Annotated in this window: 42 protein-coding genes and 1 riboswitch (1 of these 43 running past the window's edge); of the genes, 13 read left to right on the forward strand and 29 right to left on the reverse strand. The window is 38.6% G+C overall.

Annotation, left to right across the window (positions count from 1 at the left end):
* The first annotated feature begins 212 nt into the window (after positions 1-212).
* Entirely contained in the window at positions 213-1,745 is a 1,533-nt protein-coding gene (locus FNN08_RS01255) for a YifB family Mg chelatase-like AAA ATPase (protein WP_143582826.1), read from the forward strand.
* A 119-nt stretch (positions 1,746-1,864) separates the two neighbouring features.
* Positions 1,865-2,236, forward strand: a complete 372-nt coding sequence (locus FNN08_RS01260; RefSeq protein ID WP_143582827.1) for a hypothetical protein — start codon at positions 1,865-1,867, stop codon at positions 2,234-2,236.
* Positions 2,237-2,261: 25 nt separating this feature from the next.
* On the opposite strand, the gene ilvY is transcribed toward FNN08_RS01260, so the two are convergent.
* Entirely contained in the window at positions 2,262-3,146 is an 885-nt protein-coding gene (ilvY, locus tag FNN08_RS01265; RefSeq protein WP_143582828.1) for an HTH-type transcriptional activator IlvY, read from the reverse strand.
* A 174-nt stretch (positions 3,147-3,320) separates the two neighbouring features.
* On the opposite strand from ilvY, the gene ilvC reads away from it, so the two are divergent.
* Positions 3,321-4,802 carry a ketol-acid reductoisomerase gene (ilvC, locus tag FNN08_RS01270; RefSeq protein ID WP_143582829.1) on the forward strand — a complete coding sequence of 494 codons (1,482 nt, stop codon included), beginning with the start codon at positions 3,321-3,323 and terminating at the stop codon, positions 4,800-4,802.
* A 138-nt stretch (positions 4,803-4,940) separates the two neighbouring features.
* On the opposite strand, the gene FNN08_RS01275 is transcribed toward ilvC, so the two are convergent.
* The 3 genes from FNN08_RS01275 to proB form a co-directional block, all read right to left on the reverse strand.
* The gene (locus FNN08_RS01275; protein ID WP_143582830.1) at positions 4,941-6,557 is read right to left on the reverse strand and encodes an SGNH/GDSL hydrolase family protein; all 1,617 of its coding nucleotides are present in this window, start codon (positions 6,555-6,557) and stop codon (positions 4,941-4,943) included.
* A 455-nt stretch (positions 6,558-7,012) separates the two neighbouring features.
* Positions 7,013-8,281 carry a glutamate-5-semialdehyde dehydrogenase gene (locus FNN08_RS01280; protein WP_143582831.1) on the reverse strand — a complete coding sequence of 423 codons (1,269 nt, stop codon included), beginning with the start codon at positions 8,279-8,281 and terminating at the stop codon, positions 7,013-7,015.
* Between the two features lie 23 nt (positions 8,282-8,304).
* Complete coding sequence (gene proB / locus FNN08_RS01285) at positions 8,305-9,420, reverse strand: glutamate 5-kinase (protein WP_143582832.1); 1,116 nt, start codon at positions 9,418-9,420, stop codon at positions 8,305-8,307.
* Positions 9,421-9,650: 230 nt separating this feature from the next.
* Here proB and FNN08_RS01290 point away from each other — a divergent pair, with 230 nt between their 5' ends.
* Positions 9,651-10,898 carry a mechanosensitive ion channel family protein gene (locus FNN08_RS01290; RefSeq protein ID WP_143582833.1) on the forward strand — a complete coding sequence of 416 codons (1,248 nt, stop codon included), beginning with the start codon at positions 9,651-9,653 and terminating at the stop codon, positions 10,896-10,898.
* 71 nt (positions 10,899-10,969) lie between these two features.
* On the opposite strand, the gene tesB is transcribed toward FNN08_RS01290, so the two are convergent.
* The 7 genes from tesB to FNN08_RS01325 form a co-directional block, all read right to left on the reverse strand.
* Positions 10,970-11,827 (reverse strand): acyl-CoA thioesterase II, encoded by an 858-nt coding sequence (gene tesB, locus FNN08_RS01295; RefSeq protein ID WP_143582834.1) that lies wholly within the window; start codon positions 11,825-11,827, stop codon positions 10,970-10,972.
* 154 nt (positions 11,828-11,981) lie between these two features.
* Positions 11,982-12,109, forward strand: a riboswitch (cyclic di-GMP riboswitch).
* A gap of 121 nt (positions 12,110-12,230) precedes the next feature.
* On the reverse strand, positions 12,231-13,985 hold the full coding sequence (locus tag FNN08_RS01300) for a DUF885 domain-containing protein (protein ID WP_143582835.1): 1,755 nt from the start codon (positions 13,983-13,985) through the stop codon (positions 12,231-12,233).
* 48 nt (positions 13,986-14,033) lie between these two features.
* Entirely contained in the window at positions 14,034-14,513 is a 480-nt protein-coding gene (locus FNN08_RS01305; RefSeq protein ID WP_143582836.1) for a DUF523 domain-containing protein, read from the reverse strand.
* A gap of 4 nt (positions 14,514-14,517) precedes the next feature.
* Positions 14,518-16,272, reverse strand: coding sequence for a monovalent cation:proton antiporter-2 (CPA2) family protein (locus FNN08_RS01310; RefSeq protein ID WP_143582837.1), 1,755 nt, complete (start codon positions 16,270-16,272; stop codon positions 14,518-14,520).
* A gap of 100 nt (positions 16,273-16,372) precedes the next feature.
* Positions 16,373-17,149, reverse strand: coding sequence for a PepSY domain-containing protein (locus FNN08_RS01315; RefSeq protein ID WP_143582838.1), 777 nt, complete (start codon positions 17,147-17,149; stop codon positions 16,373-16,375).
* A gap of 42 nt (positions 17,150-17,191) precedes the next feature.
* Positions 17,192-17,701 (reverse strand): FMN-binding protein, encoded by a 510-nt coding sequence (locus FNN08_RS01320; protein ID WP_143582839.1) that lies wholly within the window; start codon positions 17,699-17,701, stop codon positions 17,192-17,194.
* Between the two features lie 121 nt (positions 17,702-17,822).
* Positions 17,823-19,073, reverse strand: a complete 1,251-nt coding sequence (locus FNN08_RS01325; protein ID WP_143582840.1) for a porin — start codon at positions 19,071-19,073, stop codon at positions 17,823-17,825.
* Positions 19,074-19,287: 214 nt separating this feature from the next.
* On the opposite strand from FNN08_RS01325, the gene FNN08_RS01330 reads away from it, so the two are divergent.
* Positions 19,288-19,926: a peroxiredoxin-like family protein gene (locus tag FNN08_RS01330; protein WP_260679252.1), complete on the forward strand. Its 639-nt coding sequence runs from the start codon at positions 19,288-19,290 to the stop codon at positions 19,924-19,926.
* A gap of 53 nt (positions 19,927-19,979) precedes the next feature.
* Here the strand turns inward: FNN08_RS01330 and deoA are convergent, their stop codons facing one another.
* Together deoA and FNN08_RS01340 are read right to left on the reverse strand one after the other, a co-directional pair.
* A complete protein-coding gene (gene deoA, locus FNN08_RS01335; RefSeq protein ID WP_221931758.1) occupies positions 19,980-21,293 on the reverse strand; it encodes a thymidine phosphorylase in 1,314 nt (437 codons plus the stop codon).
* A gap of 42 nt (positions 21,294-21,335) precedes the next feature.
* Positions 21,336-21,746: a cytidine deaminase gene (locus FNN08_RS01340; protein WP_143582843.1), complete on the reverse strand. Its 411-nt coding sequence runs from the start codon at positions 21,744-21,746 to the stop codon at positions 21,336-21,338.
* Between the two features lie 237 nt (positions 21,747-21,983).
* On the opposite strand from FNN08_RS01340, the gene FNN08_RS01345 reads away from it, so the two are divergent.
* Entirely contained in the window at positions 21,984-22,796 is an 813-nt protein-coding gene (locus FNN08_RS01345) for a porin family protein (RefSeq protein ID WP_143582844.1), read from the forward strand.
* Positions 22,797-22,838: 42 nt separating this feature from the next.
* Here FNN08_RS01345 and FNN08_RS01350 read toward each other — a convergent pair whose 3' ends face one another.
* The 5 genes from FNN08_RS01350 to pulA form a co-directional block, all read right to left on the reverse strand.
* The gene (locus FNN08_RS01350) at positions 22,839-23,735 is read right to left on the reverse strand and encodes a spermidine synthase (protein WP_143582845.1); all 897 of its coding nucleotides are present in this window, start codon (positions 23,733-23,735) and stop codon (positions 22,839-22,841) included.
* Positions 23,713-24,342 carry a fused MFS/spermidine synthase gene (locus tag FNN08_RS01355; protein ID WP_143582846.1) on the reverse strand — a complete coding sequence of 210 codons (630 nt, stop codon included), beginning with the start codon at positions 24,340-24,342 and terminating at the stop codon, positions 23,713-23,715. Before FNN08_RS01355 ends, FNN08_RS01350 begins: the two co-directional genes overlap by 23 nt.
* A 102-nt stretch (positions 24,343-24,444) precedes the next feature.
* Positions 24,445-25,455, reverse strand: a complete 1,011-nt coding sequence (locus FNN08_RS01360) for a LacI family DNA-binding transcriptional regulator (protein ID WP_260679253.1) — start codon at positions 25,453-25,455, stop codon at positions 24,445-24,447.
* Positions 25,456-25,582: 127 nt separating this feature from the next.
* On the reverse strand, positions 25,583-27,073 hold the full coding sequence (locus FNN08_RS01365; RefSeq protein ID WP_143582848.1) for an MFS transporter: 1,491 nt from the start codon (positions 27,071-27,073) through the stop codon (positions 25,583-25,585).
* 46 nt (positions 27,074-27,119) lie between these two features.
* Positions 27,120-29,900 (reverse strand): pullulanase-type alpha-1,6-glucosidase, encoded by a 2,781-nt coding sequence (pulA, locus tag FNN08_RS01370; RefSeq protein WP_143582849.1) that lies wholly within the window; start codon positions 29,898-29,900, stop codon positions 27,120-27,122.
* 360 nt (positions 29,901-30,260) lie between these two features.
* On the opposite strand from pulA, the gene FNN08_RS01375 reads away from it, so the two are divergent.
* The 4 genes from FNN08_RS01375 (at position 30,261) to FNN08_RS01390 (ending at position 37,145) form a co-directional block, all read left to right on the forward strand.
* The gene (locus tag FNN08_RS01375) at positions 30,261-33,068 is read left to right on the forward strand and encodes a TonB-dependent receptor (RefSeq protein WP_143582850.1); all 2,808 of its coding nucleotides are present in this window, start codon (positions 30,261-30,263) and stop codon (positions 33,066-33,068) included.
* Positions 33,069-33,225: 157 nt separating this feature from the next.
* The gene (locus FNN08_RS01380; RefSeq protein ID WP_143582851.1) at positions 33,226-34,722 is read left to right on the forward strand and encodes a tryptophan halogenase family protein; all 1,497 of its coding nucleotides are present in this window, start codon (positions 33,226-33,228) and stop codon (positions 34,720-34,722) included.
* A gap of 15 nt (positions 34,723-34,737) precedes the next feature.
* Positions 34,738-35,655, forward strand: coding sequence for an aldo/keto reductase family oxidoreductase (locus tag FNN08_RS01385; RefSeq protein ID WP_143582852.1), 918 nt, complete (start codon positions 34,738-34,740; stop codon positions 35,653-35,655).
* Between the two features lie 68 nt (positions 35,656-35,723).
* Positions 35,724-37,145, forward strand: a complete 1,422-nt coding sequence (locus FNN08_RS01390; RefSeq protein WP_143582853.1) for an MFS transporter — start codon at positions 35,724-35,726, stop codon at positions 37,143-37,145.
* A 30-nt stretch (positions 37,146-37,175) separates the two neighbouring features.
* Here the strand turns inward: FNN08_RS01390 and FNN08_RS01395 are convergent, their stop codons facing one another.
* From FNN08_RS01395 to FNN08_RS01425, 7 genes are all read right to left on the reverse strand, one after another.
* Complete coding sequence (locus tag FNN08_RS01395) at positions 37,176-37,370, reverse strand: helix-turn-helix transcriptional regulator (protein ID WP_143582854.1); 195 nt, start codon at positions 37,368-37,370, stop codon at positions 37,176-37,178.
* A complete protein-coding gene (locus FNN08_RS01400; protein WP_143582855.1) occupies positions 37,367-37,780 on the reverse strand; it encodes a hypothetical protein in 414 nt (137 codons plus the stop codon). Before FNN08_RS01400 ends, FNN08_RS01395 begins: the two co-directional genes overlap by 4 nt.
* Positions 37,781-38,066: 286 nt before the next feature.
* Entirely contained in the window at positions 38,067-39,836 is a 1,770-nt protein-coding gene (locus FNN08_RS01405; protein ID WP_143582856.1) for an alpha-amylase family glycosyl hydrolase, read from the reverse strand.
* 60 nt (positions 39,837-39,896) lie between these two features.
* Positions 39,897-42,077, reverse strand: coding sequence for a 4-alpha-glucanotransferase (gene malQ / locus FNN08_RS01410; protein ID WP_143582857.1), 2,181 nt, complete (start codon positions 42,075-42,077; stop codon positions 39,897-39,899).
* Positions 42,078-42,079: 2 nt separating this feature from the next.
* Positions 42,080-44,212: a glycogen debranching protein GlgX gene (gene glgX, locus FNN08_RS01415; RefSeq protein ID WP_143582858.1), complete on the reverse strand. Its 2,133-nt coding sequence runs from the start codon at positions 44,210-44,212 to the stop codon at positions 42,080-42,082.
* Positions 44,213-44,219: 7 nt separating this feature from the next.
* A complete protein-coding gene (gene glgB / locus FNN08_RS01420) occupies positions 44,220-46,412 on the reverse strand; it encodes a 1,4-alpha-glucan branching protein GlgB (protein WP_143582859.1) in 2,193 nt (730 codons plus the stop codon).
* A gap of 93 nt (positions 46,413-46,505) precedes the next feature.
* Complete coding sequence (locus FNN08_RS01425; protein ID WP_143582860.1) at positions 46,506-48,962, reverse strand: glycogen/starch/alpha-glucan phosphorylase; 2,457 nt, start codon at positions 48,960-48,962, stop codon at positions 46,506-46,508.
* Positions 48,963-49,385: 423 nt separating this feature from the next.
* On the opposite strand from FNN08_RS01425, the gene FNN08_RS01430 reads away from it, so the two are divergent.
* The 3 genes from FNN08_RS01430 to FNN08_RS01440 all read left to right on the forward strand — a co-directional run bounded on the left by FNN08_RS01430 (position 49,386) and on the right by FNN08_RS01440 (position 51,792).
* Positions 49,386-49,946 (forward strand): PH domain-containing protein, encoded by a 561-nt coding sequence (locus tag FNN08_RS01430; RefSeq protein ID WP_260679254.1) that lies wholly within the window; start codon positions 49,386-49,388, stop codon positions 49,944-49,946.
* A complete protein-coding gene (locus tag FNN08_RS01435; RefSeq protein ID WP_143582861.1) occupies positions 49,939-51,519 on the forward strand; it encodes a PH domain-containing protein in 1,581 nt (526 codons plus the stop codon). Before FNN08_RS01430 ends, FNN08_RS01435 begins: the two co-directional genes overlap by 8 nt.
* 75 nt (positions 51,520-51,594) lie before the next feature.
* Positions 51,595-51,792 carry a DUF3185 family protein gene (locus tag FNN08_RS01440; RefSeq protein ID WP_143582862.1) on the forward strand — a complete coding sequence of 66 codons (198 nt, stop codon included), beginning with the start codon at positions 51,595-51,597 and terminating at the stop codon, positions 51,790-51,792.
* Between the two features lie 158 nt (positions 51,793-51,950).
* Here the strand turns inward: FNN08_RS01440 and FNN08_RS01445 are convergent, their stop codons facing one another.
* The 4 genes from FNN08_RS01445 to FNN08_RS01460 form a co-directional block, all read right to left on the reverse strand.
* Positions 51,951-53,000, reverse strand: a complete 1,050-nt coding sequence (locus tag FNN08_RS01445) for a DcaP family trimeric outer membrane transporter (protein WP_143582863.1) — start codon at positions 52,998-53,000, stop codon at positions 51,951-51,953.
* Between the two features lie 149 nt (positions 53,001-53,149).
* A complete protein-coding gene (acs, locus tag FNN08_RS01450) occupies positions 53,150-55,045 on the reverse strand; it encodes an acetate--CoA ligase (protein WP_221931756.1) in 1,896 nt (631 codons plus the stop codon).
* Positions 55,046-55,254: 209 nt separating this feature from the next.
* Complete coding sequence (locus tag FNN08_RS01455) at positions 55,255-55,956, reverse strand: exonuclease domain-containing protein (RefSeq protein WP_143582865.1); 702 nt, start codon at positions 55,954-55,956, stop codon at positions 55,255-55,257.
* Between the two features lie 23 nt (positions 55,957-55,979).
* Positions 55,980-57,671, reverse strand: partial view of a putative nucleotidyltransferase substrate binding domain-containing protein gene (locus FNN08_RS01460; RefSeq protein ID WP_143582866.1) — the 3' portion only. 168 nt of this gene lie beyond the right edge of the window; the window shows 1,692 of its 1,860 coding nt (coding positions 169-1,860); its start codon lies beyond the right edge, outside the window; it ends in the stop codon at positions 55,980-55,982.

Consider the following 57,671-nt stretch of genomic DNA (forward strand, 5'->3'; position numbering starts at 1 on the left):
TTATTCGTTTTAGTTATAACTAGCGCTGCTAAAGCGCAGATGACTTATTAGTATCATAGCTCTAATTTTCTAACAAGCTTTTTATAGCAATTGTTTACATTTAATTAATATTCATTTTTGATGAATTTATATTCTCTACAGCGTTTATTTGCTGAATTTCGATAACTAGCTAAGCTTAATAACTCTAATACAAATTAAAAAATGGATTTTTTATGGCATTAGCATGTATATACTCCCGCGCTCGGATAGGGCTTGAGTCCCCATTAGTTACCATCGAAGTACATTTATGCACTGGTTTGCCCGGTTTTCATATTGTTGGTTTAGCGGAAACATCAGTTAAGGAATCCAAAGATAGAGTACGCAGTGCCTTACTCAATTGCGGTTATTCGTTTCCAAGTGAAAAGATTGTCGTTAACCTAGCTCCAGCCGACTTGCCCAAAGAAGGTGGTCGCTTTGATTTGCCAATCGCTATTGGCATTCTTGCCGCGTCAGACCAAATACCAACAACAGAGCTTGCACAATATGAATTTGCCGGCGAGCTTGCCTTATCAGGTGAGCTAAGGCCAATAATAGGTGAAATTCCTTTGGCTATTGCCTCGCGCAATGAGCAGCGCACATTAATTTTGCCTTATAAAAACGCTCAGCAAGCTTGTTGGGTTAATGATGCAGCAATTATTTCATTGCAACATTTAAAGCAACTATTTCCTCATTTCGCTCGTCAGCAATTATTACCTTTACAAAGTAATAAAAGTCCTGAATTAGATGTAGATGAAAATAAAATATGTATCGATGATATTGCCGATGTTATGGGTCAACCTATGGCTAAACGCGCCTTAGAGATAGCGGCAAGTGGATCGCATAATCTACTATTTGTAGGCCCACCAGGTACAGGTAAAACCATGTTAGCTAGTCGATTACCAGGAATTTTACCGCCGATGACCAAAGAAGAATCGCTAGAAACGGCAGCCATTCATTCTATTTGTTCTACCGCTTTTGATCATAAACATTGGCTACAACGGCCATTTCGAGCACCTCACCATACCGCATCCTCTGCAGCACTAGTTGGTGGTGGCGCCCAGCCTAACCCCGGAGAAATTTCACTTGCCCACAATGGCGTATTATTTTTAGATGAACTCCCTGAATATGATCGAAAGGTTCTAGATGTTTTACGAGAGCCGATGGAATCTGGCGAAGTGACTATTTCAAGAGTAATGCACAAAACAACTTACCCAGCTAAGTTCCAATTAGTTGCGGCTATGAACCCATCACCGACAGGGTTTTATAATGATAATCGCTCTACTCCTGAGCAAATTCTAAGATACTTAAGTAAATTATCAGGTCCTTTTTTAGACCGCATTGATATTCAACTAGAAGTCGCTAGGCTTCCAAAAGGCTTGTGGAATAAAACTAATGCTAACAATGAAACCAGTGAAGTAATAAGAGCCAGGGTAAAAACTTGCCGAGAAATACAACTTGCTCGGCAAGGTAAAGCTAACGCGCATTTATCAAGCCCAGAGTTAAAAGTGCACTGCCATTTGAGCATTGAAGATTGTGAGTTTTTAGAGTTAGCCGTTGAAAAGCTTGGTTTATCAACGCGCGCGCATCATAAAATATTAAAGATTGCTCGCACTATTGCAGACATGCAAGGACTCGAAGATATTGCCAGAGAAAATATTATCGAAGCTTTATCTTATCGGGCAATGGATAGATTGATTCAGCACTTAACCGCAAGTTTATCTGCTTAAAATGGCAGGATAAATTATGGGTTACATTTTAAGCACGTATGGAGTAACACAATTACATAAAACTCGCCTAGAATGTAAACTTATATGGTTTACATCTACTTTTACAAAAAAGGTTTTTAATGAAACATACGATAATAGCTTTAGCTTTATTAATGGTTAGCTCCTTCAGCTTTGCCTCCGAGCTTAAAAGTGATGAAATGTGCCAAAAATATATCAACAACCTGTTTACTGATGTTCATATTGCTGAACAAGTGGGTATGCAAGCACTTAGGGTATCGTTAAATCGCATTTCTGATGAGCACCCAGAGTATTTGAATATAGCTACGGAAATAGCCTTTGGTACAGCTTTAGATGATGCTGGTCATGCTCGGGTTGGCTCTTATATCAATGTTATGTGTACCAAAGAAGGTACTGTGCTTATGGATCTTGTCTATAAAATACTACTAGAAGAATCGATCAGAATAACGAAAGAGTTAGAAGCTACAAAATAATTCATAGAGCCATAAATCATTTGTTTTATGGTTCACTAATTGTTTCTAAAAACGCCTTAATTACGGGCTCTTGCATACGTTTAGTTAAACAACAAACACCTAACTCGAACGGTTTAATGGTATGACTTGGGGTAAGTCTTTTAATTCGCTCTTTTACTGGAGAGTTATCAATAACAACTTCAGGCGCAATACCTACACCACAACCAAGTGCCACCATAGACACTAGAGCTTCATGGCCAGACACTGTTGCATAAATATTTGGCTTACCTTGCCCTTTTTGCCTGTACCAATGTTCGAAGCGTTTCCTGGCACTGCCATGATCAGGCAAAATTATCGGAATAGTCGACCAGTCAATCTGACGAGCTTGCAATTGCTGCTGAACCTGGCATTCAATAGTTGGCGCAATTATGGTTAGCGGTATTTGGGCGATAGAGAAAAAATGACAACTGCTCGATAGCTTTTCTGGGTGCGCAGCAATGGCAAAATCAACTTGCTTCCCCTTAACTTGCTCTACCGCATTAGCAACGTTGCCCGTCTCAAGCATTATTTCGATATGAGGGTATTTACGGCGAAAGCCATCAAGTAACTGTGGCAAATGTGAATAAGCCGCGGTTACAGAACAGTAAATACTTAATTTACCTTGCAGTTGTGGTTGCTCGGCATGTAAGTCACCTTGTAAATCTTGCCATAATTGCAATTGCTGCTTTGCATAGCTTTCAAATCTAAGACCAGCAGCCGTTAATACCACCGAGCGATTATCTCGTTGTAACAGCTGACAACCTAGCTCATCTTCAATACGTTTGATCATACGCGATAAGGTAGACGGGCTAACATGATGCGCGTGAGCTGTTTGCCCAAAGTGTAAAGTTTGCGCTAAGTGACAAAATACCTGCTGTGATTTTATATCCATGGTTCAATTCAACTAATTCGGCAACAACCGTTGTTGCAATATATGCAACATAGTAATGCAAATATATCATTTTAAGCAACACAATAAATGAGTTAACCTGCAGTTAATGAATCGCTAAAGCAGTAAAGAACAGCCTTAGCAAGCAAAACAAACATGGATTTAACGGAGTTTCCAATGTCGAATTATTTTAATACTTTAAGTTTACGTGAAAAATTAGCCCAATTAGGTAAGTGTCGTTTTATGAAACGCGAAGAGTTCAGCGATGGCTGTAACTTCCTAAAAGGTTGGAACATCGTTATCGTTGGTTGTGGTGCTCAAGGTCTTAACCAAGGTTTAAACATGCGCGATTCTGGCCTAAACATTTCTTACGCATTACGTGATGCAGCAATTAGCGAAAAACGTCAATCATGGCAATGGGCTACAGAGAATGGTTTCACGGTTGGTAACTACGCCGAGTTAATTCCACAAGCTGACTTAGTATTAAACTTAACACCAGACAAGCAACATACTTCAGCTGTAAACGCTGTTATGCCTCTGATGAAACAAGGTTCAACTTTAGCTTACTCACACGGTTTCAACATTGTTGAAGAAGGTATGCAGATCCGTAAAGACATTACTGTTGTTATGGTTGCACCTAAGTGTCCAGGTACGGAAGTACGTGAAGAATACAAGCGTGGTTTTGGTGTACCAACACTTATCGCTGTTCACCCTGAAAACGACCCTCAAGGTAATGGTCTAGCTATTGCTAAAGCCTATGCTTCTGCAACTGGTGGCGATCGCGCTGGTGTTTTAGAGTCATCATTTATCGCTGAAGTTAAGTCTGACTTAATGGGTGAGCAAACAATTCTTTGTGGTATGTTACAAACGGCTGCAGTATTAGGCCACAAGCAGTTACTTGCACAAGGTATGGACGCAGGTTACGCACGTAAGTTATTACAATACGGTTTAGAAACAACGACTGAAGGCTTAAAGCACGGCGGTATCACTAACATGATGGACCGTTTATCAAACCCTGCAAAAATTAAAGCGTTTGATATGTCTGAAGAATTAAAAGTAATCTTACGCCCACTATTTGAAAAGCATATGGATGACATCATCGAAGGTCGCTTCTCTGCCACTATGATGGAAGACTGGAAAAATGATGATGCTAACCTTTTAAAATGGCGCGCAGAAACTGCTGAAACAACGTTTGAGCAAGCACCTGACTGTGACACAGAAATTACTGAACAAGAATACTACGACAAAGGCATTTTCGTTGTAGCCATGATCAAAGCGGGTGTTGAATTAGCATTTGAAGCTATGGTTGCCGCAGGTATTATCGAAGAGTCAGCATACTATGAGTCACTTCATGAAACGCCATTAATTGCTAACTGTATCGCTCGTAACAAGTTATACGAAATGAACGTAGTAATTTCAGATACTGCTGAATACGGTAACTACTTATTTACTCACGCAGCTGTACCTCTACTTGCTGATTACGCAAGCAAATTAACGTTAGAGCAATTAGGTGAAGGTATCCAATCAGCATCAAATGGCGTTGATAACGTACGTTTAATCGAAGTAAACGAAGCAATCCAAAGCCATGGCGTTGAAGTAGTTGGTAAGAAACTACGTGGCTACATGACTGATATGAAACGTATTGTTGAAGCAGGCTAATCAAGAGGGTCAGATCAACTTGAAAACTTGCTAAAGATACAAAGCCTTAATGTGTAACATTAAGGCTTTTTTAATATTTTAAATTATATCTATTGGTTCAGATTAAATCTGACATTTAAATTCGAATAAAAAGTGTAGCTAAATACTTTTATTTCTTCTTAAACACACAACTAAAAGCAGTAAGCCATATAGTACTGCACCACCAGAGCTATCTTCTTCAGTGACCACTTCTTCTTCAGTAACCACTTCCTCTTCAGTAACCGCTTCCTCTTCAGTAACCGCTTCCTCTTCAGTAACCGCTTCCTCTTCAGTAACCGCTTCCTCTTCAGTAACTACTTCCTCTTCAGTAACCACTTCCTCTTCAGTAACCGCTTCCTCTTCAGTAACCGCTTCCTCTTCAGTAACTACTTCCTCTTCAGTAACCACTTCCTCTTCAGTAACTACTTCCTCAGCAACAGTCATTATCATATCAAGCTCTTTAGCCACTTTTTGGGCTAAGGTAGAAGCACCATCAACGGTCAAATGTACATTATCGGTTAGGTGCGATTCATCTGTAAAAGTATCTGAATCGATTAAAAATAAATTTTCATCTGTATTCTCGAGCTCACTAAAAAGAACTCTCAGTTGCTCACGATATTCAACTTCAGCATCTATATGCTCTTGTGTAACTTTTTCATTTGGCGTTAAAACTGCTGTTAATAATGGCATCAACACTATTTTAGTTTCACTGTGCGTTTGCCTAATCAAGCTGTACACCTCACTCATTAACTCTTTATATTCAGTCGCGCTTCGATCTATTTTGTGCGCATCATTGTAGCCCCATAAAATAGTCACTACATCTAAATGAGCAATATCAGTTATAGCTTCGGCTTGGATTAAGTTAGTTTTACTACCGCTAACGGCTAAATTATGTAGCTGATAGCCTAATTGTTCAGCAACTAGCCATGGCCAGGTTTGTACCGTTTGATCTTGACCTATGCCATGGCTAATACTATCTCCGAGCACAGCTAATACAGGCTTATTATTTTCTATAATCGGTTCTAGTTGATAGTTAGGTTCCAACTCAATTTCGGTTATTATAGGATTAGCGAGAATTGGAAAAATTAGTTCATATTCTTGCGCCTCAAGTCTATCGCTATTTAAAACAAATTCGCCGGCAAACTCTCCATTAAGTACATTAGGCTCGACAATTTCGTCACTAAGCACACCATCACGTTTAAACCTAAACTCGCCTAAATCTCTATCAATCCGATTTTTACTTGGGTCCAATTCTGTTGCAGTTAAATTTTCTGGATCGGCAACATGACTCAAATCCTTAACAAAACGTAATACTATTGTTGGGCTGTTAGTTTTAAAGCGCATAGTAATACCAGATGTCGACAATGCTTTACCTACTCGTTGAGATTGAAAACGAGAACTTGCTCCAGCTAAACTATTGTTTTTATCAATCGTATCTTTTGCAAAACGGCGTAACATGATGCCTGGTGATTGCGGGTGGTTAGTGCCATCCACCTCTACAGCTCCTGAATATAAAATACATGGATTATTACTCAAAGGGTAAGTATTGGTACTAACACCATTAACTTTTATTACAGCAGAACAAGTGTTTGCTCTTACCTGAGAAAAAGAAAATAAACTTAAATAAGTCACCAATAATACTAATAGTTTGAATGTATTTTTAAGGCTTAACAGTTGTAACATTAATTTTTTTCTATGATTCTTACTTACTAATGTTATTTCATTTATTGACCACATGCTTACTCACCTAACCTGTTGTAAAAAGAGTGATTCATTCATTTTAAAACTTTAAATAAGAGAACTAATCACCAAAATTGTTACATGAAATTAACATGCAGAAAACGTTTACACAAGTTCAAAAATCTTAAATATACCAACAAAAAAAGTAATGATTGCACCTCTGTGCAACCAATAAATCAATTTAAAAATCACATTTGATAGCATCATAAAAGCTAAATATCTGCCTAACCCTATGAAACAAGATATATTCCAAACAAACCAAACAGAGAAAACGTTTACCTAATTAGGGCTGTTAGAAACTTTTGATTGTTAATAGTTGAGCAGCTAAAAATTAAAATAAATACGAATAAGTGAAATGGAGGAAGGGGGGTAAATATGAATAACAATGAAGTTTAAATTGGCCCTATAAAAAATATAGGGCCATCGTAGCCTGCTAATGGATTAGCATAGCCTTAAGATCTAACTTCGCCCTCGCCAAATACGACAAATTTTTCAGTGGTTAGAGCTTCTAATCCCATAGGGCCGTATGCATGTAACTTACTAGTTGAAATTCCTATTTCCGATCCTAAACCAAGTTCACCACCATCAGAAAATCTTGATGACGCATTTACCATTACCACGGATGAGTTAATACGGCGCACAAATTCACGGCTACGACTGTAATCTTGGGTAACAATAACTTCGGTATGATCAGAGCTAAACTGTTGAATGTGCGCAATTGCTTGCTCAAAGTCATCAACTTGTTTAACCGCAATTTCTTGCGCTAAATATTCGGCATCATAATCTGCATCGGTTGCTAGCTCTGCATTTTCAAAATAGCCAATAGTGCTGTTACAAGCATGAACCTTTACCTTAAATGGTGCTAACGCAACAGCCGCTTTAGATAAAAAGTCATTACTGACATCTTGATGTACAAGTACCGTTTCAAGTGAATTACAAGCACTAGGGCGCTGAGTTTTACCATTAACCAGTATATCTATGGCTTTATCTAAATCAGCATATTTATCAACGTATAAATGACACACGCCTTTGAAGTGTTGGATCACTGGAATACGTGAGTTATCACTGACGTATCGAATCAAACCTTCTCCACCTCTAGGGATCACCAAATCAATGTCCTGATTCAAGGTTAATAGCTTTTCTATTACAATGCGATCAGGATTTGGTACAACAGAAATCACTTCAGCCAGTAAGTTAAAGTCAACTAAGGTTTTATGTAAAACTTGCGCAATAGCTAAGTTACTATGCAGTGCTTCTGAGCCACCTCGTAAAATAACACCATTACCTGATTTTAAACAAAGCGCAGCAGCTTCCGCGGTAACATTTGGGCGAGCTTCGTAAATCATGGCGATAACCCCTAAAGGGATGCGCATTTTAGCTACTTCAATGCCACTTGGCCTTTTACTTGTTGGTGAAACACTACCAACTGGATCGGCTAAATTGGCAATTTCAACAATAGCATCAGCAATATCATTTATACGTTCTGGGTTTAGCAATAATCTGTCCAGCATTGCCGTTGATAAGCCTTTTTCTTCACCCGCACTAATATCTTTAGCATTTTCATTAAGAATTTTTGCTTGCTCAGCTTTAATATTTTCAGCCATAGCTAACAATAATTTATTCTTGGTATTGGTATCTAATTGCGCTGCTTGTAATGATGCTTTACGGGCTTTTTTAGCCAGTAAAGCAATATCAAATTCTGCGTTAATGTTATTACTCATTTAAGTGTTACTCATTTATTTCTTTAATTTGCATCGCCCGCTGTAATCAGCACTAAATCATCACGATGAATAATTTCTTTACTAGGGCAATAACCTAAAATAGTTTCAATATCGTTACTGTTTTTACCCTGTAATTTTTCTAAGTCTTGGCTACTGTATTGGCAAATGCCTTTGGCGAGTACTCGCGTACCACAACTAGCGGTTATATTAACCGACTCACCTTTAACAAAATCACCATAAATTTCAATAATACCCGAGGGCAGTAGGGAGGCCCCTTTATTTACCACGGCATTGATAGCACCTTCATCGATAACAATAGAGCCATGACTTTTTAAGGTATGCTTAAGCCAGTATTTTTTAGCTTTTAATGGTGACTGCTCAGCGATAAATCGAGTGCCTGGGTTCTCACCTTTAAGTAATCGATCAAATATTTCGCTTTTACTGCCATTTAAAATATAGGTTTGAATGCCGTGTTCACAGGCTTTTTCAGCTGCTTGAATTTTAGTTTTCATACCGCCTGTGGCAATACGATTACTTGTGCCGCCTGCCATGGCATATAAGGCATCATCAATTTTATCTATTTCAGAGAATAACTTGGCATCAGTATTTTTGTGGGGATCCTTATCGAAAACACCATCAACGTCGCTTAAAATCATTAAACAGTCGGCATCACTCACCATAGCCACAAGCGCAGCTAAGTTGTCGTTATCACCAACCTTTAACTCTTCAGTGGCAACAGTGTCGTTTTCATTTACCACTGGCAGTACTTTATTTTCAAGTAAAATGCGTAAGGTATTTTTAATATTTATATAGCGTAAGCGATCTTTTAAATCGCCATGAGTAATAAGCAATTGCGAACACTTCGAGTCAAAAAAGCGTTGCCAATTAGCCATCATTTGCATTTGACCGACAGAGGCCATTGCTTGCTTGCAAGCGATAGAAGGGTTTGCTGAACCATGAGCAATTAGTTTACGCCCAGCCGCAACACTACCAGATGAAACTAAAATTACCTCTTTGCCTTGCTCTTGGCACTGACTTATAAAGCGAGCAATGGCCAACAGATACTTGCCACTACAACCTTTACCTTCTGGCGCCACTAAGGCACTGCCTACTTTAATCACAACACGTTTGAAATCCATTACCCTGCCCAAATGAAACATATTTCTATACCTTAAGAAGACCCTAAAATGGCAAAACTTGCAACTAACATTTTGTAATAAATTAGAGACTTTTGATAAAAATTACTCTCGATAATATATTTTGCTATTTTTATGCCTGAAATGACCTTAAATATAAAGTGAATCAGCTATTTGTCAGCTTAATGAGAAATGCTATGCTATTCATAATCATGTAATTTTATGGAAAACTTATGTCAGAATTGATTCAAACATGGCTCGTTGAATATGGTCTAGGAGCTAATTTAATTCAACCCGTCTCGGCAGCGATTGGCTTAAGCATTTTATTATGTATTTGCTGGTTAAGTTATTACTTTGCTAAATATTTAGTATTAAATGTTGTCCATAAAATTGTGACCCGCAGTTCAAATACGTTAGATGACTTAATGATTGAACATAAGGTATTTACCCGCACATCTTGGTTAGTACCTATCGTTTTACTGTTAGCTTTTATTCCCGTATTTATCAGTGAAAATCCCCTACTTACCGATGCATTAACTATTTTTGCCAAGATAGCATTAGCACTACAGGTTGCACGTAGCCTGAGTTCACTACTAAATGTTACTAATGCCGCCTTTCAAGAATCGAGTAAAGAACGCTATTTACCGCTAAATGCTACGGTGCAGTTATTAAAACTAGCCATTTATATGGTGGCAACCATACTAGCCATTTCGGTATTAATTGACCGCTCGCCAATATACTTACTTAGTGGTTTAGGTGCTCTAACAGCAGTTTTATTATTAGTTTTCCAAGATACAATTAAAGGCTTAGTGGCCAGCATTCAAATCTCAGCAAATAAGATGGTGGCGCCAGGTGATTGGATTTCAATGCCGCAATATGGCGCAGATGGCGATGTACTTGAAATAGCACTAAATACAGTAAAAATTCGCAATTTTGATAACACCCTAACCACAGTGCCAACTTATGCATTAATCAGCGAATCATTTAAAAACTGGCGTGGTATGTCGACTTCAGGTGGCCGTCGTATAAAGCGTAGTTTGAGTATTGATGTAGCCAGTATACATTTTTGCTCTGAGGCATTACTGAATAAACTAGATGAAGTTGAGTTACTAAAAGACTATTTAGCTAAGAAAAATTCGGAAGTAAGCCAGCATAATACAGAAAAGGGAATTACTGATAACTCAGTTAACCCTAATAGCCGACGTTTGACCAATATTGGTACTTTTAGAGCCTATATCACCGCTTATTTACAAAACCATCCTAAAGTACATGACAATATGACTTGTATGGTTCGCCAACTTGCACCGACCGACAAAGGTGTTGCACTAGAGCTTTATTTCTTTAGCAATGATACTAATTGGGTTAATTACGAGGGTATACAGGCGGATATATTTGATCATTTATTCTCTATCGCACCATTATTTGAACTAAGAATCTTTCAAACGCCAACAGGATACGACTGGCAAAAGTCTTTATCTTAGAGCTGAAGGTAAAAGTAAGATCAGCATATATTACCCAACAAGGGATATATGCTGACCTAAAATAAGCAGTATTAGTATTGTCTTATTACCCCTTCCTGAGCGGTAGATGCAACTAACTCACCAGCGCGATTAAATATCTTACCTCGAACTAACCCTCGGCCACTACTAGCTGAAGGGCTATCAATATCGTATAACAACCAATCATTAAAGCTAAATGGGCGATGAAACCACATAGCGTGATCTATGGTGGCAATTTGAAAATCTCGCGACCAAACACTCTTCCCGTGAGGGTGAACAGCTGTAGGTAAAAAGTTATAGTCAGACGCATAACCTAACACATACTTGTTTATACCTAAGTCATCAGGCATTGTGCCTTTTGCTCGCATCCAAACTTGGTTTCTTGCCTCTGATTTTTGCGGGTGCAGCCAGTCATATTCTTTAACAGGTCTAAACTCGATTGGCCGCTCAGCAAATATAGTATCGTGCATTGCTAGTGGAATTTTATCTTTGTGCTGCAGCTGCAAATCAAACATACTCATTAGCCCCTCAGGACCAGGTACGTCTGGCATTTGGTCTTGATGCTCAAAACCTTGTTCATCTAGTTGGAAAGAGGCCATTAAGTTGAAGATAGTTTTACCATGTTGCATTGCTTGCACACGCCTTGTGCTAAAACTGCGGCCATCACGAGTTACTTCAACCAAATAAGTAATTGGTTTCGTTGCATCCCCCGGTCGTAAAAAATAAGAGTGGAAGGAGTGTAATTGTCGTTCATCAGATAATGTTTGCTTTGCTGCTGATAGCGCCTGGCCTATGACTTGGCCACCAAATACAGCCTTAAAACCTAAGTCTTGGCTTTGCCCTAAAAATAAATTGTCGTCTAATAGCTCAAGTTTTAATAAACCTAGCAACTCTTTAAGAACCTTGCTCATTATTATAATTCCTTATTTTCTAGTTATTCATAGTAAGCTATATACTGGATTTTAAACAGATAGTTACTATTAAATCTAACCTAATCGCGGTTTTTTATTAGCAAAAGGTTTACAGATAGATTTGTTTAGCTATAATCACAGTTAGGGCTACTTAGCTCGTCCAAGGCAAACCTGATGAAAATCAGGGACGCAAAGTTACCGGTCTAAAGGTGGCGATTAAGTTTTTAATTAGGTTTTATTACTGATTATTTAATCAAAATCAATGACAGCGGGACTGCCGACTAAGATATAGCGGGGGCTTATCTTTATTAGCTTTCTTGTGTGACTGTTTTCTTTGCGTGCCTTGTCTTTACTTTCTTTTCGAATATTCATCAGCGTCCTTGCTAACTAAATATCTGTATCTTTAAGCTTGCTTCTTACTCTTTATATATTCACCAATTTTTTGCTCGAGCAATGACAATGGAATAGAACCATTTTTCAACACTTCATCATGAAACTCACGTAAGTCAAAATTCTCACCAAGCGTAGTTTCAGCTTCAGCCCGTAAACGCTTTATCGTTAACTCACCTAGTTTGTAAGATAGTGCTTGTGCTGGCCAAGAAATATAGCGGTCAATTTCGGTTTGTACATTATGTAAAGACAAAGCTGAGTTATTTGCTAAGAAATCCATCGCTTGTTGGCGAGACCAACCCTGTGTATGCATCCCGGTATCAACAACCAAACGCACTGCTCGCCACATCTCATAAGTTAAACGCCCGAAGTCAGAATAAGGGTCTTGGTAAAACCCTGCTTCTATTCCTAAATACTCTGAATATAAACCCCAGCCTTCACCAAATGCTGAAATATAAGTACGGTTACGAAACTCTGGTACATTTTCCATTTCTCTAGCAATACTGCCTTGTAAATGATGACCAGGCACAGCCTCATGCAGCGTAAGTGCTTCTAATACATATAAAGGACGACGATCTAAAGCGTAAGTATTTACCCAGTAATTACCTGGCTGATCATCTCGGCTAGGCCCTGAATATCTGCCGGTAGTATATTTAGGAGCAATGCTCGCAGGTACAGGGATTACGCCATATGGTGTACGCGGCAACGTTTTAAATAATTTAGGTAATTGTGCATCCATTTTTTTAGCAATATACGAAGCTTCTTTTAATAGCTGCTCAGGTGTTGTTGCATAAAATTGTGGGTCTGTACGTAAAAATTCAACAAACTCAGCAAAGCTACCTTTAAAACCAACTTGTTTAATGATTTCGTCCATTTCAGCGCGGATACGAGCAACCTCATCTAAACCAATTTGATGAATTTCAGCGGCAGTCATTTTTAACGTGGTGTAATGCTCAATTCTATTTTGGTAAAAGCTTTCGCCATTTGGTAAATCTTTGGCAGCAATGGTTTGTCTGGCATTTGGAATGTATGTATCAACCATGTAATCATAAAAGTTTTGATACATAGGATTAATGTTATCTAAGATAACTTGTTGAGCTTTTTGCTGTAAGGCGGCCTTGTCTGTATCACTAATATGTTTTGGCATTTTGTTAAATGGCGCATAAAAATCACTTTTAGTCGCATCCTTAACGATATAAGCACTAATGCTATTTTCAAAACCTTTCAATACCACCTGTGGCTGAGTAATGCCTGATTCAATGCCTTTGTTTAACCAGTAGATTTGTTGCTCAAAATAAGTATTTAGGGCTACTAGTCGTTGTAAGTATTTTTCATAATCAGCAAGGGTTTTAAATGATGATCTTGATGAGATATAGGTTATATAAGCATGAAAGCCAGCTTCCGCGGTAAGCGGAATATAGTGATCAAAATTATGATATGAGTCGATAGTGTTTTTTAATTTGTAACTTAAAATAGTCCAGTTAATCAGATTTTGCTCTGATAGTTGGCTTTTATCTAGTTGTTGTAAACGATTATAAAGTTCGGTCACCTTGCTATTATGTTGCTCTAATGCACTTGGTGACGCGTCATAATACAAGATGTTGTTGCTGTCATTAAATGGATCTAAACTATCTTGATAGCTTTGTTCGTCTTTAATAATCTGCGCTAAAATTTGATCTGCATTTTGCGCGGCTTGTTGTTCTGATTTTGGTGCACAGGCACTGATCAAAAACACGATAGCGAATACGCTAATAATTTTTTTTAACATTGGTTAATACTCTTAAGTAATATTATGTTCAATCTAAAGACTAATTGACTATTTTGCTGTGATTTCGGTATTTATCGCTAAGATCAATTGATCAATAGTAAGCTCACTAAACACCTTAATGCCGTGCTCAATTAATAGCTTTGATGTTATACCCATACCGACAATTTTATTGCCTTTAAAACTGCCATCATAAATATGGCCCGAGCCACAAGAAGGGCTAAATTCTTTCAATAGAGCATAACGTATATTATGTTCTTTACAAAGTTGCAAAGCTTGCTCAGCTCCAGAGATAAAAAACTCGCTCACATCCCTACCATGCTCATCAATAACCTTATCACCAAATTGCTCTGCTTTGGGTCTTGGCACTGGTAATCCACCGGCCATTTCTGGGCATATAACGATTAATTGTTGGTTTTGTTGCCAAGTGGAAAGTTGTGGGTGCATTATGGTTTTAACCATCCCATCATAACGCACCTTATTGCCGAGAAAGCAACTACTGATCAATATCTTAGGTTCAGTACCCGGCATGGCTTTAGTCTTCTATATCATGTTTAAATAATGACTCAAGCTCTGCTCTTCCTTGTTTGCTTAGCTTAATCATTGCCTGCATATCGAGCTGTTGATTATCTTGGTATGACTGACTTAGCAATTCTTCGTCGTGATGCTTGAATACATTAACCATGTTTTCAGCCCTTGCTTGATCAAAACCATATTCTTGTAAAACCATACGAGCGGCTTCCAAGCTACCATCAAACATTTCACGGACACTGCTATACACACCAATTTCTTTATAAGTTAGTACACTCATTCGACTCTTTGCTCGAGCTATAATTTTAATATGTGGGTAGTGCTCTCGCACAACCTTGGCAATATCAAAACCATGCTTATCTGAGTCTGCAGCAATAAACATAACCTTGGCATGTTCAAGTCCTGCAGCCTTTAAAAGTTTGAGCTGAGTGGCATCTCCAAAAAATACTTTATTACCAAACTGTTTAATAAACTCAATATGTTCGGCGTTATTATCAAGGGCGGTAAACGGAATATGGTTAGCAGTAAGAATACGACCGGTAATTTGCCCAAAGCGACCAAAACCAGCAATAACAACTTCAGGCTCAGTTACTTCTGCTTGCATATCATATTCAGGGAAAACGGCTTTACCTTGTTGTAATTTTTCATACAAAATCACTAACGGTACGGTTAATGCCATCGACAAACCAACAATTAACGTTAACTGATCAGCTAAAGCTAACGGCAATAAACCATCATTGAGTGCCGTACCAAAGATAACAAAGGCAAATTCACCACCTTGGGCTAACATTAATGCAACTTTAATTGGGTGAGTACCCGGCTGTTTATTTACAGATAACAATAAGCTCAAGATAACAGCTTTAATTAACAGTAATAAAATACAGCCACCAATAATAAGCAGAGGTTGCTCAACGAGTAGGTTTAAATCAAGTTTCATTCCTACCGCAATAAAGAACAAGCCAAGCAGTAAACCTTTAAATGGTGATATCTCAACTTCTAATTGATGTCTAAAGCTAGAGTTTGCTAATAGTATCCCCGCTAAAAACGCACCTAGCCCCATAGACAAGCCTGCTAAATACATAACTTGCGCGGTAGCTATAACAATTAATAGCGAAGCTGCTGTCATCACTTCTGAACCACCATAGCGAGACAGGACACCCAACATAGGGTTAATTAAATATCGACCTGTTAACAATACGGCAATAACAGCCAATAATGTTACCCACCAAGCAGGTGCATCAGGGTTTTGCGCACCTGATAAAGCAGTAATAATAAGTAGAATAGGAATAACGGCCAAATCTTGCATTAATAAAACCGAAAAGCCTTTTTGACCTAAAGGCGTTTTTAGAATGTTTTTCTCGGTCATCAAACCTATGGCAAATGCGGTTGACGATAGCGCTAAACCTAAACCGATAACAACAGCGATTTTCCATTGCATGTTAAACAATAAAAGAATGCCAATAATTAAGACGCTAGTGAGTAATAATTGGCCGCCACCAATAAACAGGATTTTATTACGCATGCGCAATAGTTTTTCTGGTTCAAGCTCTAAACCAATAATAAACAAAAGGAAAACAACGCCAAGCTCAGCAACATGAAGAATTTGATCAGGGTCGCTAATAAGGGCTAAAACAGAAGGTCCAATGATAACACCCGCGGCAAGATAGCCTAAGATAGCACCAAGTTTAAAACGAGTGAAAATGGGTACCGCAATAACCGCGGCAAGAAGAAAAATAATGGCTGAACTAAGATCGCCCATCAATAGGTCCTAACATATACTGAATTAGGGTAATTGTACTGCATAAAACAACCAATTAGGTATTATTTTTAACGGTTAACTATGACTACCCCAGTCATTATTAATGGCGTGCTCGTGCTTGTCTGATCCACATATAAATCCCAGACATCGACAAAATAATAATAAACAATGCCACTAAGTCCATGAACAGTACACCTAAGCTAGCAAAGAAACGCCCACTGTGAATATCAATTACAACTCGCTCCCAATTAAGGATTTGCGTGCGATATTGTTGTTGATAGTGTTGAGTTTCGGCTGTTGAAATAGTCGTTGCTTGCGACCAATGCTCTAAATGCTTATTACTTTCGTATTGTTGCCAACTGTATAGTTCGTCGTTACTTAAAAACACACCTTGGGCTGTTTTTAAATAAACATCATTTCCATCGACAAATAGAGTTTTTATGTTGCCGGGTAGGCCAGAGGCTTTATCCATTACATCAACCAGCTGCCCAGCTAAGTTGTATAATCGTAAGTTATTATCAGAGCTAATTAAAATAAATTGTTGCCAAATAGCTGCGGCTGTAATGTCATTGTCAGAAGTAAATAGTAAGGTATTGGCCAACCATACTTGCTTGCCCACCACAAATAATGCATTTTTGTTTTCAGCTAATGAGAATTTTTGCACCTGCTCCGGTGCTTCAATATTATAGTGATCGAGTATCCAATTAACGCCAACTTTAGTTCGGTCAAGGTTAAGCGAATTTCCGTGATTAATAATAATGCCGGTGACAGCTAAAAAAATCATAAAAAAGGCTAACAACATCCCTAATTGGCGATGAGTTTCACGCAAATGTTTAATCACTCGTACATGTACTGAGCGCTTGCCTTTCCTTACCATTATTAACTTCTCTTTATCAGCCTAACTATTTTATTCTGGACGCTAATGAGCTAATCGCTCTTGATCAAGCCAGAGCGCCATACGTGCTAATTTGGTTAATGCGCGTACCGACAGTGTTGCTCCGGTTATGCCGTCAATTTGTTTATCTAGTTGTTTATTATCGATTAATTTGGCATCAACAAATTGCTTAGTAAAAAAGTCGGCTTTGACTTCATCACCTCGGCTTTCACGATAAATTAGAACCTTTATTTGTTTTAGTTGTTGTTTTTCAACAACTAAACCAACTGTAATTGGTGCTTCCTTACCTATTTCTTCTAGTATCCACGCACTGCGCTCACCTTGCGGCCAGTAACGAATGCGTAAACGATTATAGTTGTGCTGAAGGATATCAGCTATTTCAGCTTTTTGCTCTTTGTTAAGCCATAGGGTTTTAGCTTTTGGTGTTGTAGAGGTAAATGCCTGAGCTACAAAATCTTCAGGTGCTTGAATCACTTGCTCGGCAAAAACAGAACTACTTACCAATAATGATAATATCAAAAAATACTTTTTCATTTAGCACCTAATTTTAATAAAGAGTTATCCACTTATGTATGGATAAATAAAACGACAAAAGTGAGCATACCATTATTCATAGTAAGCTCACTTTGCGTAGCATCAATTAATTCTAATCAATTTAGAACTGGTAACCAACACCTAAGTTGAAACCATCTACATCAACATCTTCAGAGCCTAAACCATCTTTGGTTGCGGTACCACCTGAAGCGATTTCATAATCCGCTTTCAATACTACATTTTCATGTAAGTAGTAGTTAACACCGAATGAAACTTGCTCTGTTTCAGTATCTAAATCATTACCAGCGTTGTTATCCCAAACATTGTAACGGGCAAACACACCAACTTTTTCATTAAAGCGGTACGATGGTTCAATGTAGTAACCTGTTTGCTCATCACGACCCATGCGTGCAGCTTCGTCGCCATCAATATCCCAAGTTGCGTATAATGCTTTAATAGTAAAGTTATTAATTTGGTAAACAGCATGTGCGGTTAATAATGTTGCAGATGCTTCATCAACAGTAGTGCCATCTTTAGTAACACCACCTTGAGTAATATCTTCTTGATATTGCATTGAAGCAGCAAGTTGTAAACCTGGGATTGCTGTGTAACTTACACGACCAGTAAATGCCAATGCTTCAGCTTCTGCTTCTGCAATTTTTTGACGACCTTTACGTATTAAGAATGAATCATTTACATATAAACCAGAATGAACCGCGGTATCAATCGACCAACCAGCTGCAGGTTTATAGTTTAAGTTTGCACCACCTTCCCACCACGTGGTTGGAATAATATTTTTCTCAACATTGTTACGCTCAACACCGTAAAATGTTGGTGGCTCATGAGTTTCGTTCATTAAGCCTACAGGAACTAAGAATACACCTAATTGAGTAGTAAATTGGTCATTAATGTCATGCTCAATATAAGCTTGCTCTAATTCTACTTCACCCGGCTTATCATCACCGTCACCAGATAATGCATGCTCAAGTTCAAATTCAGAGAAGAAACGGGTAGTTGAGTTAAACTCTTTACCAAAGAATAAAACGAAACGGTGGAAGTCCATTTCTTTCTTTTCGGCATCAGCACCTGATTTATTGTTATCAGTTAAGTTGTTGTAGTGTAATTCACCGTAACCACCAATAGTAACAGCATTTGAGTCACTGCCAGCTGAAGAACTATCAACAGCATCTGCTGTTGCTTCAACGCGCTGGTCCGTTTCATCTAAACGACGCTCTAAATCTTTTAAAATTTTATCTTGCTCAGCGATAATTTTACGTAATTCAGCTGTTTCTGTAGCTGTTGGTTCAGCAGCATTTACTGCTGAGGCAGCAAATAAACTTAATAAAGTAGTAGCGATTAGTGAACGCTTCATATTGACCCCGGAAATATTATTAATATTGGTTGATGTATTTTCTAACTGCGGCAATATTAAAACAACTCAAATCTAAATGCAAACCATTCTCATTTGTATTTTTGATTTAATTGCGTTTTATTTGATCTAGTGCAATATTTATATCAAAACTCAGGTCTATGGATGTAACAAATAACGCAAGGTTTATTACTTGCCCTAACAATAAGAGATTATTTTGAATAAGATTTATTTATTTTTAACTTTATTTATCACCGCGACACTAGCTACAAGCGCAACCGCGAAAAACATAGCTGAATCAGCAGAAACGGTAACCCCATTATTAGTGGGGCAAAACGTTCCCGAGGTAAAAGCTACCGATATTAATGGTAAGTCAGTACTATTGAGCGAAGTGATAAACAATAAGCCAACGATTTTATTCTTTTATCGTGGCGGCTGGTGTCCATTTTGTAATGTACAAATGGGTCAATTACAGGCAATCGAAAAAGATTTAACCGAACTGGGCTTTCAACTGATCGGCATATCTACCGACTCTGCTGCAGATTTACAAAAAAGTCTTAAAGATAAAAAGTTAACTTATACCTTATTGTCTGATTACCACTCAAATGTTAGCAGCGAATTTGGTTTAGCCTTTTTCGCATCACAAAAAGTAACCGATCGTTATTTAGCAAAGATGGATTTACAAAACCCTTTACAGAAAAATGCCGCTGGCGAACAACGCTTAGTGTTACCAGCCCCTGCTGTTTATGTGCTTGATAGTGATGGCCTAGTGCATTTTCAATACGTTAATCCAAACTACAAAGTAAGATTAGCGCCAGAATTGTTATTGCATGCAGCTAAGTTAGTTGTGGAATAGAAACTAGAAAAGTATAAAGCTAGATAGAACATATCTAGCTTCTTATGCTTATTCTAACTAACAGTTTCGTAAATGACAGGTTCGACTTCTTTAGCTTGCTCAGTAATTGCTAACATAGCTAAGTAATTTTGAGCAGCATTTTTTGCGCTTTCTTGATCGCTGGCATGAACCCGCGCAATAACATCACCTTTAGATACTTTTGTGCCTAAAGGCAATATCGCATCAAAACCAACACTGTGATCGACACTTTGCGTATTATCAACTCTGCCACCACCAAGACTAACGACCGCCAAACCGATATCTCTGGTTTGCATCGATGTTATATAACCACTTTCTTGCACCACAATATCTTGGATCACTTGCGCTTGCACCATAGATTGCCAAGGCTTATCAAATAAATCAGCTGGACCGCCTAGCGCACAAATCATCTTGGCAAAAACTTCTGCTGCTTTACCATTACTTAAGCTATTTTCAACAAGAGTACTAGCATGCTTGTTATCATTAGCTAAGTTACTATCAACTAACATAGCACAAGCTAAAGATGTAACCACTTGATGTAAACGAGGTTCGCGGTATGCTCCAGATAAATAGTCGAGTGTTTCTTTGATCTCTAAAGCATTACCTGCACTATTACCCAAAACTTGGTTCATATCGGTAATAATTGCCTGAGTTTTAACACCAGCTCCGTTAGCGACATCAACAATACTTTTGGCAAGAACTCGGGCATCAGCAATGGTATTCATTTGCGCGCCATTACCTACCTTAATATCCATAACTAAGTTATCAAGTCCGGCAGCGAGTTTTTTCGATAATATTGATGCCGTAATAAGTGGTATAGAATCAACTGTTGATGTTACATCTCTTATCGCATATAGGCGCTTATCTGCTGGTGCTAAGTTTTCTGTTTGCGCAATAATAGCCATGCCAACATCTTTTACGATCGCTTGAAATTTCTCATTAGTTGGGGTGACATTAAAACCAGTAATACTTTCTAACTTATCAACCGTGCCGCCAGTATGCCCTAAACCGCGGCCAGAAATCATAGGTACATAACCACCATTAGCTGCAACAATAGCTGCCAACATAAAGCTAACCTTATCGCCAACACCACCAGTTGAGTGTTTATCGACTATAGGCCCATCAATCTCAGGCCAAGACAATACAACCCCTGAATTCATCATGTGCTTGGTTAATGCAACAGTTTCATTTATGTCCATACCTTGTAAACGAATAGCCATGGCCATAGCGCCAACTTGCGCATCATTAAAACTATGGTCCACTAAACCTGTAACAAAGGCTTTTATTTGTTCGTTATCAAGTGATTTACCATCGCGTTTACAACGAATAATTTCCTGTGGCAAAAGCAGCTGTGTCATCTGTAAATTACCTTATATTCATTAGCATAAGTTTTAAGATAAATCTTTAGGTGTAAAAGCATCAGGTAATAATTGTTTAACCTGCCAATGTACAACATCACCCAAATGATTTGTTGCTGTAACAACTGCATCTTGGTTAAAGAACTCGGCAATAACTTGCCTACAAGCACCACAAGGCGGGGTAAGTTTGACTTGTTCAGTGTAGATAACAATCGTTTTAAACTCTTGCTCTCCTGCAATTACTGCTTGCGCTATACAATTACGTTCAGCACAAACCGTTAGCCCATAGGATGCATTTTCAACATTACAGCCGCTAACGATATCACCATTTTGACAAAGCGCTGCGGCACCCACAAAAAAATTACTATAAGGGGCATAGGCATTATCATAAGCTTGTTTAGCTGCACTCACTAACTGTGCATGTTGTGGGGATAAAGTAGTCAATTGAAATTCTCTAATATATTAATTTATTTAATTTTAGCAAAGTAAATAAATTTTACTTACCTAGATAACAATCTTTTACATTTCAAGGAGATAGCTAGACTCCAAGCTCACAAAATAAAAACCAAGAATTTACACCCGGTTAACATTTAACAACAAATCTCTCCTATTTATCTTGCTAGTCAGATTTTATAATGCTAATTCGTCCATAAAAGAATCAGACTAGATAAGGAGAGAATAATGAAATCTAATAATTCATCGTCATTAGCGACATTAACATTACTCGTCTTAGCCTTAATAGTTAGCATTTTATATATTCAAATTAGCACTCTTAGTGCTGATAAAACGCAATCAAGCAAGCAAGTACATGTGCAGCCTGATAGTACGATCAAACAGCAAAGCAAGCCTGGCAAAGTAAAACCTGTGACCAATAAAGAAGCAGTACCGGCAAGCAAAGACCAGGATGATTTACAATCAGATAAACAGCAATGGCAACCAGCTTTAACTATGACTAGCGATGTAGCAAAAGCTGCTGATACTGTCGCGATAGAATTACCCAATGAGCCTGTCACCAATGATGAACAGTTAAATATAACCATGGCTGAAACCGAGTTTACTAGCGATGATTTACAATTTAACCCTTACCTTGGCATTGAAGCTGATTATGCTAATTTAAGCACTTCACAAGCAGGCCAAGAGGCGATTAATGCAAAAGATGCACCTGAAGTAGAGTATAGAAAGGAAGATGAAGCCGCAGCGATTCTTTTAAATATTGTGGGCTCATATTATTTTGATAAAAATAGCTCTTTGTATGCAAAACTTGGCGTCAATGCTTGGCAAATGGATGATAATCACATTAACGCACTATCAGCCAATAGTAGTCAAACACCATCTAATTTAGCTTCTAAATCGAACATTGGAGCAGATATGTTTTACGGTATTGGTTTTAAATATGACTGGCGCTCATTTGTATTTAAGTCTGAATACAAAATCATAAATTTCAATGGAGAGCAATTTCAAACCGTTAATATTGGTGGTGAAATAAGTTTTTAATGCCATGAGCTTAACAAAGCTTGTTAAGCTCATAGTAAAGAGTTACAGCAAATTAGCCGGCGAATATTGATCGGTTAATACTCGATATTCAGTCACCTTATTGGGTTCAAAGGTTATATATTCAAACGTCTCTTCTAGATCAACACCAAAAGTAGCCAGAGGCTGTTTAAGTGCTTCTGCATTTGTTGCAATAGCTTGTTGGTCAAGTAATGATTTTCCTACCACCAACACCCTATTACCTACATTATTAGATTTTCTTATCGAATAAAAATCGCCGAATACATCATGATATGTCGCCGATTCATGGTGGTAAAGCTTACTGCTTGAAAACGTATTAGCAACTAGGATGCCATCGTCTTTTAATAAGCTTTTACTTTCTTGCAAAAATTCCTTAGTAAGTAAATGCTCAGGAATGTATTCACCATTAAACGCATCAAGAATAATTAAGTCATATTGCAGTTTTTTACGCTGAGCGCGTTTAATAAAGATACGTCCATCTTGGATATGAGTCTTAACTTTAGCGGTTTGTTTAAAGCCAAAATAATCTACCGCAACACTAACTACCGCAGGGTCTATTTCAACATTATCTATTTCAATTTCAGGATATAAATCGAGAAGGTTATTCGATAATGTGCCACCACCTAAACCAATAATAAGTACACGCTCTGGCTTGGCTTTAAATACTAAAGCAGACATAGCGAATTTAGTGTAATTAAACACCACCTTCTTTGGCTGAGATTTAAACATACACGATTGACTAGAAGTGCGGCGTTTAACCGAAAACTTTAAACAACGTTTATCGCCATCGTCTTCAACAAACACATTTTGATATAGTGAACGCTCTTCTTTAATAACCACAGGTTTAGCAGTTACTGTTTGGCTAAAAATAGCTGCAGTAAAGGCAAACAATAAAACATTAAGCTTGCGGTTGAGCAACATAACTAGCCTCCATTTTATTAACTAAAACTGCACATACACCTAAAATCATTAAGACAAAACAGTAGCTTAAAATGATTGTATCTACATTAAACCAAAGCACGAAATAAAACGATGTAGCTAAGGTACCTAACGCACTACCTAGCGTAGAAATAAAATATAATGCACCTGCAACTTTACCGCTTTCTGCTTCATTAGTTACTAATAAACGTACCGAATAAGGAGATATCATGCCTAAGATAATACTTGGAATAAAAAATAAGCCCATAGAAGCTAGTAGTGAGCCATAACGACTATCTTCAATATTATCGAAGACTAACTCTAAAATTGGTGTAGAAAAATAAGCTAGGGGTAATAAACACAAACCGGCAAAGATAAAAATAGTGCCGTAACGCTTTAACGATGGATTATGCAAAGATAAACGGCCACCAAATAAGTAACCTAAAGAAAGTGCCAACATGAAGACAGTAATAATACTACCCCAAACATGAACGCTTGAACCAAAGTAAGGAGCTAGAATACGACCGCCTAAAAGCTCTATACCCATAATGGAAAAGCCGCTGGTAAAGGCGAGAAGGTAGATAAAATAGTTATGCCATTGCTTATTCATAAATACAACTTAGAAAATAAAAAAGAATAGTTAACTTAACAGTTGTAGATAGGAGACAGCAACAAAAAAGTAACAAATATTAGTTTCTAAGGCTGATGGCCATTAACAAGATTTACGCTCTATAATTTGCGTAGGAATAAGTAAGGTACTTGGCTTTTCCCCACCAATTAATTTTAATAAGTTATCCACTAACAATCGACCGGCTAAGGCCGTATCTTGTTTGGCCGTGGTTAAAGCAGGGCTAGTAAAGCTAGCAATAGGAATATCATCGAAGCCAACCACTGCAACATCATCAGGAACTTTCAAACCATTATCTTTTAATGCGCGCAGAGCACCAATGGCAATTAAATCGGTGGCGGCAAAGATAGAGTCAAATGATACATTTCGAGCAAGCAGCTCTTTAGTTGCTAAATAACCACCTTCTTCGGTGTACATTGCATCAACTTGTAATTGCTCATCAATCTCAATGCCAACACTCTCTAACGCCTGACAATAACCTCGATAACGGTCGTATAACTCAGGAGCTCGTTGTGATGCAGTGCCGATAAACGCACAGGATTTATTGCCTTTATTTAATAAATGCTTAGTTAACAAAAAGCCGCCATTAATATTGTCACAGCCAATAGTGGCAACGGCCATGTCCTTAACTTCAGCTCCCCAGCGAATAAAATGAGTACCTTGTTCACTAAGTTGTTTCAACTTTTCTTTATAGTGGACGTAATCACCATAACCCAACAAAATAAGACCGTCGGCGCGATTGGTATCTTCATATTCTGCATGCCAATCGTTATTCATTTGCTGAAAAGATACTAACAAATCATAACCTTGCAAAGAGCAAGCTCTTGTTATGCTCGCTAGCATCGACATAAAAAATGGGTTAATTTGCGAGTCATCGATACTTTTATCTTCAAACAAAAGTAACGCAATGGTATGGCTTTGTTGGGAACGTAAATTACGAGCGTTTTTGTCAACTTTGTAGTTTAGCTCTTTCGCGATAGCTTGCACTTTAAGACGTGTTTCTTCATTCACTAGAGGGCTATTGCGCAATGCTCTAGAGACTGTAGATTGAGAAACACCAGCACGGTAGGCTATATCAAAGGAGGTCGCTTTCACTAAATACATCTGAATAATTGAGTCTTATAAAAATATTAACGCAACCGACTAGTAATGTATAGTTTTTAAAAATGCTTAAAGCCAGTCCAGCAAACGCTGAACCGGCTAATTTATCTAGGTATTAAGTTTAATCTTTAACGCGAAGTACAGTTAAGCCTGCGATAAACATTAAAACACCACCTAATACTAAGGCATATAAACTTTGTCCAGCAAACAATTCTCGCACTAGCAAACCAAGAGCACTGGCGGCCAATAACTGAGGAATAACGATAAAGAAATTGAAAATCCCCATATATACTCCCATTTTTTTCGCTGGTAACGAACTTGATAACAGCGAATACGGCACTGATAATATTGATGCCCAGGCAATACCAACACCTACCATTGAAAATAGTAGAAAATCAGGATTTTCTATGAAAACCATCGAGATCAAGCCAGCAGCACCACAGCTTAAACAAATGAAATGGGCAATTTGTCGTGAATACCTAGATGCTAGCACAGGGATTAAAAATGCGGCTAATGCGGCAAATCCATTATAAGCGGCAAATAAAACACCAACCCAATCAGCACCTGCATTATAAGCAGCGGATGAAGTGTCAGTGCTACCAAAATGATAACTAGTTACCGCTGAAGTCGTGTAAATCCACATAGCAAACAAACCAAACCATGAGAAAAATTGAGTAATAGCCAACTTACGCATGGTTTCAGGCATATGGTATAAATCATCGATCACTTCATAAAAACCATTGCTTGTTTTATTTGCTGCTTGCATATAATCAGCAGCAAACTGAATAACCGCAAAAGCAATAGCGCCAAGAGATAAAATATAAAGTTGCTTATCTAAAGCCAGTTGATGAATTGCTACCGTAGTAAACACACCTAAAGTGAGATAAGAAATAGCTTTGATTTTAAAGTTAATTTTAGTGCGGGTAACAGCCTGCGCTTCACCTTGACTATGTAATTCTTCCGCCGCCTCAAATTCAGCTAGCTGCTCAGGACTGTATTCTTTTGATCGATAAACTGTCCACATCACAGAAGCAAATAAAACCACACCACCAAAATAGAAAGAGTATTTTACTGAGTCGGCAATTTCACCTGCAGGAGCTACGTTACTAATGCCAAACCAGTTCGCTAGCATATACGGCATAGCTGAGGCGACTATAGCGCCAATGCCAATAAAGAAACTTTGCATAGCAAAACCGCTTGTACGTTGCTCGTGTGGTAAATTGTCGCCAACAAATGCTCTAAATGGTTCCATCGTTATATTGATTGACGCATCTAATATCCATAAAGCTCCAGCTGCAATCCATAGCGTTGGCGAGTTAGGCATTACAAACAAAGCAAGAGTAGTAAGTATTGCCCCAGCAAAAAAGAATGGGCGACGACGACCAAATGAATTCCACGTTTTATCGCTAAAATAACCAACAATCGGTTGCACAATCAAACCTGTCAGAGGCGCGGCTATCCACAAAATAGGAATATCATCAATTTCAGCCCCTAAAGTCTGAAAAATACGGCTTACATTGGCATTTTGTAAGGCAAAGCCAAACTGAATACCGATAAAGCCAAAACACATATTCCAAATTTGCCAGAACGATAACTGTGGTTTTTGTTTCATCTTTTTATTTCCATTATGGTTATTTTATCGCTTTAATTCGTCAGTATTATTTTACAAACACTGCGGCGCTAAATTTGTTTACACTAAAGCCTTTTGCTGTAGCTTTGTTGTTACTTGTTAATGTATCAGAGCTGGCTGCTTGTACTGGATGTAATTGATAATTTTCAGCGCCGTTATAAGCAAATTTTTGCTCTTGACCAGTGCTATTAAATACCACAATAATTTGCTCATACTTACTGCTTAAATCTGCATTTAATTTGCTGCCATCTATTTTCATCACAATCAAACCTAGGGTTTGAGCGCGGCCAGTATTTAAAAACGATACTGCACTATTTATTTGCTCGCTGGTCGTTAACCGAAAAAGCGGACTACTTGTGCGGATATTCAATAGCTCAACAAAGCGAGACTTACTAAAGGCAATATGCGCTGGTGCAACAATATCTCGCCCCTGATTTTGTTGAATGATTTTATTTATTACCTGCCAATTTTGCTGATCTTTTTCAGCAGGAGGCAAGCCAACATTATAGTTATTGCTTTGACCACTGAAATCGACCAAGTTAAACCAGTCACCATAATCGTAACTATCGCGTAAAAATGATTTAGAACGCAGTAATTCAGAACCCATATGGATAAAAGGAATACCTTGAGCAAACATAGGGTAAGATAAACTTAACGCTTGCATGCGCACTCTATCATCGGTGCTGAGGTTAGAATTTATGCGGTACTGATTGTTATCCCATAGCGTTTGATTATCATGTTTTGACACATAATTAATTGTATCGGCAGGGTCTAAAGCGTAACCGGCAGGTTGATCGCCATAAGGAATATCTTTACCTGTCACTTGCTCACCAGCAGCATTTTGCAGTGGAAATGAAGCTAAGTTACCAGCTAAACCAACACGTAAAATATCAGCCATGGCTAAATAATCAGCCTTACTATCGGCAACGCTACGTAACTCATTAGGTAAGGTAGCAAGACCATTACCTATGCCTTGTAACCTACGTATGCCATCACCTGATTCGGTCATCCCACCACCACGCACAGCATCACGAAGCCTGTCGGTAAAAGTGCCTATTTGCGTTCCACCTAATTCAAGTTGACTGGCTTGAGTAAATCTTTGGTTATTGGCAACCTCACCAAAGTTCCAACCTTCACCATAAAAGTAGTTATCGGCATCCACAGCTAATACAGCTTCTCTGGCCTTTAACATGACATCTTTCGGTTGATGGGCCATAAGGTCAAAACGAAAGCCATCAATTTTATAGTCTCTTGCCCAAACAACTAAAGAATCGGTCATCAATTTAGCCATCATAGTTCGCTCTGTGGCTGTATTATCGCAACAGGTCGATTGTTCAATTAAGCCACTTTGTGGATTTAATCTTTGGTAGTAGCCAGGTACAATTTTATCTAACACAGAGGTTCTTTTTAAGCCGGCTTGATGAGTGTGGTTATAAACCACATCCATAATCACTCTAAAGCCAAATTGATGTAACCTTTGCACCATCTGACGAAACTCAACAATACGAGCATTACCATCTGGGTTTTGCGCGTAACTTCCTTCCGGCACAGTATAATGAAATGGATCGTATCCCCAATTATAATCATCAAATTGGCGTAACTGACTCACTAACTGCTGTGCATCGCTACTTTCTGGATTATAAGAATTTAAAACATCAATTAAGAGAGTATCACCTGCTATATCTGTGCTACATAGGCTGTGCTCAGGGTAAATTTTACATAATTTAGCTTTATCATCTTGCAAGCTTACACGTTGTTCGCGATCTTCATTTACCGTACCAATATCGAAAGTAGGTAATAAATGAATATTATTCAAACCAGCTGCTTTTAGCTCTTTTAAATGCTTTACACCAAAACTGTTTGTTTCAGAAAATGCGCCGTATTTGCCACGCACACTTTCATCATTAAGTGCGGTTTCACCTGCACTAAAATCACGAATATGTAATTCATAAAAGATATTATCTTCATAATTATCTATGCTGGGGATAATCTGCTCATCCCAACCTTCAGGCTTAGTGGCGCTATGGCTAAGATCGGTTACTTGCGAAAACTCACTATTGCTCGACAAACTCAAAGAATAAGGGTCGGTGTTAATAAGCGTTTCGATTTTATTGGTTGCATTATGAAAGACTTTTATTTGATATTGATAGAAGTGCTCAAATAAATTTTTGCCAATCTGTGCTGACCAAATACCTGTACTAGTATCTTCAGTTAAAGGGTAAGTAGCTAATGCTTTTTTATGCTGATCAAAGACTAAAACCTCAACATTCATCGCCGTTGGTGCCCAAAGCTTAAACTGAGTTAACGGCCCCGCGGTCTTATTAGTAAAAGTAGCGCCTAGATCAGCGACTTGCTTAGCGCTATCACTGAAGAGAGCATCAATAACATTACCGGTTTGTACATATGAACTCTTTAAAACCTTATCTTTAGAAACCTTAGCAAGCACTAAAGCTGATTTAAGTAAGGCTTTTTTCTCGCTATCAGAGAACGTAGTAGCAAATTTAAATGCTAGCCCTTTACCTGCAAGATGTGGATATTTAATCGAATTTTCGCTACTAAATGGAGAAGTTTCCAGCAAATAACTCTTAGTTTCAGCCTGTTTATCCGCGGTAGTTGCCAGCAAATAATAAGCCGAACTTTCTGATTGAGCTTCACCATACCAAAATAAAGTGTCAGCGTTTAACCAATGCGCAGCTGAATCTGTTACCTGTTCGAAAGCACTATCTTGCAACCAAGGGGTTTCACTTTGCTTGGGAGAGCATGACATTGCAAACAAACAAAAAACGATAATTGTATATATATTGCGCATTGTAACCAACCTGTTATCGAAACGACTAATGAAAACTTTTAAAAAGTCTGACAAGGATGATCTAATCTAATGTAATTATCAATTGCATACGTATTCAACAGATTTTAAATAACAAAAGCAACCTCAAAAAACAACTTAACCAATTGTTTTAAAAGGAAATAAAAAAAATGTTAGCAATAAGTTAATAAAATGAAAGCCCGAGTGCGCTTTTTATGAATACGTATGCAAGTCATTCTATTTGTAATCATTTGTAATTACCATTGTCACAACCTAAAAAAAGTGGGTTACTTTTTAAACAATAAACTGGCTAGGACAGCTGGTAAAAATATCTATAACAAGGATGAAACGGGGAGATAGAAAATGATTAACTTTAAACCGAACAAACTGACTATTGCACTACTATCTAGTGGTTTGATGTCAATGAGTGCTGCAGCATTTGCAGCCGAAGAAGTACAAGCAGAAGCGGTAGCGGTAGCCGAAGAAGAAGTAGAAGTTATTGAAGTAACTGGCTTCCGTCGTAGTTTAGTTCAATCTATGAATACTAAACGTTATTCATCAAGTGTTGTAGAAGCTATTTCAGCTGAAGATATTGGTAAATTACCAGATTCATCTATTGCTGAATCAATTGCTCGTCTACCAGGTCTAACGGCACAGCGCCTTGACGGTCGTGCATCAAAAGTAAGCATCCGTGGTTTTGGCGAAAACGAAAGTGCAACAACGTTTAATGGCCGTGAGCAAGTATCAATCGATGATAACCGTGGCGTGCAATTCGATTTATACCCTTCAGAGATCATGAGTGGCGTTACAGTATACAAAACTCCTGATGCAACAATTGAAGGTGAAGGTATTGCTGGTGTTGTTGATTTACAAACAGTTCGTCCTTTAAGTAAAACTGAGCGTGTAATTCAAATCAATGCACAATTAGAACAAACCAGTTTTGATGAATTAAACCCTGATGCTGATAACACAGGTGAACGTGCTACTTTCTCTTACATGGATCAATTTGCTGACAACACAGTAGGTGTTGCTGTAGCAATTTCGACCATGAGCTCTCCTAACCAAGAGAAACGTTGGAACTCTTGGGGCTACCCAGAATTTAATGATGCAGCGGGTAATACCTACTCTATCTTAGGTGGTGCTAAGCCATTTGTACGTTCTTCAATGTTAGAACGTGATTCAGTTATGGGTGTTCTTGAATTTGCACCAACTGATGACTTACATTTAACGTTCGATGCTTTATACGTAGACTTTACTGATGAAAAAATCTTACGTGGTATCGAAACACCTTTCGCATGGGGTCAAGGTACAATTGATCCAGCTTCTGCAGTAGTTGATCCTGAAACAGGTTTTATTACTAGTGCTGTAACAGAAGGCCAACGTGTAGTACTTCGTAACGATTACGAAGAACGCCAAGCAGAAATGAACTCTTACGGTTTTAATGCTGAATATAACTTAAATGATGACTGGTCATTAGAATTTGACGCATCTTACTCAAATGTTGATCGTGAAATATGGTCAATGGAAAGCTACGCCGGTACTGGACGTGGTGATTCACGCGGTGTTGCAGACAACATTGGTTATGAATTTGATGGTGGTAACACTGGTGCTAAATTCTCTCACGACTTAGATTACTCAGATTACAATCTAATGCAATTAGGTGGTCCTTTATCTTGGGGTTGGTCGTCAGCTCTAAATGACAAATATGGCATCACTGGTACAGAATATGAAAACCAAGCACAAGATGGTTTCTTAAACACACCAACAGTTGAAGATGAATTAACTTCACTTCGTTTTGCTGCGACTCAAATGATTGAAAATGATTACGTTTCTGCAGTTACTTACGGTGTTTCATACAAAGAACGTGAAAAACAAAAGAAATCTGACGGTTTCTTCCTAACAGTATCATCTTTCTCTTTAGATACTCCTGGTATGATGCCAGTACCAGAAGAATATAAAGAAGGTACGGTTAATTTAGACTTTATTGGCATGGGCGATATGATCGCATATAACTCTAAAGGCCTTGTACAAGACGGTTACTACGATCTGTTATCAGAAGCGTTAACTAACACAAGTCACGCGACTAAATCTTGGACTGTAAAAGAAGAAATTACAGCTGCATTTATTAAAGCAGACTTAGATATGGAATTAGGTGGCTTCCCAGTAAGTGGTAATGTTGGTGTTCGTTATGTGCAAACAGATCAATCTTCACAAGGTAATGCATTTAATACTCAAGATGGCTTAGTTATTACTAGCCCGACAGATATTGAGCATGATTACTCACATATTTTACCTAGCTTAAACTTATCATTACGTTTAGACGACAATCAAACAGTTCGTTTTGGTGCTGCTAAAACTATCTCTCGTGCTCGTCTTGATGAAATGAACGCATCAGTAAATGCTTCTTATAATCAACAACCTGATGATAACGGAAATTACTGGTCTGTAAGTGGTGGTAACCCAGAGTTAGAGCCTAAAGAAGCGATTGGCTTAGATTTAACTTATGAAAACTACTTCTCAGGTGAAGGTTACTTCTCTGCAGCATTATTCCATAAAGATTTAAGCGAATGGATTTTCGACGGTACTTATGAAGTTGATATGTCAGGTGTTGCCGATCCAGCAACTGGTGAAATTCCACCAAATTCAACAGGTACTGGTACTGGTAAAGTAAATGGCGGTGAAGGTACTCTTTGGGGTTACGAACTTTCAGTGGCATTACCATTTAACGTATTTAGCGAAAGCTTAGACGGTTTTGGTTTAATTGCTAGCTACACTGGTGTTGAGTCTGATATTGAAGACCAAAACGGTAACGAATACGAATTACCAGGCTTATCAGATAGCATTTCTAGTGTTACCGCTTACTATGAAAAGAGTGGCTTCCAAATCCGTGCTAGCATGCGTTCTCGTTCAGACTTTAAAGGCGATGTATACGGTTTAGGTTTTGACCAAGTACAAGTTGATATCGAAGGCGAAACAATTGTTGATGCTCAAATCGGTTACGATTTTGGCGAAGGTGGTTTCGAATCGCTTGATGGTTTATCAATCTTCTTACAAGGTTATAACTTAACTGAAGAGCCATTCACTTCATTACAAGGTGATAACTCTTTACAAGTACGTGACTACCAAGATTACGGTAGCAGCTACTTATTAGGTTTCAGCTACAAGCTGTAATGCCTTTGTTAATTTAAGATAAAGCCCTTGTAATGAACTATTGCAGGGGCTTTTTTATTAAAATAATTAGTTATTATTACCATTGTTAATAGTGATAATATCTAATTGTTTTAGAATAATTCAGACTCCATTGAGCAACAATTTTATAGGTGCAGAAGTGAATACAAACGCGGTAAAAAATGTCGTCATTGTTGGCGGTGGTACTGCTGGCTGGGTAAGTGCAGCATTATTAAATCGAGTACTTGGCAAAGTGCTAAATATCACCTTAGTTGAGTCTGAAGAAATTGGCACTGTCGGTGTTGGCGAAGCAACAATACCGCCTATTATCACCATAAATAACGCCCTTGGTATCGCTGAAAAAGATTTTTTACAAGCGACTCAAGGTACCATTAAGCTTGGTATAGAATTCGAAAATTGGAAAAAACAAGGCGACAGCTACATGCACGCCTTTGGCGGCATAGGTAAAAACTTTCCATTTTGTGATTTTTATCATTACTGGCTAAAAGCCAAAGACTTAGGTGAAACGTCTGATTTTTGGGATTTTTCCTTAAATTATCAAGCAGCCAAACAAAACAAATTTTCAAAAGCACCAAAAATCGCTGGCACAAATATGCCAGGTCTAACCTATGCCTATCATTTCGATGCGAGCTTATATGCCCAGTTTTTAAGAAAACTAAGTGAATCAAGTGGCGTTACTCGCATTGAAGGAATGGTGAACTCTGTCGAGGTTAACGACGAAAACGGTTTTATCAAATCCATTACTCTAAAAGATGGCAACACCATTGCTGGTGATTTATTTATCGACTGTACTGGCATGGCAGGGTTGTTAATTGAGAAAACTCTAAACACCGGTTTTGAAGATTGGTCACATTGGCTGCCTTGTAACAAGGCGATGGCCGTACCATGCGAAGCAACCAAGCCTATCTCACCATTTACCCGCTCAATTGCTCATTCAGCCGGTTGGCAATGGCGCATTCCACTTCAACATAGAACGGGCAACGGCATTGTCTACTCAAGCAAACATATGAGTGACGAACAAGCAAAAGCAGTGTTGTTAAATAATTTAGATGGTAAACCGTTAGGCGAACCTAAAGTAATTCCATTTAGAACGGGGCGTCGTCGCAAACAATGGCATAAAAATGTCGTCAGTATTGGCTTATCAAGTGGGTTTCTAGAGCCATTAGAGTCTACTAGCATTCATTTAATTCAAACCGCAGCCATTCGCTTAATTAAACTTTTCCCGCATCAAGGCATTAATGATATTGAAGTAGATGAATTTAACAACCAAGCGAAAATTGAAATAGAACGTATTCGCGATTTTATAATTTTACATTACAAAGTTAATGAACGTGATGACAGTAAATTCTGGAAAGAATGCCAACGTATGGATATCCCAGAAACATTACAGCATAAAATAGACCTGTTCAAAGCTACCGGCAAATTATTCCGTGAACAAGATGATTTATTTACAGAGATTGCTTGGCAACAAGTACTGATTGGTCAAGGAGTTATACCTGAAGATCAACATGCTTTAGCTGATTCATTAAGCAAAGAGCAGCTATTTGAATTAATGAAAAATTTAAAAATATTAATCGACCGTAGTGTAGAGCAAATGCCTAGCCACGCAGATTTCTTGACGCAAGTGTCACGATAAAAATAGAGAATCAACATGAAAACAACACAAATTGGCCATATCTCCTTACCATCTTCTCGCCTAGTATACGGCTGTATGCGAATCAATGGTGACAACTCTGCAGATGCCTTCAAACAAGGTAAAAATGCTATTCGTGCGGCAATAGATGCTGGTTACAACCATTTTGATCACGCTGATATTTATGGCGGCGGTGTATGCGAGTCTATTTTTGGTGAGGTTATTAAAGAATCTCCAGAATTGCGCGAGCAACTTATCGTCACCTCTAAAGCCGGAATTCGTTTTGCTAACACTCCCAACGAAGGTGATGTTGGTCGTTATGATTTTTCCAAACAATACATCATCGGGCAAGTAGAAGGCTCATTACAGCGCCTCAATGTTGATGCTTTAGACTTATTCTTATTACACCGACCAGATTACCTTTTTGATCCACAAGAGGTTGCAGAGACGTTTGAGCAGCTTAAACGCCAAGGTAAAGTAAAACACTTCGGTGTAAGTAACTTTTCTCCATCACAGCTTAATCTATTGCAGTCATTTACCAGTGAAAAACTTGCGGTTAATCAGGTTGAAATCAATATTCATAATATCGACGCGTTCAGTAACGGTACATTGGACCAATGTTTGCAAAATAACATAACACCAATGGCTTGGTGCCCTATAGCAACGGTTGTTTATGAAGCTTGGGGTAACACTTTTAGCCAACAAGATGTTGAGCGTATTCACCAAGAGTTTGACCGACAAGCACAAATTTACGGCGTAGAAAAATGGCTAATAGCCTTTGCTTGGTTACTAAAACACCCTGCAAAGATATGCCCAATCGTAGGTACAACCAATCCTGAACGTATCAAGGCAGCAACCTCTGCTCTGGAAATTAACTACTCACGTGAAGATTGGTACCGACTTTTACAAGCCCGTAATGGCCAGCCAGTGCCTTAGACGCTTATTAATAATAAACAGAACTAAAACGATAAGCCTTATAACAACTATTTGAAAGAGAAAACAACATGCTAGCAATACAACAAAATTTGAGTAAGCGTTTTTATGCATTACTTAGCTTACCATCAACGGCAATGGGGTTTGCTCTTTCAGTACAGATTTCAGCACTAAGTTGGATCTTAACGACACAATATGGTTTAGACATACATGAGGTTGGTTTAGTCTGGGCTGCAGGTCCTATTGCAGGAATTTTAGGGCAAGTAATTATTGGCATTATTTCTGACAAAGTTTGGTTTTGGAATGGTCGCCGACGCCCTTTTATTTTAATTGGTGGTGTGCTCGCTGGTTTGATGTTACTGGCTCTACCAAACATTGATATTATCTCAACAGCAATGGGCGTTGAAGCCATATTAGCGGTAGCTATTGCCATAGCACTAACTTTAGACTTATCAATTAATGTTGGCTTTAATCCTACTCGCTCTATCATTGCTGATGTTACACCCGAAGGTGAAAAACGCACTCGAGGTTATACTTGGATGCAAACCATATCTGGCACGTTCGGTGTTTTAGCTTACGCGATCGGCGCTATTTGGGGTAATTTCGTTCTTATTTACTTTGGTGCGGCGTTAGTTTTAGTATTATCAATATTCCCACCTTTGTTTATTACTGAGCCAAAAGAATTACAGCAAAGCGAGAACCAAGTAACGAGTACACCATTATCTTTTGCAGATATTATGATCAATATAAAACCATTATGGGGTTTTATTATTTATGACATCTACGCAATGGGCAGGCAGCTCAGTGGAGCGACTGTAGACAATTACTATGTAGAAATTATCTGTGCCATCCTCACTGTAAAATTTGTTATGCAGACCATGATAGCTAAAGAAGATGATAAGACAGAACACGAAGCAGGCTTAGTTGGTTTCCGTAAAATCTTAGCCGCTCATTCTTTTAGCTGGATTGGCATCCAAACCATGTTCGTTTTTATCTTTGCCTTTTTACAAGATAAAATGACTGGCATAAGCGATGCAGATCTTGGTCAAATAATATCAATTAGCTTCTTAATTTTAAGTGCTGTAGCCGCCATTCTACCAGCGTTATTATTACAACCCTTAGCGAAAAAAATAGGCCGCGTAAAAGTACATACCTACTGTATTGCTTCTATGGCTGTTGGCTATTTTGCTATCGCTTATTTAGGTCATTCACAGTACACCTTGTATTTCTTAATGGCGATTTTAGGTATTGGTTGGTCTGCTGTTATCAGTTTAGTCTTTGCCATCATGTCAGAGAAAATAGATCAATCAAAAATGGGAATGTACATGGGCTTATTTAACTTATCGGTAGTGATCCCACAATTGTTGGTGAGCTTAGGTATAGGACTGTTTATTTCACAAACCCAAGATAAGAGCATGATATTTATTCTTTGCGGTATCACCTTAGCAATATCAGCATTATGCTGGAGCCAAGTTAAAGAACACAAAAAATAAATCAAGGTGTCTGACACCTTGATTTTATATCTATGACTCGTCTGAGAATATCTGTTCTATCGGTAGAGCGAATAAACGCGATACTTTAAAGGCAAGAGGTAAGCTGGGGTCAAACTTACCTTTTTCTATCGCATTGATTGTTTGTCTCGATACATCGAGAGCGTCGGCAAGCTGTGCCTGAGTCCAGTCCCTTTCAGCACGTAAAATTTTTAAACGATTTTTCATCGATATTTTACTCCACCTTTAATTACTCCAACCATGAAAGCGATACACATAACGATTATTAGATGAGATATTTCGGGCTCAAAGGCAATAAGCTTAATATCTTCTAGCAATTGATAGCTACAGCCTAGAACTAAGCCGACACCTAATGATAATGCCATTGCTTCACTTTGAATTTTTTGCTGCATTTCATCTAAGCCACGTAAATGATTACGGTTCGCTAAGATCATACCAAAGCCAACAATAATGTTAGCTATTACTGCAATAATAGTTAGTGGCACATTAAAGTCCCAGATAAACTTTGGGGCAAATGCGACTATTGCAGTAGTAACCAACCAAGAAAAAGTCCATATCCCTAGAGTAATGGTATTTTTCTTAGTACGTGTTTTCCAATTAGTTTCTTTGTGCTTCACTGTCTACCTCACTTGTCATTATGTAAAACAAACTTTACTTTTTATTTAGCATAGACTTTGAGTAAACTCGTGTCAAGCTTGCTTTACTTTTAGACAAATAAAGATTACTTAATATACTCACAGTATGGGGCAGGAGGTCCCGTGTCTCGCTTATGCTCGCACAGGATGACGTGGTTAATTGTTTCTAATACCAATTGAGAAAAAGGTTTTTACCCGTGGGATTTGCATCAAGGTGTCAGAGTTGTTGAAATGAATTTAATTTCAACAACTCTGACACCTGATAGGTTTATTGTGCTTTATAGATTGCGTAGCTTAATGGGGCTAAGTTAATTGTTACTTCGCCATTGTCTTCGCTTTTATCTTTGGCTAAAACTACAGGTTCAAAGCCTTTATAAGACATATTGAACGTTTGTTTTTGCTCTGTTGTTGCGGTGTTCGCTACGATTAAGTATTGCGCGTGCTCAGTCGTTCTAGTGAAAGCGTAAATGCCTGGTGTATCTTGTGCATAAACTTGTGCTTGCGCGCCATGACGTAATGCATCGTGCTTAACGTATAAGTTAGCAAGGGCAACTAAATCTTGGTAAAGCACATGGCTCTGATCAAAGTTATCATCCGCGGTAGTTGCATCTGTCCCGAGTAAATCATCATCGTTATAACTAGCCACTAAAGATGGCATCATATCTTGGCGAGAGTCTTTATCATTACCATCACCAACAAAGCCTTGCTCATCACCGTAATACACCACTGGAATACCACGAGAGAAGTACATTAGTGCGTTAGATAATTTAATACGCGCTAATTTTTCAGCTTCGCTCATATCTGGATTTTCTCTGTCTAACATGTAAGCAAAGCGCCCCATATCATGATTACCAGTAAAGGTTACTAACTGGCTCGCATCACTGTCTTCATCTTTATAGAAATGATCGCCATTAAAAATAGCTTCTAACTCATTTGTGCCTTTTTGCTCAATTAAGCTTTTATATATGCCGCTTTGCACAGCAAAATCTAAAATCGATTGCATTTTACCTGTCGTGGTAAAGGTGCTTAAAAATTCAGGTGTTGAGTCGTATACTTCACCAAACATGAAAAATTGTGGTATCCCTAATGACTTAGCATGGTCAACAATCGCTGGTGAAAACTCGCTCCAAAACTCCATATTTACATGCTTAACCGTGTCGATACGAAAGCCATCTGGTTTAAATTCGCTTACCACACCTTTGAATACATCAATTAACCCAGCAACAACTTCAGGGTTGTCGGTATCAATATCATCAAGCCCTGCAAAATCACCATATATCGCGCTTTCGCCTTCCCAAGTGCTGTCACCTTGATTGTGGTAATACTTAGGGTCATTTAACCATTGCGGGGTTTTAATGTTTTCACTACCTTCGGGTACAAAAACAGTATATTTATCGCCATTCGCTACTTGCTCTAACGTTTTATAATCACATAAGCCTGGTGTTGCTCCTAACCATTGCTTACCATCTTCACCATGACATTCTTTGAACTTAATCACATCGGCACTATGGTTAGCAATAATGTCAAAAAACACTTTCATATTAAGTTTATGAGCAGCATCAATTAAGTCTTTTAAGTCTTGGTTCGAGCCCAAGTGCGGGTCAATTTCGGAAAAATCTAAAACCCAATATCCATGGTAACCTGAGCTATCACCTTGCACTGCTTGGTTACGCATAATAGGCGTCATCCAAATTGAGGTAATACCCATTTCTTGTAAATACGGAAGTTTGTCTTTTAAGCCAATGATATCACCGCCGTGATAGTGACCTTTGCTCGTTTTATCAAAGCCACCTTGTGACTCTACTAAGGTTTTTGAACCATTATCATTACTAGTATCGCCATTTTGAAAGCGATCAGGCATAACAAAGTAGAATACCTCATCACGTATATCGCGCTCTAAATAATGAGGCAACTGGGTACTAATTTTTGCAACTGCATACTGCTGTTCTTCATTATCTTTTGCTGCGTGCTGATTATTATCACAACCCCAGAGAGTCATTGCTGCAACTAGTGGTAAAATTTTACTTATAAGTTTCATATGATTTCCTATTAACAAAAAGGAGATATCGATCTCCTTTGATGAATTTCTATCTTTTAACTAGCCTTTCGGGCGTTCGTGATTCATCACATTGACTAAATTAGTCATATCATGATGCTGCCAAAATTCATTAATAGTGTAAGGTAGACGGCGACGCCAATTTGGATGCTCATCGATCGTTCCAGGGATGTTAACTTGCTCGTTTAAGCCTAACGCGTCTTCAAGTGGTACCAATAAAATACGACTCGGCGCTTTCGCTAAAAAGGCTTGTACTGCTCGAGATAACTCAGAGTTCATTACTGCTGGCTGTGTTTGTGGGAATTGCTCCTTAGATAACACGCCTTCATATTCAAGAGCCCCAAGTAGTTGCTCTCGGTCGGTAATACGGCCATTGCGCTCATCTATGCCCATTTGCTCATTTGGGTATAAGTTAAGGTCTTGACGCCATTTTAAATCGTTACCTGTCCACCAACCAGAAATGGTCGATAAGTCGTGGGTTGAAACCGTAACCATAGACTGTTCAGGGTAAATTTCAGGGCGGAAGTACAAACCATTTTCGTAACGCTCAAAGAACAGTACTTTGTAAGATTGCAAACCTGAGGCTGCCATAATCTCACCGAAACCGTCCGGTACATTTCCTAAATCTTCACCAATAACCACACACTTATTGCGACGAGATTCAAGTGCGATAATGCGGAATATATCATCTAATGGGAAGGTGATATAAATACCTTGATCAGCTGCCATACCTGGGGCAACCCAATATTGGCGCATTAAGCCTAAAACATGGTCAATTCTCAGTGCACCGGCATGTCGCATATTACTGCGCAATGCTTTTACTAACGGCATATAGCCTTTTTCTTGTAAAGCCACCGGGTTAATTGGCGTTAAACCCCAATCTTGGCCAAGAGTATTCATTGCATCTGGTGGCGCGCCAACTGCCGCACCTGAAACATAGCTATGTTTATCGGCCCAAACTTCAGCGCCACTACCATCACAACCAACCGCTAAGTCTAAATATAAACCAACCGGCATATTATCTGCTTTCGCTTGCGCAGCAGCTGCACCCAATTGGCTGTCAGCAACAAATTGTAAAAATTGGAAATAGCCAATGCGCTCTGCGTTGTCTACTTTGAACTTTTCAACTTCAGCACTATGTGGGTCTTGAAACTCTACCGGCCATGCTTTCCAACCATAAGCATTGTCATCTATCTTTCTAAAATGTTCATAAAGTGCGTCAAAAGTAGCTAACTCGAATAAATCATCGCCCATTTCAGCAACGAATGCTTGGTACTGCTTGGCAAAGTCAGTATTGGCTTGTAAATGATTAGCCACGAAATCTGCGTATAACAACTCAAGAGCTTGTAATTTAAGGCTAGCAGCATGAGTATAATCAATGAACTCTTGCTGATTTACTTGCGCTATTTGCTCTTTAAAAGCTTTACTCGCCACTAGTTTTTGCACTGCTGAACAGCTTGCAAAGTTAGCCACATTGGTAACATCAATGTATAACGTATTAAGGAAACAACGGCTCGTTGGAGAATAAGGACTAATATGCCCAGGGTTATCAATATATAAAGGATGTAATGGATTTAAACCTATCGCGGTAACACCACGCTTAGCAGACTCGGCTACTAAATTTTTCAAATCACCAAAGTCGCCCATGCCCCAGCTATTGTCAGACTTTACTGAGTATAATTGAGCCGCTAATCCCCACATACGGTAATCGGCGGCATCATTTGGCCCAAAACATGTTTTTGGCGCGACGATTAAATGACATGTTGCCGTTTTATTCGCGATAGTAATGGTTAATGAATGATAACCTTCTGCAATGCTTGGCAACTCTAGGTGTAGTTTTTTATAAACAACGCCGTCAACATTTTGCTCTGCAAGCACAGTTAGCTCGCTAACATTGATCTCACCCGTTAAAGTTTCACCTGACTCTAATTGCACAGTCCAATTTAATGTTTTATCAAAATCATCGCTAGCAACACTTAACCAAGCGTTATAACGTTCGTCTTCAGACTTAAGTAATTGCATCGCTGGTAATAATGAAACCCAAGTTGAGTTTTTAAGGGTGTTAACGCTTTTCATAATTGCGTCATCGCAATCAACGTTATACTCCATAGCGGTTAAAAGTGCTTTCAAGGCGTCTTGATTTGCGAGTACATTATTGCCGTAGCAGTCAATGTAGCTCGAGTGAAAACCGACCTGTTCGGCCAATTGTTGCATAGGTGTCATGGTTATAATCCCTGAATATCTTTTTGGCTATAAGTTAAAACCGAGCAGCTAAATGCTGAAATAGACAACAGCGAGTCTTCTATTTTATTTGCATTAATTTGTGGAGAGCTGTCGGCTGTATTTATTATTTGAGTCCAATTGCCTTTTAATTTTGGCAATTGAAATTTGTGCTCATGATCATGAGCATTGAAAATGATCAACAACGCATCGTCGTCATAGACCTTATCCTGGCCTTTATCATTTATTTCTTCATGTTCGGTATCGGCAAGCATCATTGCAAAACTCTTCAATGATTTATTATGCCAATTACCTTCATCCATAGCTTCGCCATGGCAGTTAAACCAGCTTAAATCTTGCAAGCCTGTTTTCTTTGAAACTTTATGGCCATGCTGATAATTCAAACGGTTCAGAAGTGGGTGTTGCTTACGCAGTTTAATTAGCTGCTGTACAAAGCGTACTTGCGCTTCATCTTCTTTATGCCAAGTTAACCAAGTAATTTCATTATCTTGGCAATAGGCATTGTTATTACCTTGTTGCGAGTTATTACGTTCATCGCCAGCAAGTAACATAGGAGTACCTTGCGCTAAAAACAAAGTAGCTAAAATATTACGCTTTTGCTGCAGCCTAATTTGATTAATATCAGCATCATTGGTTTCACCTTCAACCCCATAATTACGGCTAAAGTTGCTACCATGGCCGTCACGATTTTGTTCGCCATTAGCTAAGTTATGGCGTTGTTCATAAGTAACTAAATCATGCAATGTATAGCCATCATGAGTAGTAACCACATTCACACTAGCGTATGGGCGACGACCATGATGTTCAAAAATATCACCACTGCCGTGCAAGCGTTTGGCTAACTCGGGGATCATATTGTCATCACCACGCCAAAACCTGCGCACAGCGTCGCGGAATCTATCATTCCATTCGTACCAGTTACCAGGAAATTGACCTAACTGATAACCACCATGACCAATATCCCAAGGCTCGGCAATAAGTTTTACATGGGCCAAAACTGGGTCTTGGCGCAGCGCCGCAAAGAAGCTCGAATGACCGTAAAAGTTATCATTACCACGTTGGTCTTGGCGGCCTAAAATTGGTGCTAAGTCAAATCTAAAACCATCAATACCCATGACTTCAACCCAGTAACGTAAGCTATCCATTACTAGTTGTAATACTCTAGGGTGGGCTAAATTTAATGTGTTTCCACAGCCTGAATGGTTAATATAAAAACGCTTATCTTCATTTTCTAAGCGATAATAACTGGCGTTATCTATACCTTTAAAACTATAAGTCGGCCCCATGTGATTGCCTTCGGCGGTATGGTTGTAAACCACATCTAAAATCACTTGCAACCCAGCTTGGTGAAAAGCATCCACCATTTGCTGAAATTCTTTTAACTCATTTTGCTGACAATATCTTGGCTCAGTCGCAAAAAACGCAATCGAGTTATAACCCCAATAGTTTTTCAAACCTTTTTCTAAAGCAAACGATTCATCAAAAAAAGCATGCACCGGTAGTAATTCAACACTAGTCACACCTAAGTCTTTAAAATACTGAATAACAGAGGGTTGGCCCAAGCCTTTAAAGGTGCCGCGCATCTCAACGGGTACATTGGGATTTAATTTAGTAAAGCCTTTTACATGCGCTTCATAAATAATGGTTTCGTTGTCAGCAACAGTTACCGAATTATTTAACCCCGATAAATTCTCTGTTACTACGCATTTAGGCATGCAATTTGAGTTGTCGGTAGTATCTATCATCAGATCAAGCTGACGAGAATTAATATCAAAACCGTAGTGTTGCTCTGACCAAGAAAAGCTTTTATTTAGTTGTTTAGCATAAGGGTCCAGTAACAACTTAGCTGGATTGAAACGATGACCATTATGAGGTTCATAAGGCCCATAAACTCGGTAACCGTATAAGGTACCAGCCTTCACCTCTGGTAAATAAATATGCCAAACTTCGTCGGTATATTCCGTTAACTCAATACGCTTAATTTCAGTTTCAGTTACTTTATCAAATAAGCACAGTTCAACCTTAGTAGCATTAGCACTAAACAACGCAAAATTGGTACCATTGCCATCGCAAGTAGCGCCTAAAGGATAATTTTTGCCAGCTAAAGTTGTTGTCATAATAGGCTTAACCTTCAATCTCAAATACAAGTGTCGCTAGAGGAGGTACAGTTATATCAATAGACTGCGGGCGATCTTGCCAAGGAGTTGGGGCAGAGTGTACACCACCTAAATTGCCAACATCACTACCACCATAAACATTGGCGTCAGAGTTAAATATTTCTTTATGGAAACCCGCTTTTGGTGTACCTAAGCGGAAGTTGTGCACGACATTAGGGGTAAAGTTACATACCACTAAAACAGGGTTGCTAGCATCAGCACTGTAGCGCACATAGCTGTATATTGATTGCTCGGCATTAGTATGATCAATCCAATCAAAACCGTCTTTTTCGCAATCTAATTGATGTAATGCCGGAGTACTTTTATAAAGGTTGTTTAAGTCTTTAATTAAGCGTTGTACGCCTTTATGGTTATCATTTTCAAGCAAATGCCAATCTAAGCCTTGCTCAAAATTCCACTCTGCGCGCTGACCAAACTCACAACCCATAAACAGTAGTTTTTTACCCGGATGAGTCCACATAAAACTGTAATAAGCACGTAAGTTGGCAAATTGTTGCCATTCATCACCCGGCATACGAGTTAAAATAGAACCCTTACCATGGACAACTTCATCATGACTTAATGGCAAAATAAAGTTTTCATCAAAGGCATAAACTAAGCCAAAGCTCAATTCATTATGATGGTGTTGACGGTATATTGGGTCACGTTTCATGTACTCAAGCGAGTCATTCATCCAGCCCATATTCCACTTATAACCAAAGCCTAAACCGCCATCACTTGTTGGGCGAGAAACGCCTGGCCAAGATGTTGACTCTTCGGCAACCGAGAATGCTCCTGGGTAATCCGCGTAAAGCTCTTCGTTAAACTCTTTTAAGAAAGCAACCGCTTCTAGGTTTTCATTGCCGCCAAATTCATTTGGGATCCACTCACCTTCGTTACGGCTGTAATCTAAGTAAAGCATTGAAGCAACCGCATCAACGCGGATACCATCAACATGATAAGTATCTAACCAATGCATAGCGCTAGCACGTAAAAAATTAGCTACTTCAGTACGACCATAGTTATAAATTAATGTATTCCAATCAGGGTGAAATCCTTTACGTAAATCTTCGTGCTCATACAAACACGTACCATCAAATTTTGCTAAGCCGTGTTCATCAATTGGAAAATGCCCAGGAACCCAATCAATTAATAAACCAAGACCGGCGTTATGACAGGCTTGTACAAAGTATTTAAAATCTTCAGCGCTACCAAAGCGAGCAGTAGGCGCAAATAAGCCAACCGGTTGATAGCCCCAAGAACCATCATAAGGAAACTCACTAATAGGCATCAATTGAATATGAGTAAAGCCCATTTCTAAGGTATAAGGAATTAAACGCTCGGCAATCATGCGGTAATTTAAAAACTCATTATTTTGATCCCGTTGCCAAGAACCTAAATGTAATTCATAAATTGAAATGGCTGAGCTGCGCTCATTGCGTAATTGGCGAGAGTTCATCCACTGCTCATCGTTCCAATCAAACTCTATTTCGGCGCTTATTACCGAAGATGTTTCAGGGCGAACCTGCGCTTGTATGCCATATGGGTCAGCTTTAAGAGGTAATAAGTTGCCATTAGCATCTTTAACTTCAAACTTATAATGACAACCCGGACCTATAGTTGAGTAAGTAGCATCTTGTGGAATAAATATTTCCCACATGCCACACTCTAAACGTTTACGCATTGGGTATAAGCGACCATCCCAGTTATTGAAATCACCAACAACCGCAACATGGCTTGCATTTGGCGCCCAAACAATGAAGGAAACACCTTTAACACCATCATGTTCAACACAATGAGCACCGAGTTTTTGATAAGGGTGCTTGTGCTTGCCTTCATTAAATAAATAGATATCTAAGTCGCCAAGTACTGGTGAGCAATTAAACGGGTCGGTGATAATACGCTCACCTTGGCTGTCAGTAACTTTTAATTGATAAGCAAACACTTTTTTACGGCGAGTCACTTTACTGAAAAAACCGTTTTCATCAACTTTATCAAGCTTAGCAACCGTTTTACCTTTTTCGTCTAGCAATGAAACAGCCTTAGCTTCGGGTAAAAAGGTATTAATTTGCAAATAACCTTTATCATTTGCATGCAAACCTAAAAAACCATAAGGGTTATTATGGTTAGCATTATTAATGGCTTGAATATCGTGTTGCATTTTTAGTTCTTCCTAAACTCTTTATTTAAGTGTTTTTAGTAAGTTAATGGCAAAAAACAAGTAAGTTTCGTTACTTGTTTTTTGCGTTAAATTTTAGTGCTTAATAGGAGTTAATTTCCAAATATTATCAACGTAATCTTGAATTGATCTATCAGAGGTAAACTTACCCATTTTCGCCGTATTGATTATCGCCATGCGTGCCCAGCGCTTTTTATCTTTATAGGCTTTATCTAATTCGATATTGGCTTTGGCATAAGCGTCATAATCTGCGAGTAAACGATATGGGTCACCACCTTCAAGTAAGCTTCGAGATATAGCTGCTAACTCACCAGGCTTGCCAGGTGTAAAGTAATCAGTATGTAGCCAATCTAAACACGCCTTGATTTCTTCATTGCTTGAGTAATATTCGTAAGGGTTGTAGCCTTTTGCGTTTAACGCTCTAAGGTCATCCACGGTATTACCAAAAATAAAGATATTGTCATCACCAACCTCTTCAGCAATTTCAACGTTAGCGCCATCAAGGGTACCAATAGTAACCGCACCGTTTAAGGCAAGTTTCATATTACCAGTACCAGAAGCTTCTTTACCTGCCGTAGAGATTTGTTCAGAAACATCTGCAGCTGGAATTATTTTTTCAGCAAGCGTTACTCGGTAGTTAGGCATAAATACAACTTTCAATTTGCCTTTTATACGCTCATCGTTATTAACCATATCAGCTACTTTATTGATGGCGTAAATAATCTCTTTTGCTAAGTAATAGCCAGGTGCTGCTTTAGCGCCGAAGATATAAACACGAGGATGCATATCGTAATCAGGATTGTCTAATAAACGACGATATAAAGCTAAAATATGTAAGAAGCTTAAATGCTGACGTTTGTATTCATGTAGACGTTTAATTTGCACATCAAAAATAGCATCAGGAGAAACAACAACACCTGTTGTCGCTAGAATTTCTTCTGCCAATTTTACTTTATTATTGTGCTTAATCTGCATAAATTGTTTTTGGAAATTCGCATCGTCAGCAAACTCAGCAACTTGTGCAAGACTCGATAAGTCTTTCGCCCAATCAGCTTTCACCTTGCTATCAAGTAATGCTGATAGCTCAGGATTACACGCTTTTAACCAACGACGTGGCGTAACACCATTGGTTACGTTAGTTAATTTACCCGGATAAAGCTGGTTGAACTCAGGGAACAAGTCACTCTTAACTAAATCAGAGTGAATTTGTGCAACGCCGTTGACTTTAAAAGACGTAACCACACATAAATGTGCCATACGCACCATTTTTTGTGGGCCTTCTTCAATTAGTGATAGACGGCCACGAATTTGATGGTCGTTTGGCCAAAGTGCGCCAACCTCTTCATTTAAGAAGAATTCGTTAATCGAGTATAAAATTTCTAAGTGACGAGGCAATACACGCTCAAACATTGCAACCGACCACTTCTCTAAAGCTTCAGGTAATAAAGTATGGTTGGTGTATGCAAAAATCTTACGACATAAAGCAAACGCATCATCCCAGCTAAAGTTGTACTCATCAATTAAGGTACGCATTAACTCTAAAATAGCGATAGTCGGGTGAGTATCGTTTAATTGGATAACGACTTGCTCAGCAAAGTGCGACCAGTCATCAGCAAATTGTTCTTGGTAACGCTTAATAATATCTTTGATTGAACAAGCACAGAAGAAGTACTGCTGAATAAAGCGTAACTCTTTACCTGCATCGGTTTCATCATTCGGGTATAGCACCTTACTGATCGTTTCCGCTTGGTTTTGCGCAGCATGTGCATCTTGGTAATCACCAGAGTTAAACTGATCCCAGTCAAAATGGCTTGACGCGCGCGACTCCCATAAACGCAATACGTTTACTGTTTGCGAGTTGTAACCAACAATAGGTACATCCCAAGGAACCCCTTTAATTATTTGACCTGGGTGCCATACTTTTTGTACAGAGCCATCGGCGTTAGCAATGGTTTCAACATTACCAAATAATGGAATTTCTTGTACGGCTTCAGGGCGACAAACTTCCCATGGGTTACCATATTCACGCCATTCATCCGGCGTTTCAATTTGGCGACCTTGATGGAACTGTTGCTTAAACAAACCATGCTCGTAATGAATACCGTAACCAACCGCATTAAAGTCCATAGTTGCAAGTGAATCAAGGAAACACGCGGCTAAACGGCCTAACCCACCATTACCAAGAGCTAAATCGTGGCCTTCTTCAAATATATCTTCAAGCTCTAAACCAAGGCTCGCCACTGCTTTTTTCGCCACGTCGAATAAGTCTAAATTATGTAAGTTATTAGAAAGCATACGCCCCATTAAATACTCTAATGAAAGGTAGTTAATCGAACGTGTTTTATGTTCTTTATGGTAAGTATTCGTTTCTTTTAGTTTTTCGTAAACTACTTCATTTACAGTAAGGCACACGGCTCTTAATACTGCTGTAGGGTTTTCAACAAAATTATCTTGTGAAGAAGTGAAATTTAAATGCTGTAACACTTTCTTTTTGAACTGCGCCGCTGTTAAAGGCTTTTTAGCTGTTGCCATAATTTATTGATCTCTATTGAAAATTAAATATACCGCTTATAGGTATTGCTCAAATCGTATAACTGCTTTTTCAAGTCTGCCGGCTGTTTAAAAAAACGCCACTATTAATCTATGTAAGTAAAGTTACGTTAATTTACAGTTTTAGTGCAAATTACTACATACGTATGCATAGCAATATAGCTATGCATACGTATGCAAAATAACAATTAAGCATTGCTTGTTAATACATTATCAATAGCTGACAAACGCTGTGTAAACAATCACTGTATGGATGATATTTTTTAACCTATTGATTGAGCATTTTTTTGTGTTAACAATTTACCCAATAAAAGCATACCAACTAGGTTGTGCTTTATTTAGGTTGAACTCAATGGGGGAGTTAATTACGATGGTTATTGTTTTATATAACTAGCAAGGATTGATGTGAACCCAACAATATCTGAGATACAGGAAGATTTTAGTAATGAAAATATAGCTACTAATGAACTAATTAGTATTGCCAACCTAGAATTCAGTGCATTGTCATCTAAGTACTTCCCCACACATCGCTTAGTTATATTGATAACAACATTGATAGTGATGACTTTAGTTCTGGCAATACAATACCAACCTTGGGCCGTGCCACCTAAAGAACTAAAAGTAGTATTAGAAGTGGCTTTATGGGTCATTGGCTCCATTGGCTTATTAAAATACTTATATAGTTACTTTGCCGATCCGAAAAAAAAATACGCCTTGCGTGAACAAGATATCAGCTATCAGTCAGGTCTTATTTTTAGAAAAACAGTAAGCCAACCAATTTTGCGAGTACAACACGTTGAATTAAAAAGAGGTCCTGTAGAACGTAAAGTTGGCTTAGCAAGCTTACAAGTATTTAGTGCTGGTGGAGCTATGCATACATTCGAAGTCCCTGGGTTAGATTATGACAATGCCGAAAATATTAGACAGTATATTTTATCCCATAAGGATTTAAATCAGCATGGATAATGAGCTGCACTCTGATTTAGAACGCGATTGTGAGCAAACATCGCAGTCAGCAAGCCACACATCGACTAATAACTGGCAAAGAATCTCTCCTATTGCACTGATATATTTTGTGCTCAAGCTAGTCAAAGGTATTTTTGGCAATTTTATTTATTTAGCGCCAGCTCTGTATCTGAGTTATGACAAAGTAGCCGAAAACCCAAGCTTTTGGCTACCAATTATTTATGGTTTTATTGCATTAATCGTATTGTCGGCAGTGCTAAGTTTTTACTTTTTTCAATACCGCTTATCTAACCAGCAAATAGAGATCCGCTCGGGGGTATTTTCTAAGAAGTACATAAACCTACCGTTTTCTCGCATTCAAAATGTTGAGCTAACCGAACCGCTTTATTATCGCCCTTTTGGCTATACCTGTATGCAGCTAGATACCGCAGGTTCGATTAAACAAGAAGCAAAAGTGGTGGCTATTAATAAGCGCAAAGCATTGCAGCTAAAAGATGAAATATTAGCCGCTCATAAACCTGAAAACGTCACCACAAATACCGAGCAAGATTCCCCTGAACAAAGTGAAGATGAAGTGGTACTTGATACTCGAAATTTAGATGATTTGGTTATTCATGGTATTACCAACAACCGAGTATGGATATTTATTGCTGGTTTAGCGCCATTTATAGACCAAATAAGTGACAAAATAGGCCAGTGGCTTTACCTGTTTGGCTTTAATGTTGAACAATACTTTGAATTTGAAGGGAAATCTGGCTGGCAAATAGCCACTACGGCAATATCACTTACCTTAATGGTTATGATCCCGATCACCATATTTTCCATCATAGGTTCAATAATAGCTTTTCATGACTTTAAGTTGAGTAAAAGTGGCGACCGTTATATCCGTCGTAGCGGTTTATTTACTCGTAACGAAGTAACCATGCGCTTATCTAGGCTACAAGTCATAGTTAGACAACAAGATTGGTTAGATGTATTACTTGGCCGTATTAATTTAAAGTTTGAACAATCCAACGCTAACTTCCAACAAACTCAGCCAGGACAACTTACCAACAAGATAATTGTGCCATCAGTTACGCGCAAAGAATGTCAGTTTTTAATTGATGACGCCTACCCTGAAAACCAGCTAGCAGATATCCAGTTCAAACGAGTAAGCCCTCGTTTATTAGTAAGAAACCTATTTATCTTTGTTATGCCTATTACCGCAATAATCACCAGTTTTGTTTATGTTGATCAACCAGTAGACATGATTATTTATGTTTTAGTTTTTGCACTGTTTATTAGCGCCTTAATTACAATGAGTTATTTACGTAAGGGTTATGCTGTTGATGATAATTTTATCTATGTAAGAAAAGGCTGTTTAGGCGTCGACTATTATTGCTTCCCTATTTATAAGGTACAGCAAACAAGCTTTAAACAGAGTTGGTTTTTAAAACAAAGGCAGTTGTGTTCAATTGAATTTGTACTTGCCAGTGGCGCAATAGCTATTCCATATCTAAGTGAAAAAATTGGCCTAAGCCTAATAAATAATAGTTTGCAACAAGTAGAACAATCAAAGAAAAATTGGATGTAAACCTCGACAGCGGTTTTATCAAATGGCTTTTTTGGACTAGGCTAGTAACTAACAGCGTTTAGTTAGGAGTAATACATGTCGAATAAGAAACTTATCAGCATCGCATTAATGATTGTAGGAATAGGTCTAGCTATTTGGGGATATCAAGAATCAACCGGTGCCAGTTCACAATTCTCATCAGCCTTTACAGGTTCATTTTCAGATAGAGTAATGCAATTATATATTGGCGCTGCCGTTTGCTTTGGTATTGGCTTTTTTATGTCACGAAAGTAGATTCCATGGCATCCCCCATGTCCTGTGCTACAAATCTAAAACCATCCATGGTGATTTGCATACTTTCATCCATGAAAGCAAAAAAAAGGGAGAGCAATTGCTCTCCCTGTAAAAACCTCGTCATAGGCGAATAGGAACGAGGGAAAAGTTAAACTCTTCTATAGCACATACTTAGCAGTGAAATGTAAGTAGTTAGAATCAGCATCTTGATTAGCCAACTCGTAATTACCTATTTCCACACCAAATGCTAATTCTTTAGTGTAATTTTTAAATAAGTTCACACCAACATGAGTTCTGTCAACATCAGACTCTTCTGTTGTGGTATTACCATAAAATACGGTGCTGCGAATATCGTCATTCCAGAAGTGGCGATACGCAACCATAACTGAAGTAGTTTCTTCAACTTCATCGGCAATTAAATCACGTGAAGCTGTAACACCAACATAACGACCTACTTCACCACCATGTACTTGGAAACGTAAGTCATCTTTACCAAAGGTTTTAATCTTACCTGAGATACCAAAACCAAGTGCCGCTTCTTCATCATCATCTGAAGTTTGTAATTGACGAGCTACTGCAGCAATAGAGATAGAACCCCAATCATCGCTGAAGGTATATTTACCAATAAGATCTGGAGCTGTATCGTTACCTGTTAAACCATTTTCAGTGTAAGTTTCAGGGTTTTCGATTGCTAGCTGTAAACCACCATTGGTATAACGGATTTGGCCTTGTCGAATAAAGGCTACCGAATTTAACGGACCACCAAAATCGGCAGTTTCAGCTAAAGCGCCGGTGTTAACAAAGGTTGACCAAGTTTGACCAATCAATAAGTTTTCATATTTAATAAACGCATGACGTAAGCGTGGTTTAGATGAGTTAGAAATCGCTTCATTACCACCACCACGAACTGCTTCACCATAAAAATCCATTTCAATAAAGGCAGTCACATCGCCATGTACATATTTAGTATTAAAGCGAGTTTCATTTGCTGTAATTGCAAAATTTTCTGTGTCTTCACCCTTTGAGCCGCCACCATACCAATATTCAGTCGCTGGTACATCGCCGTCAATATAACGGGCATCAACTTTTACATAACCACCAAAAGTAATACTGTCTTGATCACTAATTTTAATGGTGTAACCTGCATTTGCAGCACCTGTTAATAATGCTAGTCCTGTAGCTAAAGCTAGTTTGTTTCGTTTTAACATTTTTCACTCCCCATCGACTTCCCAGGTAGACTGCTAACATCCGTTCAGGCGATCTTTAGTTATTATAAGGGGAGTTACCTCCCCAATTTATTTAGTGTTAATTCCGACTTTATTGCTTATTGTTGTTATTAGTTATGCTGTCGTTAAAATTATTCTTCTAACGTACTTAAGTCACCTTCGTCTTGCCCTAAAGCTCTCGCTTTAAGTACTCGACGCATAATTTTTCCTGAACGAGTTTTAGGCAATGAGTCAACAAACTCAACCGCTTCTGGCATCGCGATTTTACCCATTTCAGCACCAACATGAGCTTTTAACTCAAGTGCTAACTTGTTATCTGCAACCACGCCATCTTTAAGAATTACGTAGGTATGAATAGCATTACCTTTTAGTTCATGAGGTAGGCCAACCGCTGCAGCTTCAGTAACTGACGGGTGACTTACTAATGCACTTTCTACTTCAGATGTACCTAAGCGATAACCACTGACTTTTAATACTTCGTCAATGCGGCCAATAACCCAGATGTAACCATCGTCGTCTTTCTTAGCACTGTCACCGGCAAGGTAGCGCCATTTGCCATCAACTTCTGCCCAGTACAAATCTTTATAGCGCTGCGCATCTTTATAAACAGTTCGCGCCATACCCGGCCAAGGGTTGTTGATCATCAACTTACCTTCTTCATTAGCTGCAACCTCGACACCATCGTCATTAACAATAGTGATTTCATTACCAAAGAATGGCTTAGTTGCAGATCCTGGTTTTAATGGTGTTACAGGCAATGGACAAATCATGAAACCACCGGTTTCGGTTTGCCACCAGGTATCAATAATTGGACATTTACCATTACCAATTACGCTGTGATACCACTTCCACGCTTCAGGGTTTATTGGTTCACCAACACTACCGAGTAGTCTTAAACTAGACAGGTCATGTTTTTTCGGCCAACGCTCACCAAAGCGCATTAAGCCTCGAATTGCGGTAGGTGATGTATAAAGAATATTGATGCCGTAGTTTTCAATAATTTGCCACCAACGGTTCGGGTAAGGATAGTTAGGAGCACCTTCATAAAGCATGATAGTGGCACCGTTAATCAGTGGACCGTAAACAATATAACTGTGACCTGTGATCCAACCTGGATCGGCCGCACACCACCATCTATCTTGTGGCTTAATATCAAACGCCATACGGTGAGTTGTTGAGGTATAAACAGCATAACCGCCGTGAGTATGAACCATACCTTTTGGCTGGCCTGTTGTACCTGACGTGTAAAGGATAAATAGAGGATCTTCAGCTTCTGTAGGCTCAGTTTCACATGTGCTACCAGCAATAGGTAAAGCTTTTAAATCATGTAACCAAAAATCACGTGAAGGCTCCATTTCAACATCAAGTTCGTTGTTTTTAACACAAATACAAACTTCAATGCTTGGCGAGCGCTTCATAGCATCATCGGCAATTGATTTTAAATCAATTTGCTTACCACGACGCCAGCCGCCATCAGCAGTAATAAGAACACGTGAATGGGCTGCATCAATACGAGATGCTAATGCTTCGGTACTAAAACCACCATAAACTACAGAATGTACCGCGCCAATTTTGGCACAAGCTAACATTGCAAAAACAAGCTCAGGAATTTGTGGCATGTAAATAGTAACTACATCACCTTTTTCAACGCCCATGCTTTTTAATACATTAGCAAATTGACACACTTCACGGTTTAATCCGTTGTATGAGAAATTACGTTTTTGACCGTTTTCACCTTCCCAGATAATGGCCATTTTATTACGGTTGGCATTTTCAAGGTGACGATCAATGGCATTGTGAACAATATTAATTTGACCACCATCGAACCATTTATAAAATGGTGCGTTGCTTTCATCTAAAACTGTATCCCACTTTTTAAACCAAGATAAAGTTTCAGCTTGCTCAGCCCAAAAACCTTCACGGTCTTCAACTGAGTACTTATACATAGCTTCGTAATCGCTAACATTCGCCTGATCGATAACCTCTTGACTCGGATAAAAGATATCCGGGGTATTGGCTACATTCATAATTTTCTCCATAACTTTGTTGTGGCATTTAGAAAAGATGAAAAAATGCCTAATAATTTTTTTATTTCAACTTGATGATATTAAGGTAGGGAAATTATGCTGTTATGAACATTAGACCTAAGTCTAAAAACGGTCGAAATCGCCTTAGACCTTAGTCTAAGTAAATTAAAACACGAGTAAGTAAAGCAGGCGCTTTATGCAGTAAATAATTACTTCAGAAGGAATTCAGATAAAGGCGTAGAAAAGCCTTGTGGGTAATTTCGCATTTGCGCTAATAGTAACTCGGCCGTAGCAATAGCATCATTTAAGGCATTATGTTCGTGATGAGCTGGTAAGCCATAAGCTGCACGTAAATTTATTAAGCGCAACTGGGACGGATCAAAATGCTTTTGCGCACGTTCAAAGTGTTTTTTAGCTAACGCTAATGTATCAATGATAGGAAATACCGGAGCCATGCCATAAAGCTTAATACAGGCTTGCTCTAGAAAAGTTTTTTCAATATTAGCGTAATGCACCAACATAACTTTACCGGCTAAATCACTCAATAATTGCTCTATAACTTGTTCAAGCTGACAGCCATTAGCTTTTTCTGTATCGGTGATCTGATGAATAACTACATTGTCTTTATCCATATCACCATTACTACAAATAATTTGGTGGTGACTTTGGCCTAATTTTATTAAGCCATTTTTAAAATTAACATAACCTACGCTAAGCAACTTATCTTGTTTGGCATTAAGTCCGGTTGTTTCAAAATCTAATGCCAAAATATCTACTTCACCTATTGCCTGTTCGGTGCTGGCAAAGGGAACTTTAAGAAATTCTTTTAACGGACCTTCTGGTGCTTTAGCTAGCAGCTTTTTACGCTTACTCTCTAAACTAAAAAAATAATCAACTAAGTTAGTGAACACAATACTTTAACTCTCTGTTTTGCTTAGCTATAAGTCGTTTGACGACTATTTTGCATAGATTTAATCACTTTAAAAGCATCTTTAAGGTGCTCTCGCTCAAGCCGAGATATTTCTTTTGGCGCTAAATAATTATCTGGTTCAGTATTGGCTTGTAATTGTCTTGCTTGGTGTTCAACCCTTAGCATACCTAAAAACTCATAAGCATCGATTAAACTGGCTGCAGACTTGCTACTTAACGATGGCGTACCTGATGCTTGTCGCAATCGGTCAATTGTATTTACCGCTTCTATTCCTTCCGATAAAGCATAAATTCTGGCTAAGTCGACAATAGGGGCAATACCATTGTGTTTTAAATCTAAAGTCTTCTTATTTTTACCATTTGAGATCAAAACAAAATCACGGAAAAAGCCTAATGGTGGTCTAAGTTTTAACGCGTTACCCGATAAATGTGCCACAAATAAAGTATTGGCTTTAGTTTTGTTGAGCATTTTTGCGCGTACGCCGGCAAGTAATGAAGCATCACCACACACCGTATTTAAATCAAAGAAAATACTACTATGCATTAATGCTAGTGGTTCAGGTTGGTTAATCCATTTATCAAAGTACTGACCCCACACTTTTGCCGGTTGACGCCATTTTGGGTTAGTCGCCATAACATTGCCAGGACAGTAAATAAAATTACATGCCGCTAAACCATCACTGACAAACTTGGCCAAGTCAGCAAACCATTTATCATCTTCTGGTTGCATATCGTCGCTAATGATTAGCGCGTTATCTTGATCAGAATGAGCAAATTGCTCTTGTCTAGCCTGAGAGCCAGCAGCCATCCACGCATAAGGTACTGGAGCTGGGCCTATTTGTTTTTCGGCCATTTCAATTAAGCGCATAGTAAATGAGCCGGTAATGGCACTTATGGTTTTGCCAACATGATCTGCCGTAGTACCAAGTTTGGCCATCCTAATTTGTAATTTAGGTAATAATTCAGCAATTTTAGCTAGCTCAACAACCGTATTCGCCTTACGAATAGTGCTCGCCATATTAACCGCATTTAAACCTTCTTGATTCATTAAATCTGTAACGGTAACCATACCCGCTAGTTTGCCATTTTTGGTGACCGGTAAATGATGAATCCTGCCACTGGTCATTTTAATCAAGGCATCGTGAGCACTATGGTTCACATCGATTAGCTGCACGTTAGAGGTCATAATATCGCTCACCGGTTGAGTTACCGCTAAACCTTGAGCAATACAGCGACGACGTAAATCTTTATCAGTTACTATGCCCGCAAGCTCATCATTAGTGACCACTACTAAACACGAAAAGCCCAACTCGGTCATCTTAATTGCCGCGTCTTGAATACTTTGTTTCGAATCAATCGTAACTGCTGGCGCATGGTAAAAGTCACTTATCGACATATTCATCAGTGTTGAAGACACAATAGCCTCTTCATTAATGCTTGCGACTTTATTTTGTAAACGCTCACCTGCCGTATTCATAAAGAACGCGAACACTTCAGGGTAATCTTTAATAATTACCTTTAACTCTTCGTAATCGATAACACAAAGTAAGGTGTCCTCTTCAGGGATCACCTTAATGTTTTCTTTTCTATCGGTGCGACAAAAGACACTACAGATATCACCTTCGCCATATTTACCTAAAAGTTCACCATCTTCGCCATTACTCATATCATAATAAGCTAGCGCGCCTTTACGTAA

It is taken from the genome of Thalassomonas sp. M1454, from assembly GCF_007097525.1.
Taxonomy (GTDB): domain Bacteria; phylum Pseudomonadota; class Gammaproteobacteria; order Enterobacterales; family Alteromonadaceae; genus Thalassotalea_A.

Bases quoted from the DNA above. Each gene is read 5' to 3' on its own strand.
- FNN08_RS01255 (WP_143582826.1), top strand. From the start codon at position 213: ATGGCATTAGCATGTATATACTCCCGCGCTCGGATAGGGCTTGAGTCC.
- FNN08_RS01260 (WP_143582827.1), top strand. From the start codon at position 1,865: ATGAAACATACGATAATAGCTTTAGCTTTATTAATGGTTAGCTCCTTC.
- ilvY (WP_143582828.1), bottom strand. From the start codon at position 3,146: ATGGATATAAAATCACAGCAGGTATTTTGTCACTTAGCGCAAACTTTA.
- ilvC (WP_143582829.1), top strand. From the start codon at position 3,321: ATGTCGAATTATTTTAATACTTTAAGTTTACGTGAAAAATTAGCCCAA.
- FNN08_RS01275 (WP_143582830.1), bottom strand. From the start codon at position 6,557: ATGTGGTCAATAAATGAAATAACATTAGTAAGTAAGAATCATAGAAAA.
- FNN08_RS01280 (WP_143582831.1), bottom strand. From the start codon at position 8,281: ATGAGTAATAACATTAACGCAGAATTTGATATTGCTTTACTGGCTAAA.
- proB (WP_143582832.1), bottom strand. From the start codon at position 9,420: ATGGATTTCAAACGTGTTGTGATTAAAGTAGGCAGTGCCTTAGTGGCG.
- FNN08_RS01290 (WP_143582833.1), top strand. From the start codon at position 9,651: ATGTCAGAATTGATTCAAACATGGCTCGTTGAATATGGTCTAGGAGCT.
- tesB (WP_143582834.1), bottom strand. From the start codon at position 11,827: ATGAGCAAGGTTCTTAAAGAGTTGCTAGGTTTATTAAAACTTGAGCTA.
- FNN08_RS01300 (WP_143582835.1), bottom strand. From the start codon at position 13,985: ATGTTAAAAAAAATTATTAGCGTATTCGCTATCGTGTTTTTGATCAGT.
- FNN08_RS01305 (WP_143582836.1), bottom strand. From the start codon at position 14,513: ATGCCGGGTACTGAACCTAAGATATTGATCAGTAGTTGCTTTCTCGGC.
- FNN08_RS01310 (WP_143582837.1), bottom strand. From the start codon at position 16,272: ATGGGCGATCTTAGTTCAGCCATTATTTTTCTTCTTGCCGCGGTTATT.
- FNN08_RS01315 (WP_143582838.1), bottom strand. From the start codon at position 17,149: ATGGTAAGGAAAGGCAAGCGCTCAGTACATGTACGAGTGATTAAACAT.
- FNN08_RS01320 (WP_143582839.1), bottom strand. From the start codon at position 17,701: ATGAAAAAGTATTTTTTGATATTATCATTATTGGTAAGTAGTTCTGTT.
- FNN08_RS01325 (WP_143582840.1), bottom strand. From the start codon at position 19,073: ATGAAGCGTTCACTAATCGCTACTACTTTATTAAGTTTATTTGCTGCC.
- FNN08_RS01345 (WP_143582844.1), top strand. From the start codon at position 21,984: ATGAAATCTAATAATTCATCGTCATTAGCGACATTAACATTACTCGTC.
- FNN08_RS01350 (WP_143582845.1), bottom strand. From the start codon at position 23,735: ATGTTGCTCAACCGCAAGCTTAATGTTTTATTGTTTGCCTTTACTGCA.
- FNN08_RS01355 (WP_143582846.1), bottom strand. From the start codon at position 24,342: ATGAATAAGCAATGGCATAACTATTTTATCTACCTTCTCGCCTTTACC.
- FNN08_RS01365 (WP_143582848.1), bottom strand. From the start codon at position 27,073: ATGAAACAAAAACCACAGTTATCGTTCTGGCAAATTTGGAATATGTGT.
- pulA (WP_143582849.1), bottom strand. From the start codon at position 29,900: ATGCGCAATATATATACAATTATCGTTTTTTGTTTGTTTGCAATGTCA.
- FNN08_RS01375 (WP_143582850.1), top strand. From the start codon at position 30,261: ATGATTAACTTTAAACCGAACAAACTGACTATTGCACTACTATCTAGT.
- FNN08_RS01385 (WP_143582852.1), top strand. From the start codon at position 34,738: ATGAAAACAACACAAATTGGCCATATCTCCTTACCATCTTCTCGCCTA.
- FNN08_RS01390 (WP_143582853.1), top strand. From the start codon at position 35,724: ATGCTAGCAATACAACAAAATTTGAGTAAGCGTTTTTATGCATTACTT.
- FNN08_RS01395 (WP_143582854.1), bottom strand. From the start codon at position 37,370: ATGAAAAATCGTTTAAAAATTTTACGTGCTGAAAGGGACTGGACTCAG.
- FNN08_RS01405 (WP_143582856.1), bottom strand. From the start codon at position 39,836: ATGAAACTTATAAGTAAAATTTTACCACTAGTTGCAGCAATGACTCTC.
- malQ (WP_143582857.1), bottom strand. From the start codon at position 42,077: ATGACACCTATGCAACAATTGGCCGAACAGGTCGGTTTTCACTCGAGC.
- glgX (WP_143582858.1), bottom strand. From the start codon at position 44,212: ATGACAACAACTTTAGCTGGCAAAAATTATCCTTTAGGCGCTACTTGC.
- glgB (WP_143582859.1), bottom strand. From the start codon at position 46,412: ATGCAACACGATATTCAAGCCATTAATAATGCTAACCATAATAACCCT.
- FNN08_RS01425 (WP_143582860.1), bottom strand. From the start codon at position 48,962: ATGGCAACAGCTAAAAAGCCTTTAACAGCGGCGCAGTTCAAAAAGAAA.
- FNN08_RS01435 (WP_143582861.1), top strand. From the start codon at position 49,939: ATGGATAATGAGCTGCACTCTGATTTAGAACGCGATTGTGAGCAAACA.
- FNN08_RS01440 (WP_143582862.1), top strand. From the start codon at position 51,595: ATGTCGAATAAGAAACTTATCAGCATCGCATTAATGATTGTAGGAATA.
- FNN08_RS01445 (WP_143582863.1), bottom strand. From the start codon at position 53,000: ATGTTAAAACGAAACAAACTAGCTTTAGCTACAGGACTAGCATTATTA.
- acs (WP_221931756.1), bottom strand. From the start codon at position 55,045: ATGAATGTAGCCAATACCCCGGATATCTTTTATCCGAGTCAAGAGGTT.